The sequence below is a fragment of the Vibrio panuliri genome (assembly GCF_009938205.1).
In the GTDB taxonomy this organism is placed as follows: domain Bacteria; phylum Pseudomonadota; class Gammaproteobacteria; order Enterobacterales; family Vibrionaceae; genus Vibrio; species Vibrio panuliri.
The window spans coordinates 1,095,760-1,153,430 of sequence record NZ_AP019655.1 but is presented as its reverse complement, the minus strand read 5'-3'; the positions used below and the strand labels follow the sequence as shown (position 1 = coordinate 1,153,430).

55 protein-coding genes and 1 pseudogene (1 of these 56 running past the window's edge) are annotated in these 57,671 nt (G+C 44.8%); 32 read left to right on the top strand and 24 right to left on the bottom strand.

Translation table 11 applies throughout. From position 1 onward, the window contains the following. The 3 genes from GZK95_RS19905 to GZK95_RS19895 all read left to right on the top strand — a co-directional run. Positions 1-749, top strand: partial view of an ATP-binding protein gene (locus tag GZK95_RS19905; RefSeq protein WP_075715819.1) — the 3' end only. It extends 2,815 nt beyond the left edge of the window; 749 of the gene's 3,564 nt are visible here — the last part of the coding sequence; the start codon falls outside the window, past its left edge; its stop codon occupies positions 747-749. Between the two features lie 243 nt (positions 750-992). Next, a complete protein-coding gene (locus GZK95_RS19900; RefSeq protein WP_161987239.1) occupies positions 993-1,685 on the top strand; it encodes a hypothetical protein in 693 nt (230 codons plus the stop codon). 290 nt (positions 1,686-1,975) lie between these two features. Next, the gene (locus GZK95_RS19895; protein ID WP_075712878.1) at positions 1,976-2,374 is read left to right on the top strand and encodes an NUDIX hydrolase; all 399 of its coding nucleotides are present in this window, start codon (positions 1,976-1,978) and stop codon (positions 2,372-2,374) included. Positions 2,375-2,670: 296 nt separating this feature from the next. On the opposite strand, the gene GZK95_RS19890 is transcribed toward GZK95_RS19895, so the two are convergent. Together GZK95_RS19890 and GZK95_RS19885 are read right to left on the bottom strand one after the other, a co-directional pair. Next, on the bottom strand, positions 2,671-3,894 hold the full coding sequence (locus GZK95_RS19890) for an HlyD family secretion protein (protein WP_075708754.1): 1,224 nt from the start codon (positions 3,892-3,894) through the stop codon (positions 2,671-2,673). Further along, positions 3,888-4,217 (bottom strand): MFS transporter, encoded by a 330-nt coding sequence (locus GZK95_RS19885; RefSeq protein ID WP_075708756.1) that lies wholly within the window; start codon positions 4,215-4,217, stop codon positions 3,888-3,890. Before GZK95_RS19885 ends, GZK95_RS19890 begins: the two co-directional genes overlap by 7 nt. Positions 4,218-4,325: 108 nt before the next feature. Here GZK95_RS19885 and GZK95_RS19880 point away from each other — a divergent pair, with 108 nt between their 5' ends. Continuing rightward, positions 4,326-5,333, top strand: a complete 1,008-nt coding sequence (locus tag GZK95_RS19880; RefSeq protein ID WP_075712880.1) for an AraC family transcriptional regulator — start codon at positions 4,326-4,328, stop codon at positions 5,331-5,333. On the opposite strand, the gene yjeH is transcribed toward GZK95_RS19880, so the two are convergent. Next, the gene (gene yjeH, locus GZK95_RS19875; protein ID WP_075708760.1) at positions 5,326-6,591 is read right to left on the bottom strand and encodes an L-methionine/branched-chain amino acid transporter; all 1,266 of its coding nucleotides are present in this window, start codon (positions 6,589-6,591) and stop codon (positions 5,326-5,328) included. The two genes, GZK95_RS19880 and yjeH, sit on opposite strands and share 8 nt — an antisense overlap. 276 nt (positions 6,592-6,867) lie before the next feature. Here yjeH and GZK95_RS19870 point away from each other — a divergent pair, with 276 nt between their 5' ends. The 5 genes from GZK95_RS19870 (at position 6,868) to GZK95_RS19850 (ending at position 10,372) form a co-directional block, all read left to right on the top strand. Further along, positions 6,868-7,317: an Lrp/AsnC family transcriptional regulator gene (locus GZK95_RS19870; protein ID WP_075708762.1), complete on the top strand. Its 450-nt coding sequence runs from the start codon at positions 6,868-6,870 to the stop codon at positions 7,315-7,317. Then, on the top strand, positions 7,310-8,230 hold the full coding sequence (locus GZK95_RS19865) for a LysR family transcriptional regulator (RefSeq protein ID WP_075712882.1): 921 nt from the start codon (positions 7,310-7,312) through the stop codon (positions 8,228-8,230). The genes GZK95_RS19870 and GZK95_RS19865 overlap by 8 nt, the downstream gene beginning before the upstream one ends. Before the next feature lie 114 nt (positions 8,231-8,344). Then, positions 8,345-8,959: a LysE family translocator gene (locus GZK95_RS19860; RefSeq protein ID WP_075708766.1), complete on the top strand. Its 615-nt coding sequence runs from the start codon at positions 8,345-8,347 to the stop codon at positions 8,957-8,959. A gap of 5 nt (positions 8,960-8,964) precedes the next feature. Then, positions 8,965-9,957, top strand: coding sequence for a Gfo/Idh/MocA family protein (locus tag GZK95_RS19855; RefSeq protein ID WP_075708774.1), 993 nt, complete (start codon positions 8,965-8,967; stop codon positions 9,955-9,957). Positions 9,958-9,970: 13 nt separating this feature from the next. Beyond that, a complete protein-coding gene (locus GZK95_RS19850; RefSeq protein ID WP_075708767.1) occupies positions 9,971-10,372 on the top strand; it encodes an OsmC family protein in 402 nt (133 codons plus the stop codon). Between the two features lie 58 nt (positions 10,373-10,430). Here GZK95_RS19850 and GZK95_RS19845 read toward each other — a convergent pair whose 3' ends face one another. Beyond that, entirely contained in the window at positions 10,431-10,940 is a 510-nt protein-coding gene (locus GZK95_RS19845) for a L,D-transpeptidase family protein (RefSeq protein ID WP_404817659.1), read from the bottom strand. Positions 10,941-11,432: 492 nt separating this feature from the next. Here GZK95_RS19845 and GZK95_RS19840 point away from each other — a divergent pair, with 492 nt between their 5' ends. After that, a complete protein-coding gene (locus GZK95_RS19840) occupies positions 11,433-13,550 on the top strand; it encodes a sensor domain-containing diguanylate cyclase (RefSeq protein WP_075712884.1) in 2,118 nt (705 codons plus the stop codon). 26 nt (positions 13,551-13,576) lie between these two features. Here GZK95_RS19840 and GZK95_RS22155 read toward each other — a convergent pair whose 3' ends face one another. The 7 genes from GZK95_RS22155 to GZK95_RS19810 form a co-directional block, all read right to left on the bottom strand. Further along, a complete protein-coding gene (locus tag GZK95_RS22155) occupies positions 13,577-13,744 on the bottom strand; it encodes a hypothetical protein (RefSeq protein WP_167369921.1) in 168 nt (55 codons plus the stop codon). 122 nt (positions 13,745-13,866) lie between these two features. Further along, entirely contained in the window at positions 13,867-15,492 is a 1,626-nt protein-coding gene (locus tag GZK95_RS19835) for a BatD family protein (protein WP_075712886.1), read from the bottom strand. Then, the gene (locus tag GZK95_RS19830; RefSeq protein ID WP_161987238.1) at positions 15,486-17,555 is read right to left on the bottom strand and encodes a vWA domain-containing protein; all 2,070 of its coding nucleotides are present in this window, start codon (positions 17,553-17,555) and stop codon (positions 15,486-15,488) included. The genes GZK95_RS19835 and GZK95_RS19830 overlap by 7 nt, the downstream gene beginning before the upstream one ends. Continuing rightward, positions 17,548-18,516, bottom strand: coding sequence for a vWA domain-containing protein (locus GZK95_RS19825; protein WP_075715891.1), 969 nt, complete (start codon positions 18,514-18,516; stop codon positions 17,548-17,550). The genes GZK95_RS19830 and GZK95_RS19825 overlap by 8 nt, the downstream gene beginning before the upstream one ends. Next, entirely contained in the window at positions 18,517-18,978 is a 462-nt protein-coding gene (locus GZK95_RS19820; protein WP_075710443.1) for a DUF4381 domain-containing protein, read from the bottom strand. It lies immediately after the preceding gene. A gap of 4 nt (positions 18,979-18,982) precedes the next feature. Continuing rightward, on the bottom strand, positions 18,983-19,900 hold the full coding sequence (locus tag GZK95_RS19815; protein WP_075715890.1) for a DUF58 domain-containing protein: 918 nt from the start codon (positions 19,898-19,900) through the stop codon (positions 18,983-18,985). Positions 19,901-19,909: 9 nt separating this feature from the next. Next, entirely contained in the window at positions 19,910-20,866 is a 957-nt protein-coding gene (locus tag GZK95_RS19810; protein ID WP_075715889.1) for an AAA family ATPase, read from the bottom strand. A 466-nt stretch (positions 20,867-21,332) separates the two neighbouring features. Here GZK95_RS19810 and GZK95_RS19805 point away from each other — a divergent pair, with 466 nt between their 5' ends. Next, positions 21,333-21,533 (top strand): chromosome partitioning protein ParA, encoded by a 201-nt coding sequence (locus tag GZK95_RS19805; protein WP_075710437.1) that lies wholly within the window; start codon positions 21,333-21,335, stop codon positions 21,531-21,533. Positions 21,534-21,631: 98 nt separating this feature from the next. Here the strand turns inward: GZK95_RS19805 and GZK95_RS19800 are convergent, their stop codons facing one another. Both GZK95_RS19800 and GZK95_RS19795 read right to left on the bottom strand, forming a co-directional pair. After that, positions 21,632-22,009 carry a hypothetical protein gene (locus GZK95_RS19800; RefSeq protein ID WP_075710435.1) on the bottom strand — a complete coding sequence of 126 codons (378 nt, stop codon included), beginning with the start codon at positions 22,007-22,009 and terminating at the stop codon, positions 21,632-21,634. Positions 22,010-22,207: 198 nt separating this feature from the next. Next, positions 22,208-22,570, bottom strand: a complete 363-nt coding sequence (locus GZK95_RS19795) for a cystatin domain-containing protein (RefSeq protein WP_075710433.1) — start codon at positions 22,568-22,570, stop codon at positions 22,208-22,210. 259 nt (positions 22,571-22,829) lie between these two features. Between GZK95_RS19795 and GZK95_RS19790 the strand changes: the two genes are divergently transcribed. The 4 genes from GZK95_RS19790 to opgC all read left to right on the top strand — a co-directional run bounded on the left by GZK95_RS19790 (position 22,830) and on the right by opgC (position 26,740). Continuing rightward, positions 22,830-23,672 (top strand): DUF6279 family lipoprotein, encoded by an 843-nt coding sequence (locus tag GZK95_RS19790; RefSeq protein ID WP_075715888.1) that lies wholly within the window; start codon positions 22,830-22,832, stop codon positions 23,670-23,672. A gap of 97 nt (positions 23,673-23,769) precedes the next feature. Further along, positions 23,770-24,522: a sulfite exporter TauE/SafE family protein gene (locus tag GZK95_RS19785; RefSeq protein WP_075715887.1), complete on the top strand. Its 753-nt coding sequence runs from the start codon at positions 23,770-23,772 to the stop codon at positions 24,520-24,522. Positions 24,523-24,718: 196 nt separating this feature from the next. Then, positions 24,719-24,952, top strand: coding sequence for a hypothetical protein (locus GZK95_RS19780; RefSeq protein WP_083626325.1), 234 nt, complete (start codon positions 24,719-24,721; stop codon positions 24,950-24,952). A 240-nt stretch (positions 24,953-25,192) separates the two neighbouring features. Continuing rightward, entirely contained in the window at positions 25,193-26,740 is a 1,548-nt protein-coding gene (opgC, locus tag GZK95_RS19775; protein ID WP_075715886.1) for an OpgC domain-containing protein, read from the top strand. 112 nt (positions 26,741-26,852) lie between these two features. On the opposite strand, the gene GZK95_RS19770 is transcribed toward opgC, so the two are convergent. From GZK95_RS19770 to GZK95_RS19760, 3 genes are all read right to left on the bottom strand, one after another. Beyond that, a complete protein-coding gene (locus GZK95_RS19770) occupies positions 26,853-28,217 on the bottom strand; it encodes a helix-turn-helix transcriptional regulator (protein WP_075715885.1) in 1,365 nt (454 codons plus the stop codon). A gap of 203 nt (positions 28,218-28,420) precedes the next feature. After that, positions 28,421-29,827 carry a fructose-specific PTS transporter subunit EIIC gene (locus tag GZK95_RS19765; protein ID WP_075715884.1) on the bottom strand — a complete coding sequence of 469 codons (1,407 nt, stop codon included), beginning with the start codon at positions 29,825-29,827 and terminating at the stop codon, positions 28,421-28,423. Positions 29,828-29,838: 11 nt separating this feature from the next. Continuing rightward, entirely contained in the window at positions 29,839-30,279 is a 441-nt protein-coding gene (locus GZK95_RS19760) for a PTS sugar transporter subunit IIA (RefSeq protein WP_075715883.1), read from the bottom strand. Between the two features lie 305 nt (positions 30,280-30,584). Here GZK95_RS19760 and GZK95_RS19755 point away from each other — a divergent pair, with 305 nt between their 5' ends. Continuing rightward, a complete protein-coding gene (locus tag GZK95_RS19755) occupies positions 30,585-31,547 on the top strand; it encodes a transposase (RefSeq protein WP_171972119.1) in 963 nt (320 codons plus the stop codon). 417 nt (positions 31,548-31,964) lie between these two features. Here GZK95_RS19755 and manA read toward each other — a convergent pair whose 3' ends face one another. Together manA and GZK95_RS19745 are read right to left on the bottom strand one after the other, a co-directional pair. Further along, positions 31,965-33,182 (bottom strand): mannose-6-phosphate isomerase, class I, encoded by a 1,218-nt coding sequence (gene manA / locus GZK95_RS19750; protein WP_075715882.1) that lies wholly within the window; start codon positions 33,180-33,182, stop codon positions 31,965-31,967. A gap of 80 nt (positions 33,183-33,262) precedes the next feature. Continuing rightward, complete coding sequence (locus GZK95_RS19745; protein WP_075710416.1) at positions 33,263-35,170, bottom strand: PTS fructose transporter subunit IIABC; 1,908 nt, start codon at positions 35,168-35,170, stop codon at positions 33,263-33,265. Between the two features lie 373 nt (positions 35,171-35,543). Between GZK95_RS19745 and GZK95_RS19740 the strand changes: the two genes are divergently transcribed. Then, on the top strand, positions 35,544-36,383 hold the full coding sequence (locus tag GZK95_RS19740; protein ID WP_075710414.1) for an AraC family transcriptional regulator: 840 nt from the start codon (positions 35,544-35,546) through the stop codon (positions 36,381-36,383). Between the two features lie 9 nt (positions 36,384-36,392). Here the strand turns inward: GZK95_RS19740 and GZK95_RS19735 are convergent, their stop codons facing one another. Beyond that, a complete protein-coding gene (locus GZK95_RS19735) occupies positions 36,393-37,169 on the bottom strand; it encodes a PTS sugar transporter subunit IIA (protein ID WP_075710412.1) in 777 nt (258 codons plus the stop codon). Positions 37,170-37,181: 12 nt separating this feature from the next. After that, positions 37,182-37,481: a PTS fructose transporter subunit IIB gene (locus tag GZK95_RS19730; RefSeq protein ID WP_075710410.1), complete on the bottom strand. Its 300-nt coding sequence runs from the start codon at positions 37,479-37,481 to the stop codon at positions 37,182-37,184. Between the two features lie 225 nt (positions 37,482-37,706). Here GZK95_RS19730 and GZK95_RS19725 point away from each other — a divergent pair, with 225 nt between their 5' ends. From GZK95_RS19725 to GZK95_RS19690, 8 genes are all read left to right on the top strand, one after another. Continuing rightward, entirely contained in the window at positions 37,707-39,575 is a 1,869-nt protein-coding gene (locus GZK95_RS19725) for a fructose-specific PTS transporter subunit EIIC (protein ID WP_075715881.1), read from the top strand. 320 nt (positions 39,576-39,895) lie between these two features. After that, positions 39,896-40,717: a phosphate ABC transporter substrate-binding protein gene (locus GZK95_RS19720; protein ID WP_075710406.1), complete on the top strand. Its 822-nt coding sequence runs from the start codon at positions 39,896-39,898 to the stop codon at positions 40,715-40,717. A 153-nt stretch (positions 40,718-40,870) separates the two neighbouring features. Next, entirely contained in the window at positions 40,871-41,803 is a 933-nt protein-coding gene (gene pstC, locus GZK95_RS19715; protein WP_075710404.1) for a phosphate ABC transporter permease subunit PstC, read from the top strand. 15 nt (positions 41,804-41,818) lie between these two features. Further along, positions 41,819-42,682, top strand: a complete 864-nt coding sequence (gene pstA, locus GZK95_RS19710; RefSeq protein WP_075710402.1) for a phosphate ABC transporter permease PstA — start codon at positions 41,819-41,821, stop codon at positions 42,680-42,682. 40 nt (positions 42,683-42,722) lie between these two features. Further along, entirely contained in the window at positions 42,723-43,472 is a 750-nt protein-coding gene (pstB, locus tag GZK95_RS19705; protein WP_075710400.1) for a phosphate ABC transporter ATP-binding protein PstB, read from the top strand. A 422-nt stretch (positions 43,473-43,894) separates the two neighbouring features. After that, on the top strand, positions 43,895-45,295 hold the full coding sequence (locus GZK95_RS19700; protein WP_075713698.1) for an undecaprenyl-phosphate glucose phosphotransferase: 1,401 nt from the start codon (positions 43,895-43,897) through the stop codon (positions 45,293-45,295). A gap of 171 nt (positions 45,296-45,466) precedes the next feature. Continuing rightward, on the top strand, positions 45,467-47,404 hold the full coding sequence (asnB, locus tag GZK95_RS19695; RefSeq protein WP_075713696.1) for an asparagine synthase (glutamine-hydrolyzing): 1,938 nt from the start codon (positions 45,467-45,469) through the stop codon (positions 47,402-47,404). A gap of 77 nt (positions 47,405-47,481) precedes the next feature. Further along, positions 47,482-48,648: a nucleotide sugar dehydrogenase gene (locus GZK95_RS19690; RefSeq protein ID WP_075710394.1), complete on the top strand. Its 1,167-nt coding sequence runs from the start codon at positions 47,482-47,484 to the stop codon at positions 48,646-48,648. 23 nt (positions 48,649-48,671) lie between these two features. Here GZK95_RS19690 and GZK95_RS19685 read toward each other — a convergent pair whose 3' ends face one another. Beyond that, positions 48,672-49,784 carry a GGDEF domain-containing protein gene (locus tag GZK95_RS19685; protein WP_075713694.1) on the bottom strand — a complete coding sequence of 371 codons (1,113 nt, stop codon included), beginning with the start codon at positions 49,782-49,784 and terminating at the stop codon, positions 48,672-48,674. After that, a complete protein-coding gene (locus GZK95_RS19680; protein ID WP_075710390.1) occupies positions 49,774-50,250 on the bottom strand; it encodes a hypothetical protein in 477 nt (158 codons plus the stop codon). Before GZK95_RS19680 ends, GZK95_RS19685 begins: the two co-directional genes overlap by 11 nt. A 302-nt stretch (positions 50,251-50,552) precedes the next feature. Here GZK95_RS19680 and GZK95_RS19675 point away from each other — a divergent pair, with 302 nt between their 5' ends. The 4 genes from GZK95_RS19675 (at position 50,553) to GZK95_RS19660 (ending at position 53,291) form a co-directional block, all read left to right on the top strand. Further along, positions 50,553-50,918 carry a hypothetical protein gene (locus tag GZK95_RS19675; protein ID WP_075713596.1) on the top strand — a complete coding sequence of 122 codons (366 nt, stop codon included), beginning with the start codon at positions 50,553-50,555 and terminating at the stop codon, positions 50,916-50,918. 143 nt (positions 50,919-51,061) lie between these two features. After that, entirely contained in the window at positions 51,062-51,817 is a 756-nt protein-coding gene (locus GZK95_RS19670) for a metallophosphoesterase family protein (protein ID WP_075713598.1), read from the top strand. 17 nt (positions 51,818-51,834) lie between these two features. Beyond that, positions 51,835-52,599, top strand: a complete 765-nt coding sequence (locus GZK95_RS19665; RefSeq protein WP_075713600.1) for a carbon-nitrogen hydrolase family protein — start codon at positions 51,835-51,837, stop codon at positions 52,597-52,599. After that, on the top strand, positions 52,596-53,291 hold the full coding sequence (locus GZK95_RS19660; RefSeq protein WP_075713602.1) for an aspartate/glutamate racemase family protein: 696 nt from the start codon (positions 52,596-52,598) through the stop codon (positions 53,289-53,291). Before GZK95_RS19665 ends, GZK95_RS19660 begins: the two co-directional genes overlap by 4 nt. A gap of 22 nt (positions 53,292-53,313) precedes the next feature. Here GZK95_RS19660 and GZK95_RS19655 read toward each other — a convergent pair whose 3' ends face one another. Continuing rightward, positions 53,314-54,234, bottom strand: a complete 921-nt coding sequence (locus GZK95_RS19655) for a LysR family transcriptional regulator (protein ID WP_151148826.1) — start codon at positions 54,232-54,234, stop codon at positions 53,314-53,316. A 422-nt stretch (positions 54,235-54,656) separates the two neighbouring features. On the opposite strand from GZK95_RS19655, the gene GZK95_RS19650 reads away from it, so the two are divergent. Further along, the gene (locus GZK95_RS19650; RefSeq protein WP_075713606.1) at positions 54,657-55,850 is read left to right on the top strand and encodes a glycine C-acetyltransferase; all 1,194 of its coding nucleotides are present in this window, start codon (positions 54,657-54,659) and stop codon (positions 55,848-55,850) included. Between the two features lie 201 nt (positions 55,851-56,051). Beyond that, positions 56,052-57,083, top strand: coding sequence for an L-threonine 3-dehydrogenase (gene tdh / locus GZK95_RS19645; protein WP_075713608.1), 1,032 nt, complete (start codon positions 56,052-56,054; stop codon positions 57,081-57,083). Positions 57,084-57,094: 11 nt separating this feature from the next. On the opposite strand, the gene GZK95_RS22505 is transcribed toward tdh, so the two are convergent. Further along, positions 57,095-57,247 carry a hypothetical protein gene (locus GZK95_RS22505; RefSeq protein ID WP_404817662.1) on the bottom strand — a complete coding sequence of 51 codons (153 nt, stop codon included), beginning with the start codon at positions 57,245-57,247 and terminating at the stop codon, positions 57,095-57,097. Here GZK95_RS22505 and GZK95_RS19640 point away from each other — a divergent pair. Beyond that, positions 57,189-57,539 (top strand): annotated as a pseudogene (locus tag GZK95_RS19640) (DDE-type integrase/transposase/recombinase); the annotation flags it as partial. The gene GZK95_RS22505 and the pseudogene GZK95_RS19640 overlap by 59 nt on opposite strands. Between the last annotated feature and the right edge of the window lie 132 nt (positions 57,540-57,671).

Sequence of the window (57,671 nt, the reverse complement as noted above, 5' to 3'; positions counted from 1 at the left end):
TCAATGAGCATCAAAGTTCGCCACAAAACCCTGAGTGTGAGTTTGTTGGAAATGTCGTCGTAGTTGATGATGATCCGATCAACCGATTATTGTTCAACAAGCAATTCTTAAAGTTGGGTATCAAACCTGTTCTGCTCAACGATGGGCTAGAAGCTTTTGAATATCTCTGCCAGCACGCAGAGGAGGTTGACTTGGTGGTGACCGATTGTCATATGCCTAACTTAGATGGCTACGAGCTGACAAAAAAAATCAAACATCACTTAGAGCTATCACATTTACCGGTAGTTGGATGTACGGCGGAAGATTCAAAAATCGCCGTAGAGAAAGCGAATCAAGCGGGTATGTGCCACATGATCTACAAACCTTACACCATGGAAGTACTAAGCCGAGTGCTAAAACGGTATCTGGTGGTGAAAGCGCCTAAGGTAGCCCAAGAGCAAATCTCTGTGAGCGAGGATTTTATTTGGCTTGAGGAACATCAGGACGGTGAGCGTGTAGAGATAATGAGCGTGGTGGTTGAATCCTTTATTCAAGAGCGTGAACTGATTGAGCAACGAGAGGGACTGGCGCAAGTGATTCACCGCTTAAAAGGCTCTTCAGCGTTACTGCAGTTAGACAGCCTAACCAACGCTGCCAAAGCGTGGGAAGAAACGGCAGAGTTACACGGAGATGCAGAGACCGACGATGTGCTAACAGAACTCTCGCGTTTAATTGTTCTCTATCAGGAATGGCTAGTGAACAACCACTAATACTTTTGTATGACTTCGCCCCGTTTGTTATTAACAGCGGGGCGAATTTTTATCAATGCATACATCCTGCCAAAAGCAAAACAAAGTCTGCAATTACATTGCTTGTATTATGTACAATTTGATCGCGAGCAAATTGCTACATTTCTATGACGACTGACATATACCGTATTCTTATATCTACACTACGCTTATTTATACGTCCAATGTTTCTGATCAGAACAACAGCGATTCTAGGTAGATTATATGAAGTCTCAAGTTGCGAAGAAAAGCCTAACCGAACAGGGCAATATAATTGACAGTGATACAAAGCAAGTGTTTGTTAATACTCTTTATTATCTTTTTTCTATCGTAGTAATAAGTGTCTTAGTTAATTTGTCTTTACGTATTGATATCTTATATTTTAGCCAGGGTTTAGGTGAATATTCATTTACTGAGTTTGTTCAGATAATTTTATTGTTATCGCTAGGTGCCTTATTTTGCTACCTGTCAATTAAAATAAACGAAGTTCAACATGCGGCGATTTTAGTCGCAGGTTTCTTTTCTGCTTTAGCTATCCGAGAAATGGATTTTTGGTTGGACACGATTAGCCATGGCTTTTGGTTGTATCCGGCCCTACTAGTGAGTCTTGCTGCTATTTATCAAAGTTTGCGTGGTGGTCGCAACACCTTTAAAGAGATGGCCGTATTGATGTCGAACTCGTATTTTAAGCAGATGATGGCGTGCGTTATTTTGCTGCTTGTTTTTTCACGTCTTTATGGAATGGGAGATTTTTGGCGTGAGGCGATGGGCGAAAACTATACGCGAGAAGTCAAAAACATCTCTGAAGAGGGGATTGAATTACTTTGCTATAGCTTAATCACATGTAGTGCCTACCAAGCAGTTCGGAGCTTTTTACGCAAAAAAGTATATTTAAAAGCACCTTACTTACTATGTTAAAAGAATTAACTAAACAACGGATGTTCCGGGTGTTATTTATTTTAATCCGGAAAATAAATTAAGCGTTGAAAGCTAGGTTTGTAAAGTGCCAATTTAAATTATTATTGTTGTTTTACATTATTTAATTTCATCATTTTGCTATCTGGGTACGGGTATTTTTTTTATCTCTTGTTACCATATACCTTGTCAAACATTCTAACTGATCGTGTCATCTTGGCGATTGTTAAAAGAACACGCAGAAGTTCTATCGAATCCAAGCGACATGATTGATTTAAACAAAGGAGATATAAGTGAAACATTTGGCTATGGCGGTAGTTGTAAAACAAGGCAAGGTGTTAGTTCAAAAACGCTACCGTGCAGAAAAGGGAATGGTACTGGAATTTCCTGGAGGGAAAGTTGGCCTAGATGAGACAGGTACGGATGCCGCTATCCGAGAGTTGGCGGAAGAGACGGGTATTCGAGGTCTTAAACATACGGCAACTTACACCAAAGTGAATCAGTTAGGTGGCCGCATCTACTTTGTAATTTTACGTGCAAATGAAGGGGTAGAGCCAAAGGCTGCAGATGCCTCGATTAAGCAAGAGTTCAGTTGGATGAGCCCAGAGATAATCCCTCAGGACGATTTCCATCCAGCGGATCGTGAGTTTATCAACCAGTACCTACAGCAATACTCCCTCATTCCTGCGTAACATCATTTTCCTACCTAGCTAAAAAAGAAAAGCCAATCACAACAGTGTGATTGGCTACATTATGTGTGAACAAAACGCGTTCACTAACAACGTCAGTTGGCTAGGTGACCCTCGGCTTAATAAGGGTCACTTTATAAATAGCATTTTATGTGCCATCTTTTTCATGTGCATAAATGTGCGCAACCCCTTGTTTTCTGTCTCACTCATGCGTCTAAGTTGCAATATGCAATTGCAAAATGCAACTGTCGCAAAAATGCTACTGATAAAATTAACGTTTATAAATTCGCCTCGGGTTACTAAACAGAATAGAAGAAGTACAGCTGTGATTTCATGCGGATAATAATGCCTCGAATCACATCCAAGAAATTGAGAAAACTAATTGGCTTTTCTGCACTGACCCACGCTAAGCCGACAGAACCTACAGGTATGTCATAACCTTCTGGCTCATCAATTTTCAAACGAACAAAGTGGTGTTTGTTCTGCAAGTTTTTGCCTGTTGTTGTTCGCACCGATTGATCAACACCCAGTAGGTTAGATTGTGATTCGCCAGTCGCTTCAACGATCCCCTCGACTTGGGCAGAGAAGATTTTGCCCGGATAGACAGAAGAGGAAAATTCAGCGGCTTGACCGGCCTTAATATTACGCATCGCTTGATGGTTTACCCGCATAAGTACGTACTTTTCATCGGTATACATTTGTAGGCGTGGCATCATAGAAACACGTTGCCCTTCGCGAAGTATAAAGTTAGTCACAAAGCCATCCGCGGGGGCATAGACTTTGGTGCTGTCGAGATCCCACTGCGCTTTGGCAACGTTCTGCTCAGCGGTACTTAAATCGCTCTTGCGGCTCTGAATGGTAAGTCGAGCTTTGTTGATGTCTAACATCGCTTTTTCTACTTCAACATGCTTTGTCGCAATTTGAGATTCGATCGTCTCGATTGTATGTTCAGCTTTGACAACCGTTGTGTGCTGCTTTTCCATATCACTTTCAGTAATGGTGTCACTGACAATCTGGTTCTGCTTTTGGTAACGCGTAAGCGTGTTGAGTTGCAGTTTATAATCGGCTTCTGCCGTTGCTAACTGAGCTTTGCTAGTTTGTAACTCTTGCAGTTCTGATTGGTAGTTCGCTTTAGCAACGTCTACATCTTGAATCGCAACGTCAAGCGCGACTTGTGCTGCTTGAGCACTGACCTCTGCTTGACGAAGTGCGATTTGATATTTCGTATCGTCAATTTCATAGATCAACTGACCTTTCTCTAACTGCTGATTTGGCGAGATATGAATCTTAGTTACTTTGCCTTTAACTGCTGTAGAGTCTGGGCGCAACTGAATGTGCGGTGACTGAACAACAGAGCCTCCGGATAGATCCATAGGAGTAAAGTTGATTAAACCCACCCAAACGAACATTAGCCATCCGGTGCCTCCTAGGTAAGCAAAGGATTTAGTGTACTTGTTCCAAGGCATACCCACAAAACGTAAGATATAAATAAACAGCGCCCAAATGGCCAAGCCTTCTAACATGCTGAGTCCTCATTGTTGTGGTTGTTGTTCGTGCCGTGGCGCCATGTATCACGTAGGTTGATAATGGCTTTTTCCATATCCACAAACGCTAAAATAACAGCCAACACCCAAACCCAATGCCAGATGAAACCAATCCAAGTTAACGCGGTAATTAAACCAATTTGCTGGTGGTCTTTACTGTGCGCTTTGTTGATTGGAAGTTCATGAAAGCGCCAAAAACCGTAGGCGACGGCGCCGATGGTGCCAACAAGGACAACGGCAGCGAAAATATGCAGTGCAGTGTCTGCTCCGGTACCGACAAATGGCACGCTAACTAGACTCATGTATCACTCCTCTAAAAAGTTACGCAGGAGATTGTGATCAAGATTTGAAATTTGGCTGCTTATGTGACAGATTAAATCAATTATTAATTTCAGTTGATTAAATCTGTCATGAGAAAAGTGCGTTTTATCCGAGCTTTGGGGCTGAGAAACATCCATTTTAGGGTCATGCAGCGGTATGGGTTACCTGCCAACTCGTTGGCGATTGCGGATTCTGTGCTGATGCAGCCTATGACATTGATTCCGGTCTCTGAAGCCAACCGATGGTATCAACAACTAGAGTTACAGAGCGGAAACCCAGACATCATCCTTGATGTGGCTGCTGATATTCGTCCAGAAGATTTAGGAGCGGTTGCTCGTTGGTTGTTCTCTGGGATTGACCTTGCATCTGCGATTCGGCGGTTAAACTACGGCATTGCCAGTTTGCAATCTGGCGCTTATCTGACGGCTTCACAAAGTGGGCCCATTATTAAATGGGCATACCAAAACCCATTTATTGATGTTAACAATAAAGCGCATGATGGGGTTCGTGCCGCCATTTTTATGTGTAAAGTGATTCGCCATTATGCTGGCGAGCACTTCACGCCAATGCGAATTATGTTGCCTGGTAGTCGCAGTAACCAAAAGAAATACAGTGATTATTTTGGTTGCGATGTGGGGTGGAATCACTCTAAAACAGAAGTGTGGTTTCCGGCTGATTTAAGATTGGCGACTCAATCACAATTGATTGGCGGTAAAAAACAACTCGCGATGAGTTTTGCTGAGCTGGACGAATTTCTCAACATGCCTGAAGCAGGGGATGAGATTAAGGTTATTTATGAAGTGCTCAATTACAGTTGCCACTATGGCTTTCCAACTGTCGAGCGCGTCTCGAGCTTAGTGGGGTTATCCCCGCAGCAGTTTCAACGCCGTCTGCATGCGATTGGTATGAACTTTACCAACGTGACTGGATATGTGTTGAGCAACATTGCGGTTGGTTTGTTGGACAAAGGCGTCTCGATTGAAGAGGTCTCGCAACGCTTGGGCTACCAAAACGTTGCGAGCTTTAATCGTATGTTTAAAAAGCAGAGAGCGTTAACTCCCAAGCAATTTATTAAGCGTATTGAAGAGCTTAGATAGCTGGTACATCAGAAGATTGTGTATTTTGGTCCGGTTTGATTCGATAAACCAAAACAGCAAACAACACCAATGCGTACAGCATCGACCAGCCGACACAAGCCATCATAATCACACAGATGACCAAAGAGAGGTAAGCAAGCACCTTAGGAGTGCCAGTCAGTAGCTTACATGCTGACAGCATCGCCATTAGATAAATGAGGACAAATACGCCGTTTGCAAGTTTGAGGAAAAATTCCAGATCAAGTTGCGAGATCTCGCCAATAAAGCAAGATAGAAGCAGCATTGCGCCCACTGCTAATGTCGCGTAAGAGGGTACGCCATTCCCAGACAACTCGGCTAGACGGCTTGTTGGCATGTAATCGCGGGCTTGGGCCCAAAGCATACGCGATAGACTTTGCGTATATAAGTTGATGCTAGCAAAACAGGTCGCAAAGCCAATTAAAGTGATCAATAACTGTACTTTCGGACCATACAGTAAGTTGGCAAGGTAAGGAATTGAGCCTGAGTCAAACTCCGCTGTACCATACGCATGGAACTTAAGTACCACAACCGAACACGCCCAGTACACTACGCCCGCCACAAGACAGCCAACAATGATCGCGATCGGGAAGTCTCGCTCTGGAGATTTAAATTCTTCTCCCATGTGGGCAAAAGCTTCGATACCAACAAAACACCAGAACATCACTGACAGTGCAGTACCGATAGCAAACCAGTCACTGCTTACTACCGCAGGCATTGTGATTTCTGACACCGATACATCGCCAAACCACCAGAATGACGCAACTAAAGTTACAATGCTCAAGGCGATGACAGTTTGTACCTGACCAGACACTTTGGCACCGGAGAGGTTAACAACCATCAATAGAATCACAGTGATGACTTGAGCAACAAGCGGATGATTCATTGATTCAGGCAGAATGGGCTGGAGGAATCCGGCACCCATGGTCACTGCGGCAGGTACACCAACCGGAATGACGCTCAAAAACAACCAAGCAATACTCTTCTCTAATCGTTGACTAAATGCCTTGCGCACAAAGAATGCGGTGCCACCGGCACTTGGATACTGCTTGCCCAGCATCGCAAAGGTCAATGCTACCGGACAAATGGCTATCAGCAACACTAGCCATGACCATAGGGAGTGCTCTCCAGCAATACCGGCTGCAATTGCCGGTACCATAAACAAGCCAGTGCCAAGTAAAGTCGTCGACATTTGGCCTATCCCAGAGAGTAAGGTGATTTCTTTTTTAAGCTCTGCCATCGCTTCTATTCCATTCTATGCTCATATTATCGACGCAAATTTCAGACTTTATGAGCTGGTTTTATATTAGCTTTAGATTACGCTCAATTAATACATGGGTCATTAGACAAAACGAGCAAAATGATCAGCAAAATGACTGAATTATATGTAAAAATAGGCATATTGACGGGGGAGACCCTATTGCTATCGAGTATGATTGAACTCTAGTTAAATTTGTTTCGATTTAATCTCAATTGTGTGGTTTTTAGTGGTGGTTTCGAGGATTTTTGAGGCAATATGGACCAATTTGATGAAAAAATACTGACTTTGTTGAAATACGATGCTCGCCTTTCGGTAAGTGAGCTCGCGAAGCAGGTCAATTTGTCACGCTCGGCAGTTACAGCGAGAGTAAAAAAGCTCGAGAAGCAAGGTATCATTCTTGGCTACCATGCCAATATTGTTAGACCTGAGGAAAGCGTGGTTATCAAAGCTTACTTAGCACTGAAATTTGATACGTCGACGTCAACAAAGCATAGTGAAGCTTATGCCGCGAAGATCTATCAAATTGACGGCGTGAAGTGGAGCCATGCCATCAGTGGTGAGACGGATATGATGTTGTATGTTGAAACATCGACCATGGAGCAACTCAATAATATTCGCAATGAGCTGCACCAGATTCCAGATCTCTATCAATTGACAACGCATACAGTATTAACGGAGCTTTTCAATAACTTGCGTAATGATTAATCATATCAACTTAAATTTACTGCGCTCATTGCAAGTCTTGATCGAAGAGTGTCATGTAAGTCGCGCGGCTGCGCGGCTTAATCTGACTCAGTCCGCGGTGAGTCGCCAGCTCGGACAACTGAGAGAATTGTGTGATGATCCACTGCTTGTTCGCGATGGAAATCGGTTACTGCCTACGCAGCGAGCGCAGGCTCTACTGACTAAAGTCAATCAAGTGCTGCTGCAAGCAGATGAACTGTTCAATGATGCGCCTTTTGAGCCTGAGAGCTGGCAGCAAGAGTTTGTCTTTGCTTCAAGTGACTATGTCGCCCAGTTTATTGTTCCTCAAATCATTCCTATCTTAGGCAAGCGAGCACCTTTGCTCGATTTTAGCTACCGCTTGTGGCAGCAAGAGTACCTGCTCAACATGCAGCAACTGGGTATTGACCTTGCTTCTACCATGTTGCCAGAAGCCCCCAACCACCTATCTAGCATTAAGATTGGTGAAGACCAGCCTGTTTGCTTAATGCGAGCCGAGCATCCGCTTAGCGCTTTATCTGACTGGTGCGCCGACGCGATCGTCAGTTACCCACACTTAAAAGTGACAGGGGGAGGGGACAAAGACACTCATGCTGACTTAGCGTTAAAGGAACTTGGGTTACAACGCCGAGTCGCGGTCAAAGTCCCTTTCTTTTCGACAGCAGTCAAAGTGCTTCAAGAGACGGATTTATTGATGATCGTGCCTGATCATATTGCGATGAATATTTCTCAAGATGCGTCTCTCGTTTATCGACCATTGCCTTTCCAATGTTTGATGCACCAGTATTGGTTAATGTGGCATCCCAAGTTTGATCAAGACCGAGGTCATGAGTGGATGCGAAATCAGGTGCTCGACGTTATGCGTATCTCGCCCAAGTCGATTCAGATTATTTAACTGTTGAGATGAATGCTATGATTTGAAATCATAGCAACTATGAGTAACTTTGATTTCAAATCATTTCTAATCGAGAGTAAGTTGTTCTTCATCCTTTTTTATTGATTACATAGTATGACTCTTACAGTTTGGTTCTCTTTATTTACCATATGCTTACTTGGCGCAATGTCGCCAGGGCCTAGCCTTGCCGTGGTGGCAAAGCACAGTTTAGCTGGTGGGCGTTCAAATGGTTTTGTCACGGCTTGGGCGCATGCGTTAGGTATCGGCATTTACGCTTTTATCACCTTAATTGGTCTCGCGGTGGTTCTGCAGCAGTCTCCTTTGCTTTTTAAAACCATCGCTTATGCTGGGGCGGCTTATTTGGCTTACTTGGGCGTGAACGCACTTCGCTCTAAAGGTGGTGTTGCGGCTAAGTTGGAGTCAGGCGAACAAACCACTCTAATGCAGTCGGCTCGAGAAGGTTTCTTTATCTCAATACTTAGCCCAAAGATTGCGTTGTTTTTTATTGCTCTATTTAGCCAATTTATTGCTATCGGCAGTGATGTTGCGAGTAAGTCTATTATTGTGCTCACACCATTAATCGTTGACGGTTTGTGGTACACATTGATTACGTTTCTACTATCGAGTCCCAAGCTTATTGATAAAATACGTAATCAAGCACAGTTGATTGATAGACTTTCTGGCATCATTCTTATTCTGTTAGCCCTTCGTGTTGTATTTACTGTGTAGAAATGATGATAAGACTTGCTGTTATAGGTACTAACTGGATTACCGACCAGTTTATTGATGCTGCTTTGGTGAGTGGCAAATATCAACTTGCTGCGATTTACTCGCGTTCATTATCGAGCGCTGCTCAGTTCGCTGAGAAGTATTCAAATCTTGAATCGCAACCACGCTTGTTTGACGACTTGCAAGCCTTAGCAAGTAGTGACGATATAGATGTGGTGTATATTGCTAGCCCCAACTCACTGCATGCCCCCCAAGCGATGCAAATGATGCGTGCGGGTAAACATGTGATTTGCGAAAAGCCATTAGCGGCCAATGAAAAACTGGCGCAACAAATGTTTGCCGTTGCCGAAGAGCATCAAGTGCTGCTTTATGAGGCTTTTATGTCGATGCATGCGCCAAACTTTAAGCTACTGCAAGCTCAACTTGAGCATATTGGACCGATTAGCAAAGCATTCATCAGTTATTGTCAGTACTCCTCACGTTACCCTAAATACTTGGCAGGAGAGAATCCCAATACATTCAATCCAGAGTTTGCCAATGGCTCAATTATGGATATTGGTTTTTACTGTCTATCGTCAGCTGTCGCATTATTTGGTGAGCCTCAAAGTGTGCAAGCACAGGCTCAACTGCTTAAATCTGGCGTGGATGGAAGCGGTAGCGTACTGCTCAACTATGATGGCTTTGAGGTGGTTCTACAACACTCAAAGACTAGTGACTCAAAACTGCCGAGTGAAATTCAAGGTGAGCAAGGTGTACTGCAAGTCGAGATGATTTCAACGGGTAAAAAGGTCACGAAAATCATGCGTGGTCAAGAACCAGAAGATTTGACGCTTGAGCAACATGCCAATCCTATGTTTTATGAAACGCTCGATTTTGCCGAGCAGTTCTACAATAATAAAATGAATCCAGCACGTAAAACGCGTTCGCTGATCGTCGCTAAACTGTTGACAGAAATTCGTCGTCAAACTGGGGTCGTTTTCCCCCAAGATGCTATATAAAAGAGAAGTGCAGATGCAAGCAGAAGTAAAATGGATCGAAGATTTTAAGTTCTTGGGTCAATCTCAATCAGGCCATTCAATTGTCATGGATGGTAATGGTGGTGCAACGGCGCCAAGCCCGATGGAAATGGTGTTAATGGCGGCGGGTGGCTGCAGTTCTGTTGACGTTGTTGACGGGTTGAAACAAGCGGGTAAAAACGTCGCTTCCTGTACAGCGAAACTCACAACAGAGCGTCGCGAGACACCACCGCGTATCTTCACGCAGGTTAATATTCATTTTGAAGTATCTGGTGAAGATCTTGATGCTGACACGGTTGAGCAAGTGACGTCAGCATCTTTGGAAAAGTATTGTTCGGTCTGCTTGATGTTAGGTGAAGGCGTTAAGATGACTCATAGCTGGGAAATCATCGCCTAGTTACCCAATTCTTTATGGAAAGAGCCGAACATTTCGTTCGGCTTTTTTGATGCGCTTCTTATGGCAAGATTTCAATCGGCGTGCCGACTTTCACTAGAGACAGCAACTCATCCATCTCTTCGTTGGTGAGTGCAATACAGCCATCCGTCCAGTCAAAGCTTTGCACAAACTTACTAGGGCGTAACTCACCATTTTTCTGACCGTGAATCTTAATATCACCCCCAGGGTTTAGGTTTAACCGCTGAGCAAAGGCAACATCTTGTTCATTGGGGTAACTGATGTGAATCGAACGGTAGAACTGCGAGTCCTCCATAACAAATTCGAGCTTGTATATCCCTTCAGGCGTACGCTGATCACCTTCGTAAACCTTATGTCCTACGGGCCGTTTGCCAAGAGCAATGCGAAACTCTCGAACAACTTGATCGTTGTTCATCAGATATAAGCGTCGTTTGGATTTATCAACGGTAACTTTATTGACTGACACAGCGCTGGGGACAGAAATATCTGTCTCTGAGTAGACTGACGCTGATAGGACGACGAACAAAAGTGATAGTAAAAACTTCATTATTATCTTTGTTATGCCCATTATTTGGGCGTGTTCCAAGTAGCCTCACCGATGAGCTCGAAAATAAGCGGCAATAAAGCCTCTACATGCTCATTCTCGAATCAGTTGAGACGCTCTGAATCCGTCTTTTGAAGCGACTTGGGTATCGTTGTTATTTATTGTTATTCCTAACTCACGCAATAAGCTTGCGTTAGGTGCCATGATGAAACTTTTCCACAAATCATACCTTGTGTCTAATAAACAGAGTAGAACTTGATAACCGGAGTGACAAGATTGTCCATTTTCGTTGTCGTTCAGGTCTTTGCCACCATGATCGCGAAAATGCAAAAAATGGAAATAAGGTCAAAAAATGCAAGAGGCCTCATGTATAAAAAAACTCATCACTGTTAACTGCGAGTGAGTTAACAGCATGCTTCAAAATAAATATGATTGCATATGGCTGGGTGATAGTTTGGTGCTGCGGGAAAATAAATTTCAATACGAGTTAAGATCACCATGTTTGCGCGCGCACTACTTAAAGACATCATGTCAGCAAGAAATCATAAGTTTTTAGCGAATGCTTTATTTGAGCATCTTGACGCTTTAGTTGAGCCTAAATCGTTGAGTATCGTCTCTGAGCAAGAGCTGTGTCGCTCGCGCAAAATCGTCCACTTTATTGGTGAGCCTAGTGATCCAAATAAGTACTCAGAATCTTTTTGGTCGTGGGGGGCGCAGTTTGATACCTGCGATGGAATGATTCCTCTGACGATGTCTAGTAGCCACTTTAAAAGCCGCACCAGCAGCGACGTTGAAACTTATCTTTTTGTGTTAGATAACCATAGCCAAGCCCGCACTTACTTAATTATCGACAATGCAAACTCGCAAAAAGTGACCCAAGCTAGCGAAGATAGCTCGTTAGATTTAATGCAGATTGTTGCAGCGCGCTGGCAATGCTTACGCGCTGAACTTGAAGCAACGCGAGAGTATCGGCAGCGTGATATTAAGGAAGCAAAGTATCTTGATGTGATCCAGCAACGCGAACAGTTTATTGAAGATATGAAGCTGGTGCAAAAAATCGCTGTCGAGATATCCAACCCGGAAACCTTGGATGATTTGCACCGTTTTGCCGTCGAGTCTATTCGTGGTCATCTGGGGATTGATCGGGTGGCGTTGATGCTACTCGATATTAAGAAACGCTGCTTTAGTGGCACCTATGGGACAGATGAGAAAGGCAATACCACCGACATTCATCATACTCAGTATGATCTCCATCATTTGGAAGAAGCCTACATCAACGCTCTGTTTGAAGGAAGTGAAAGCCTAATCGTGATTGAAGATGCCCCCCTTTACAATGATGGTAACGTCATCGGGCAGGGGTGGAATGGCATGCTTATTTTGCGTGACGGTGGAGATACCATTGGTTGGGTTGCATTGGATAACTTTATTCATCGCTTCCCGATCACCTCCTATCAAAAGCAAATGCTTGAGTCTTTTGGCTCATTGCTTTCACAAATTTATATTCGTAAACGCCAAGAGCAAAATGTGCGTATGCTGCACGCAAGTATGGTTGAACTTTCCCGTTGTATGACGGTGCGTGATGTGTGTAAGTCCGCAGTGACCTTTGGTATCACGCGACTTGGTATTGACCGCCTTGCGGTGTTTCTCACCGATGAAAATTGCTCTTATATGCAAGGAACGTGGGGTACAGACATTCACGGTAATGTTGTTGATGAGTCCTATTACCGCTCAGAAATAGTCGATAGAACTATTGTTGATAATGCCCGTTCAAATCCCAATGAGGTGGTATTTGAAGAGTCGGTGCCGATTTATCATGATTTTCATATTGTTGGTTTTGGTTGGACCGCGATGACGATGCTCACCAGTAGTTCTGGCGAGCCGATTGCGTTTATTGCGGCAGATAACCTTATCCGCCGTTCACCATTAACCCATCAATTGCGCGAAGTGATCCGGATGTTTGCATCAAACTTAAGTGAAGTGTTGTTGCGCACTAGGGCTCAAGAGGCGGTTCATGTGCTCAATGAAACATTGGAACAAGAAGTTAAAGCGCGCACGAAAGAGTTGCAGCAAGCTAATGAGCAGCTTGAGATTTTAGCAAAAATGGATCCATTAACCCGTCTTGGCAACCGTCGTATGCTTGAAGCTGTCATGGAAGAAATATGCGATAGCAACAAGCAGGTTGAGGAGACGTTCGCATTGATTCTGGTCGATATCGACCATTTTGGCTTGTACAACAATTACTATGGTCATATGCAGGGCGATATCGCGTTGATGCGTGTTGGTGGGTTGTTACAAAAAAGGGCAGAGCAGTCGAACGAAGTGTTTTGCCGAATTGGCGGCGAAGAGTTTGCTTTGCTGGTGGCAAATAAAGATGAATCGCAAGTCGCAAGATTGGCTGAAAAAATACGTTCAAGTATTGAAGAAGAAGCGATTCCGCATGCTGACAATGATGGACGTGGCGTTTTAACTGTCTCTGTGGGTTACACTGTCACCAAAATGAAGCGTGACGACTTTAATTTTGACACGCTGTACAATCATGCCGACAAAGCTTTATATGCAGCCAAAGCGAAAGGGCGCAATCTTATTAACGGTGGTTTGGAAACCGTGCTGGAATAAAAAACGGCAGCTGTTGGCTGCCGTTATTAAGGGTAAATAGAAAAAATATCACTGGCGCTATAACCGTACTGCTTGAGTACCTCAATCGCTTGAGATCGAGTCTCGGCAGGCACCGTCATTTCAACAATTTTCTCACCATCAAAATAGAGTATTCGATAATATTTGCCGACTTGCTCTTTTTTAATTGCAGACATGGCACTCCCCGTTGTATTACCGCTCACCTACTTATTATAGAAGTAGACTTTAAATAGCGGCAAAGGTTCGTTGATTACCATAAATCATGCAAGAAATATTCCTTTTATGGAATATTGTATGATTAAAGTTTGGGCAATTTATACTTGGTCGTCTTATCTTGAGTTTGTTTATCCAGTTTATGAATTAACTTAATCAGCGTTTTGTTTGACCAAGCCGGAGATTGATTGCCATATTGGCTTGCCGCCATTGCCTGCAGTTCTTGATGAATCTCATTTATTGTTGCCGCGCTTTTGTGCGTTTGGTTTTTGAGCCAGCGCGTTGCCAGAAATTGAGTCTTGGCGTGATCACCACTTTTGACCGCCTCGATGAGTTGTATTTTTAGGCCATCTTCCTCAGTGCCAATATGCTTTACTGGCATTACGTTTATACGAGACTTTATGTGCCATACCAACGTTAAAACCCATAGCGTTGCAAACAGTGCGGTTAGATAAGGCCAAATTCCCGAATTTGAATCGCTAGATCTGGCTTGGTCTTTTGCTATCACGACAGGTTGGGGTGTCCCCATTGCAGCCGCTTCAATTTTTAGTTTAAGCCCAGAGGTTTGACTCAGTTGTTTTTGTTCTGCTTGTGTATTAAACCACTCTACTACGACAGGCGGTAAGGAGACGTTACCTTGGTGCTGCGCAATCAGTACTTGCTGCACCGTCATTTGCGTCGCGCCATTTTCCAGCTGTGTGAACTGCGGCTTTTCAGCGTATTGGCGTACTGCTTGAGGGTAAGAGACTAAGATATTTGGGAAGTTTTCTGCTTCGATACCTTGAATGGTTAATGTCAGTTGGCGAGTAATCGAATCGCCGACTTTTACTGCGAGTTGCTGGGTATTGCTGTCTAATGCGTTGCCTTGGGCATCAATCCAAGTTTGTGACAGGTCTAGCTCAGTGGTTGGCAGCCAAGCGTTGTTTGAATCTGTCGGCTTTGGTTTTACGTTGATAGAAAGTGATTCCGCCGCAATTTTTACTGGCAGCAGTTTCGTTGTGCCGCTTCGGTTACTGCCAAATACAAAGGTTGCACTAAACCCTAAGCTATTGAGTTGCTGCTCCCCTGATTGCGTTGCTGCGATGTCAAAAGTTTGATCGACCACTGTCGCTTCCAAGCCGTTAATCACCGTTTGATATTGATTAGGTTGACCGACCTGCTTCACTGTAAAACCATCCCCTTCTGGAGGTGAGATTTGCACATTTTGCAAGCGGCGAGGATCGGCTTTGATGATCAGACGAGTCTTAAGCTGGGTACTCTCATTTGGGTAGAGTGTCTTTTTCTCCAACTGGCTTTGAATTTGTGCCAGTTCGCTCGGTTTTGGCAGATCGTTATCTTGCGAAACCTGAATGTTGATTGGCTGTGATTGATTCCCTTCAATGAAGAAAGAGGGAATCGTCAATGTGCCCAACTGTTTCGCTTTAAGCGCGATGGTCCATTCGCTACGACTACTACGTTTACCGTTGACATAATTGAGTGAACTTCCAAAGCTCGGTTGCCCTAAGAAAAAGTTTTGCTCTAACACAGCAAAGTTGAGGCTGTCCGAATCGACTTTCGCATCATAAGTGAGCCTAAGTTGAAACACTTCGGCTTTGGTTACTTGGTTACTGGAAACCGTTGCTGTTAGGTTGCCTGCGTTAGCGGTAAAGCTAATCAACCAACTGGCGATGGTAAGCAAAATAAGCTGAGAGCGACGAGATAGTTTTACCATTGTTTGTTCGACTCTTTCGGTGGATTTTTCTGTTGTGCTTGCAGCATTAGCTGGGCACGAATAAGCGCGCTAGGGTCGCGGGCCAGTTCGACTTGTTCGAGTTTCTTAAACTCAGGATCTTGACTGCTGGACGCCGAGTTTATGGTTGCTGATACGGCCCGCTCACTGTCTTTTGAATTCTGCTGATCGATTTCTGCCGAGGTGACTGCGGATTTATCTTGACCCTGATGAGGAGGCTGGGTTTTATCATCCTGCTGAGACTGCTGAGACTGCTGAGACTGCTGAGACTGCTGAGACTGCTGAGACTGAGACTGAGACTGCTGAGACTGCTGAGACTGCTGAGACTGCTGAGACTGCTGAGACTGCTGAGACTGCTGAGACTGCTGAGACTGCTGAGACTGCTGAGACTGCTGAGACTGCTGAGACTGCTGAGACTGCTGAGACTGCTGAGACTGCTGAGACTGCTGAGACTGCTGAGACTGCTGAGACTGCTGAGACTGCTGAGACTGCTGAGACTGCTGAGACTGCTGAGACTGCTGAGACTGCTGAGACTGCTGAGACTGCTGAGACTGCTGAGACTGCTGAGACTGCTGAGACTGCTGAGACTGCTGAGACTGCTGAGACTGCTGAGATTTGCCTTGACTTGAGTTTTGCTCAGACTGAGGCTTTTGTTGCTGTTGCTGTTGCTGTTGCTGTTGCTGTTGCTGTTGCTGTTGCTGTTGCTGTTGCTGTTTTTCAGCTTGCTCTACAACGGCCAAATTCGTTTTCGCGCTCTGGTAATTTGGGTCTTCATTGAGCACCTCTTTGTAGAGTGATTTTGCTTTTGCATAATCACCAAGTTGTGCATAGGCGTTGGCCAAGTTGTATTTACTGTCGATGTCATTTTGTGACTGTAATGCGTCAATTGCAGCTTGATAATTACCGGCTTGGTAATGTGCAGCACCTTGCCAACGCGGATCGGAAAACGTTTCTGCCGCCGCTTGGTACTGATGGTTGTTGTACAGTTCATACCCTTGCTGATCCGCGCTGAGAAATGGATTGGCATAAGCGTGGTCAAATGGCATGGCAGTTGAAACAAACACGATAGTTGAGAGCAAAATACCGCGGCGAAACATCAGTAACCCTGGGATAAGTAGCACAGTGAGTAGCCAGTAGCCTTGGTTAACACGGTCAGATATTTTTTCGGAATGCGCATTAGCCTTGGTATCAGATACGCGTTGGGTGAACGTTGCCAATGCATCAACATCGCTATTGTCGGGTTGTATCGCAATAAAGATACCGTTACTTGACTGAGCCAGATCTTGCAGGCGTTCCAATGGTGTACGGGCAACGACAGATGCTCCCGTGCTCGACTTTAACAATGAGCCATCTGGCATTTGAATCGGTGCGCCGGACTGGGTGCCCACTGCCAGTATGCTAAGTCGCCAATTTCCTTGGTTGATTATTTCAGTAATCTGCTCAGCTTCTGCTGGTTCAATATCATCGGTGAAAAGTACGATTTCCCCTTGGTCGAGCCCAGCGTCCGTCAGTGTCTTTATAGCGAGTTCTACAGCCGCTTCCGCATTAGCACCCTGATAAGGCATCACCTGTGGTGAGAGATTTGGCACAAGATTGATTAGAGTGTGACTGTCACTGGTGAGCGGGCTGACCAAATACGCATCGGCTGAGTAGACCACCAGTCCCGTTTGACCATCTGACCAGAGTTTAAGTAGGTCTTGCGCTTTGTATCGCGCTTGAGTGAGGCGGTTCGGTTTTATGTCGTTGGCATACATAGAGAGCGACATGTCCATGACCAATACGCGAGCACTCGAGTTGGTGTAACTTGGTCGTTCTGCCTTGGCGAAGCTTGGGCCTGCCAGCGCGATGATCGCAATGGCACTGACGATGGCAAATGTAGAGATAATCCAAGGCGAATAGCGCTGATGAGTTTGACCGAGTACTTTCGCCAAATGTGGTGCAATTAGGCTTTTTGTGCGCTGACGGCGTTTAAGCCATGCGGTGACCGCCATTAGTGGCAACAAAGCCCAAAGCCATGACGGGTATAGAAACACAAAATCAGACATGGTCTCTTCTCACAATAATCAAAGTCACGCTTAACAGGAGCGCAATCGCAAGCGGGTAGCGAAACCACTCTTGCTGTGGTCGCCAAGTTTGTGTCGCTTGGCTAATGGGTTCCATTTGGTTGATGGTTTGGTAAATCTTACTTAATTCGTCGCTGTTTCTCGCTCGGAAGTATTGACCCCCAGTGAGTTGTGCGATCTTGCTTAATGTATCTTCGTCCAGATCTCGAGCCGTGTTGACCTTTCTCGAAAAGAAAAACTGCTTCACTTCCATTTCACCCGCACCCACACCGACGGTGTAGATGGTGGCATGGTATTTCTTGGCGATTTTCGCGGCTTCTATTGGGTCAAGCACGCCAGCAGTGTTGCTACCATCACTTAGTAGCACGATGACTCTTTGTGGTGCTTTACTGTCGACAAAGGTCTTGGTTGCAAGACCGATACCTTCACCAATCGCAGTTTTAGCACCAATTAGGTTTAACACTGACTGATTAAGTTGCTCACTAACCGCATGACGGTCGAAAGTGAGTGGTGTTTGCAGATAGGCGTGATCGGCAAAAAAGACCAAACCCAGTCGATCCCCTTCACGTTGTGCAATAAAGTCTGATAACACCCGTTTTACCGCGCTTAAGCGATCAACGTAGTCGCCATCATAAAGCATATCCTCTTGTTCCATTGAACCAGACAAATCGACCACAAGCATTAAGTCTCGATGTTCCGGCTGATGGATTACAGGTTCGCCATACCAAACTGGGCGAGCACAAGCGACAAGCAAACAACCCCAAATTAACCCCGCAAGGAGTTTGGAAAAATGGTTTTTAACGCTGGTGCCTGCCAAGTTGGTTGGGAGATAGGGCAGGTAAATTGGCGTTTCCGATTTTGCCGGAGGCAGCAGAAAATAGACCGCCAGTGGTAACGGCAGTAATAACAGAAAAGGCCACCAAACAAATTCGAAATGTGCCAACTATGCGCCCCTTTTTTTCGGTGGTAGAGCTTGCTCTACCCATTGATAACAGTGCTGAACCAACTCTTCGTGGTTGTCTACCGGCTGCTTGCTGTAAAGCAGGTTTTGCCACAAGTCAGAGTTAGTCGAGAAAAGAGGTTGGTCGACTTGTGAGTCCAAAAATTCATACCATTCTTTGCCAGTTAAGTGGGCAATTTGCTCTCGAGGAAAATAACAAAGTGCAGCTTGGCGAACTAATTCTAAAGCGGCCGCAGGTTTTTCTCGTTGTATCAAGAGAAGCGCAGTTTTTTTCGGTGCTAAGCGTTTTCGCTTCCAGCGGAGATAGAACACAATGGCGGCAAATACCGCGATGACGCTAGCAAAGGCAGCCCACCATCCCCAAGCAAGAGGAAACCAACTTGGTAGTTCAGGCAATGCTAGTGCGTCGAGTGGCAGCAAAGAATCGGTGTTAGAACTGGTCATACATTCATCCAGAAATTTGGTTAAGTAGCAATCTATCGCTACTCAAGGCGCAAAAACTGATCCCTGTTTTTTGAGCAAGTGTTTTTAAGCCTTGTAGTTTGTTATTAAACGCCACTTCGATTTGCTGGCGCGTTTTTTTTGATGAGAAGTCGAGCCATTGAGTGCGGCTTCCATCTGAGATTTTCTCGTACCCTCGATAGGCGGTTGCACCGAATTCTAAAGGGTCAGATACATGGACAAATCGTACGCTGTTATGCTGTTTGAGTTGTGATAACGCATGTTGCTCATGATCTGTTAAGCGAATGAAATCGCTGATAAAGACTATTTCTCCTCCTTTGGGGGTTAAGCGCCGTAGCGCTGACAGTGCGGGTTGAAAACTGTGTGTCTCTGTTTCACGCGGACGGTTAAGGATTCGAGCGTGAACCTCAACCAAGCGCTGTAAGATCACTAATGGGCCTTTATTTCGTCCCATAGGTTTGAGTTCAATCAGTTCTGTACCTGTGTCGATTACTGCGCCTACTCTGTCTTGCTGCGCAACAGTTAACCATGCAATCAGGCTTGCCATGTGAGCCATCAATACTGACTTCAGCATCAAGTTAGAACCAAATACCATCGATGGACTGAGATCTAAAAAGAGCACCAGCGGTTTTTCTCGCTCTTCACTGAACAGTTTGGTGTGTGCTTTACCAGTGCGAGCTGTCACGCGCCAATCAATGGCACGAATATCATCACCCGCTTGATACTGGCGCGACTCACTAAAGTCCATGCCTCGTCCGAGTTGGCGGCTTTGGTGATGTCCCAGCATTTGCGACCAGAGACTTTTTGCTGGCGGAAGCCACTGAACACTTTGGTTGCGGTAATACAGCAGCTCATCCAGATTTAAGTCCACACCATTGGAGTGGGGAGAAAACAGATTGCTCATTGTCAGCCTCTACGCACTGCCCACTAAAGAGAGTAGCTTGTCGATCACTTGATTGGCTGATACACCTTCGGCTTGAGCATGATAAGTGAGCAGCAAACGGTGACGAAGCACCGGATAGATCATTGCTTGAACATCTTCTGGTGAGACAAAGTCGCGGCCCATTAACCAAGCGTGGGCGCGAGCGCAACGATCTAATGCAATGGTTGCTCGTGGGCTAACACCAATTTCAATCCAGTCCGCTAGCGTTTGGCTATAGTCTTGTGGTTGGCGTGTCGCCATAATTAGGCGAATAATGTACTGCTCAATGCCTACAGCCATGTGAATATCTAACGCTTCTTGACGCGCTTGGAAAATCAGAGCTTGCGTGAGCGTTGGTGGCGTCACGGCAGAGTCGCCTTTCGCTTCACCACGATTGAGACGCAAGATCGCCAGTTCATTTTCTGCGTCTGGATAGTCAACATTCAAATGGAGTAAGAAGCGGTCGAGTTGTGCTTCTGGGAGGGGATAGGTGCCCTCTTGCTCGATGGGGTTTTGTGTCGCCATCACCAAAAACAGCTCAGGAAGCGGGTAGGTTTTGCGTCCTGCGGTGATCTGTTTCTCTGCCATTGCTTCCAACATAGCCGCTTGAACTTTTGCTGGCGCTCGGTTGATCTCATCAGCCAAAATGAGCGAGTTAAAAATAGGCCCTGCCTGAAATTTAAATTCCCCTGTCTCTGGGCGGAAAATATCGGTACCAGTTAGGTCTGCTGGCAGTAAGTCAGGGGTAAACTGAATGCGATGGAATTCTCCTTCGATACAGTCTGCAAGAGATTTAACCGCACGAGTTTTGGCGAGTCCCGGAGGTCCCTCAACTAAGATATGACCGTCGGCAAGCAGTGCGACAAGCAGTTGTTTGACGAGGTCTTGTTGTCCAACTACCTGACTTTCAAGGTATTCTCTTAACTGGCAAAAGGCTGTTGATGTCATGGGCGATGCTCGTCTCCTAAATCGGTTTGCTTAACAAGTCCATTTGAGGTCCTGTTATTGGCTACAGTTTGTTCGCCTAACTGGGTTTGGGTCGGGATATGATAATGATATTTTGCAAGGTCGAAATCAAGAGCAATTTGATATCATAATCATAGAGTTAAGCAAGTAAGAAACCGCATAAAATGCGTGTTATTTCGAGAAACTTGCGCTAATCAAAGTTAAAGAACTGGAGTTTGATCGGCAAAATTCCCGGTGGCTTGCTTTAACGACAACTTTTCTCAGTTATTTCTTCACTTTATTGTCTATTGAACAGAATTAATATATCCGTGTCATCATATATAGATTTCAAATTTGATGTGCTACAGACTATTTGTCGATTTGAGGCTTGCTTGATGTAACTCTAGAATCTCGGTGATGAAATGAGTAAACTGACGCAAGTGATCATTTTTAAAGGTAAGTAGAAATCATGAGTGATTTTGAGAAAGAACTCGAGCAGATGTCTCAGCAAGTGGCGGACGAGCCGGAAGTGGCGTTGCCTTCAATCGAAGAGCAAAAGGAGATTGCTGCTGAGCTTAAACGCTTAGAAGAAGCGGGTGAGCTAACGCCAGAAGTACTCGAACAATACTTCGGTAAGTTCTATGCGAAGAACGAAACCCCAGTTCATTAATTGGTGAACGAGCATGATTAATAAGCGTTGCCTAGTGCAACGCTTTTTTGTATCTGGAGGCTTGCAGAGTGCCTACAAGCCTACGGCTTAATAATACATTAAGGGCAAAGTTTTCCTTCATGAGGAATAGTATCTACTAAGTAGTCGCCTCGAGGATTGTGGTGGATATTGCCATGCCAGACTTGTCCGTTTTTTAGTTCAACTTCGAAAGCGAAGTAGCGTCCGTCCATATTCAGGGCACGAATTTGCAGAACTTGTTTGATGGGTGAATCGGAGTCAATGTTTTGCTTGAAGCGATTGAATGCTTGATGAACATCGGCAGTGAGTTTGGTCTCTTGCCAGTTGGCGTATTTGTCGTGGTTACTGCAATCACTCATCATGCTCATTTTACTTTTGGCATCCATAGATTGCTGCTCAGAAGCGTAGCTTTGGGTTGCCAATACAGTCAAACCTATTGCCAGTAGCATTTTGTTCATAGTTGCTCTCCTAATCGATGCAAATCAATGCACAGTTTCCTTTTGTGATAGATTTACTGTGATCGCAACTGTGACAGTTGTCAAAAAATTAGTGCAATTTGTTTGGTAATGCCGAGTCGGAAATATAGTGGTGAGAATGCTTGGCTATCGGGATGATGGCGGTGTCACCCAAACAACCAAGCACTGATATGATTAGGGTTATGGGCAAAGTTTGCCTTGTTGAGCCACACTGTCAATCAAGTAGTCGCCACGAATGTTGCGATAAACAACGCCATGCCAATACTGTCCATTGTCTAACTTGACTTCAATGGCATAGTTAACGCCATTGACGATTTGAGTGCGCACTCGCGTAACCTCGTCAAGCGGTGAGGCATTGTTCATTCGATCCATTAAGGTTTTAACCGCTTGCTCTACTTCTGGTGTCATGCTCGCATCTTGCCAACCTCCTGGCATGCTTTCGGCGTGACACATTGCTGGAACTGGTTTTGCAGGCTCAGAGTTGTAGCTACATCCACCTAATGCAACGATTGCAAGCGTTGCAGCAACCCATTTATGACTCATATTTTCTCCTTACTCGTTGATGATTTGCCGAGCGATTTTTATTTTGTTCCAATGTGATTGGAGTTGACTCTATTGTCAAAGTTAATTTGTTTCGCTGCGTCATATCACGGTCAGTTTTTATCGGGTTTTACAAGATGAAAAGACCCACTTGTCGCATAGAAGCTTGAGTTGTTGGACGACAAATTCGTAAAACACATCAAGTGAGTATATGGTTCTAATCATGCGTATAAGTTTCGAAGTGGTGTGATTTGGAGATGGTATGAAGCGCTGGTTGTCAGTGGTAACTCTGTTGTTGATGTTGAGTGGTTGTGGAACCAAGTTGGTCTACGACAATCTTGATTGGTTCGCGATTCGCTTTATTGAGCAGTTTGTTGAACTAGAAACTCAACAGCAAGATTTGGTTTCCGATGCCATTGACCATGCTACGCCGTGGCATCGTCGCTCAGAAATTCCCATCTATATCTCGCATCTCGATGAGTTGTTAGTACTGGACCCAAAGCAAGTGACACCACAATCTTTTCGTTATCAGCAAGAAAAGTTGCGTGAGCACTCACTTCGTTTGGCTCGTCATTTTATGCCTTCTATCGTTGCACTGGTGTCGCAAATGAATGATGAACAGGTCGAGAGTTTAATGGATGAAATACGAATACGTCATACCCAGTTTAAGAACAAGTATCAAGACAGCAGTGAGGTTGAACTGCGTCAGCGTTATCGCCAAAAGATAGAAGAGAGTTTGACCGAATGGTTGGGGGAGCTCACACCTGAGCAAGCCTTGGAATTAGAGCTTTGGTCGCAGCAGTGGTTAGTCACTACGCCGCTTTGGATTGAATACCAAACTCAAGTTAGGGTCGAACTAATGAAGCTGTTTGCCAAACGTGCGGATCCACTAGCGCTGCAGCATTCCATTGAAGCACTGCTTTATCAGCCAGAACAATTTTACGGGCCAGAGCTGGCATTACGTATTGATTACAATACGGAATTGGGGCGCAAATACTTGGTGAACATCATTAATAATATGACACCAGAGCAGACGCAACGGTTTCGCTCAGAACTGCAAGACTGGCGAGATATCGCTAGTGGGTTGGTCAATGAGTTTGGCTAAAGTTGAATGCCTTTTATTTGTCGCTCTGTTTACAATGAGTAAAAGGCGTTAATGCTGAGGCTTGGATGCCTCATCAACACTGGTCAGGGAGGAGCAGATGGATTGGTTGTGGTTGGTTGTCGCCGGCATGGTGGGTGGTGTACTGAACAGTGTAGCGGGGGGAGGTAGTTTCATCACTTTCCCTGCTTTGCTTTTTGCTGGAATACCGCCCATCGGTGCAAACGCCACTAATACATTTGCGGTAAGTGCAGGTTATGTGAGCGGCGCTTATGGCTTTCGGCAGGATATTGCGAAGCAGCCAGAGGTGGTGCTGCCGATCGTGTTTTTGAGTTTGATTGGGGGTGGGGCCGGCGCTTGGCTACTGCTCAATATCTCCGAGCAGTTTTTTGTTGAAACGATTCCGTGGTTGCTTTTGTTTGCGACATTGCTGTTTATTTTCGGCAACCGAGTCAGCGACAGGTTGACCGGCTCACACCATGCCAAAGTGTCTTTATCTGTGCTTCTTCTCGCGGTCAGTGCTTATGGTGGATTTTTTAATGCCGGGCTTGGCATTGTGGTATTGAGCTATTTGGTCGTTGCAAGGTATACCGATATTAATCAAATGAACGGACTGAAGCTGTTGGTTTCGAGTTGCGTGTCTCTTAGTGCTATCGTGATTTTTGTTTGGCAAGGTGCGATAGCTTGGCTACCGGGTTGTGCTGTGCTGTTGGGGAGTGTGATTGGCGGCTACTTAGCTGCGCGAGTTTCTCGCCAGATCAGCGCACATTATGTGCGGGGTTTTGTCATATTATCCAGCGCGATTATGACTGTGTATTTTTTCATTGACGTGTATGGTTCAAACGTTGGCTGACTAGCGATATTGATGATGGTGTAACATCTCATATTGATTGAATTCGGTGCAATTTTACTCTAATTGCGATCTCGGCAGAGGTTTTTGCTCAATATCTCATCGATAATGGTTGTGCAAACCAAACGTTGTTCACTCGTTTGCCACCAACCAAACTATTCGAAGTTTTGTTCGTGCTTTTTCGTATTAAGGAGGAGTTATGAATAAAAAGTTAGGTCAAGTGATGACTAGCAGCCGTATGGTCGCTTTTCTTGCGTTTCTTACTGCGTTGTTCGCGTGGTTCCTAAATATGCATGCTTTGTTCACGTTTACTGTTCTAGCGTTAATTTGCGCTGCCTATATCTATATCAAAGATAAAGTGGTGGACTATGTTCATGCACATTCGCTCAGCCACGCCCATGCTGGAAAAATCACAATCTATGTTGATGAATAGTCGTTTATTAGCGTTCATCCGGTATTGAAAAGCACTTTGAGGAGAAATCTTTGTGGTGCTTTTTTATTAAATAGAGTTTGCTAACCCACTCGCATTTCCATTCGCCCTGAGGCAATAGGTTGAACTAGATCAACATCTAAGCACATTTGGTCAGAGTCGCCGCTTCGAAATCTTTCACAATACCAAGCATACAGATTGAACTGTTTACTGCTTTACCGTGTTTATATAAGGATTTCGACAATGAAGCGTATACCCGCACTAGACTCAATTCGTGGTCTACTGCTCGTCATAATGACCATCAACCACTTATTCTGGATAAGTGGGGGTAATTCAATTATTCAGATGTTTAGCTTGCAACCCCTTGGGCAGTTTGGTGCGGCTGAAGGATTTATATTGGTTTCTGGGTTTCTGGCTGGAGCGATATACAGTCGACCACACTTGAGCAATTCCGAGCTGCGCTCAAAAGCTTGGAGCCGTGCTTGGAGTATTTACAAATACCATATTGTCTGTCTGCTGATTGTGTTTGTTTGGTTTGCTCTGTGCGTAACCTATATGCCAACGTCGGCTGAAATGCTTGAAGTAAACTTAACCAGCTTAGTTGACGCGCCTTGGTCATCGGTATTGTTGAGTGCCGCGTTGGTCAATAAGCCAAGTTATCTCGAGATTTTACCGCTCTACATCATGTATATGTTGTTGCTGCCGATCTTGATTGCGGCGTATCGACGCGGCTGGATGGCAATGGTTTTGCTGAGTAGCGTGGTTGTGTGGGCAATGAGTGGGCATATTACCGATGCTGTTATTATCCATTTACTGCCCGGTGCTGCACTTCAAACAGGATATTTTGACCCCTTTGCTTGGCAGCTTTTGTTTATTGGTGCATCCGCTGTGGGTTATGCGGCCAATCAAGGTAACTTCAATTGGTACTCGAAGTGGTTAACTCTGGCGGCAGGTGTCACTGCTGCGGTAATTTTGCTCATGCACCATGGTTTTTTCCTTCAATGGGGGATTCATCAAGGAGTTCTATATGGCTTGGCTGACAAACCCGAGTTGGGTTGGCTACGTTTGCTCAATATCGCCGTTTGGGCGTATCTCATCGCCGCGGTAATTAAGCATCGTCCCAACTTGTTGGTGTTCAAGCCCCTGTCTTACATCGGCCGTCATTCATTGCAAGTGTTTGCGTGGCATACTGTAATGATTTATTTAATGGCGCCGATGTTGTGGGCACAGCGATTTAATGCGCATTACGAATGGTTGGTGTTCGTTTGCTTAGCTTCAATCTGGATTCCTGCATGGATACGCGAGCATTCCGGTGGTTTATCGCAACTTAAACGTTGGAGCTTAGGGGCGGGGAGTGCGATGACGGTGGGTTTGATGTTGTCGGTGGTGTTTCGATTTGAACCTGCGCCACAAGTTGTTGCGAACACCGATGGCCTTGCTCCCTTGACAATTAAAGTCGCGAATATCAAAGGAGATGGCCCAATAATTTTGTTGGTCTATGGCGAAGGGGACAATCTTAATGGGATGCCGAGTATTCATGCGCAAGGTTACTCCGTTTCTCAAGCGACGGCAGGAATCAGAATCGACGCAATTCCAGTAGGGAAATACGCAATATTTGCCTATCAGGATAATGATGGTAATCAACGTCTAACGTCTGGCTCAAATGGCATGCCGACTGAAGGGTTTGGATATTCGAATAATCCAGCGTTGCAAGGCCCCCCGAGTATGGAGCAAGTTCAGTTTAGTCATCCTGATAAGGCGCATCAAACGATTCAGTTTTGGAACTTTTGATTACAACCCTTCGATATAACCCTCTCGATCGTACTTGGCCAAGTTTCTGATCGCTCACTTAACCTTGTTGGCAACATTTGGCTCTGTCGTGATAGTGCGGCAGAGTCAAATGCTATCCGAACCATACGGCTTTCTGCCTAGAGGTCGCCCGTTTTTCAATCGGAGTCAACAAATCAAACTCAATATATCGCTTGTTACCAGTGTGTATTCTTATCAATTCAGGTGCCGCGCGATATTGAAACTGATGGTGTTGAGAAAGGCGTAAATAGAGCTGTTCAATCTGGTTTTCAAGTTGGTGAATGTCTTCACCTTGCCACTGGGTTGATAGGTACAGCCCTTGTAGATTTGTCGCGGTCTGGTCGTTGAGTTTTAGTGCGCCCGTTTCCCCTAACGAGTAGTGGTATTGATTACTGTTGTTTTGGCAAGGCGAGTCAAAGAGAACCTCAAGTGATGACTGGGAGGGGGAAGCCAGTGTTAACTGTTCAACTAGCGTTGTTAAGCGCCTTGTTCCAGCGCGTTTAGAGGCTGGAATTGATGCATGAGAAACCGCGAAGAATGACGTGTTAAGTTCCACTACATGGCGTGACTCAAACAGTGACCAGATTGGGTCACTCTTGACTTGAGCGATGGGTTCAACCTGACAACGATGATGCAGCTCGCCAGTTAACGTGTTGTAGCGCCAAAATGCAGGTAAACCACCAAAGTAGCATTTGTTTTCGTTGAAAATTCGGTAATAGAGCGGATGAAAAATGGTCGGAATATAACTTGGATTGGGCAATGTCACTTCAGCAAATAGACCCGTTGGTACCATTATCTCGAGCAATTCAGGTGGCATTGCATGCTCATCATCAAATGGAAACGCGATAGACATTGGGTAGGTGCTGCTGGCTTCTTGGTTATGTTCGCGAAACTCGACGATCTGCGCTTGGTCAAAATCAAGCGAAGCGCTACATGGGAGTTGCATCAGCTTCTGATACGCCGTTGAAATGGCGCGGGTCACCTCTTCAATGTCTCTTTCGCAGCTATCGACGGTGAACACAAAACACCCCCAACGATGACTCTGGTGGGTATTGAATGCAATGGGAAGAGATTGACAGTGGTGAAGCTTCTCAAGTTTCTCTCTATCTATGCGTTCAAAGTTGATGCGTCTTGCCCAGGTTTGTTGACCAAGAAGGCGTGATGGTGTGGTGGAGGTATGCTGGCGAAATGCACGTGCAAATGCTTCTTGAGACTCAAAACCAAACTCGATTGCGACATCTAAGATACGCTGATCTCCCTGTGCTAGACGCGCCGCAGCGAGACTTAAGTTGCGCGTGCGTTGGTAATAGGAGATCGAGAAACCTGTCTCTGCTTTGAACTGATGTTGAATATAAGAGCGGCTAAAACCACACTGTTTTGCTAGATCATCAATGCTGATTTTCCGTGGCAAGTTCTCTTCGATTAAATCAATTATTGTCAAGATAAGTGATTGATTCATAAAAGGGTGAGTTAGTGGCTGTTGGCTAGAAATCTATGTGTTTCTCTGTTCTATGTAAAAACTTACCGCTCTTTAGTGGTGAAGTTTTTCGAGTGAGCACGCAATTTGGTGTGAGAGCAGTGAAATAAAAAAACCGACACGCTAGGTGTCGGTTTTGTAGAGGGGGGAACTCTAACTTATTTCAGGTGATAGAGCAGAGCAATCTATGATTGAATCAGGGTTGCTGCTTGCTTCATCGCTTCTTTGGTTGAGCACTCAATCACTTTAGAGTTAGCGAATCGGTGTGCATCTTTAACTTGGATATCATGAGCAAGGATAACCAGTTTTGCATTGGCTACATCGAGGTCAGTAATGCGGTTTTGGATGCCGTTTTGACCTTGGGTTTCGACTTTGATCTTGATACCCGCTGCTGCGCCTGCTTTTTCTAGTGCTTTTGCTGCCATGAAAGTGTGTGCCACGCCTGAAGGACAACAAGTAACTGCAACTACATCGTACTCACCTTCACCTGCAACAGGCGCTGCTGCCGCTGCTTGAACTGGTGCTGCAACTTCAGTTTCTTCTTCAGCTTGCTCTTCTGCTACTGGTTTCCAAAAACCAACGATTAGCGCAGTAGTTAGAGAGCCAAGTGCGATACCTACGACATACATTGGAATGTTGCTTGAAACAGGCGCTGTAATTAGACCACCCCATGGTGCATGCAGTAGGATGTCAGTTAGGAAACCGAATACACAACCTACGATACCACCCGCTACGATTGAAGGAAGAACGCGCATTGGGTCATTTGCTGCGAATGGGATAGCACCTTCAGAGATACCAATTGAACCCATGATTGCCGCTGCTTTACCTGCTTCTTGCTCTTCTTTAGTGAATTTCTTCTTGAATAGGAAAGTCGCAAGAGCCATACCTAGAGGAGGCGTACAGATAGCGATACCAACGCCACCCATTAGCCATGGTTGTGTATCAACTTGAGTTTGAGCAAATAGCGTTGCTACTTTGTTGATTGGACCACCCATGTCGAATGCAGTCATACCACCTAGAATAGTACCTAGAACTACTTTCGATGCACCAGCCATTGAGGCTAAGAATTCGTTCATAGAAGCCATGAACAGTTTGATTGGCTCACCGATACCCCATAGAACGATACCCGCAGAAACTAGCGTACCGATTAGTGGGTAGATAAAGTATGCGCCTAGAGCCGTCATGTTTGGTGACAATGGAATTTTCTTTAACTGGAAAACCACACCACCCGCAATGAAACCCGCTACGATACAGCCTAGGAAGCCGCCGCCCATGTCTGCCATGATGCCAGATGAAATCATCGCTGGAGCAAGCGCTGGTTTATCAGCGATTGAGTAACCGATGAAACCACCTAGGATGATTGGGAATAGAACTAGACCTTTAATCCCGATGTTGGAAATATCAGCAAGTAGGCCATCTGCAGGAACGGCACCTTTACCGGATGCCATTACCGCAAGAGCAAGTAAAACACCACCAGCAACGATAAAAGGTAACATATGAGAGGTACCAAAAAGTAGGTGCCCCTTTAAAGTGCTAAGTGTCTTTTTGAGATCACTATTATTATTGGTAGCTTGAGCTGTTAGGGTACTCATAATTATTCCACCTATGAATTGATTAAAATATTTAAAATCTGTTCTTGGTTTTGTGCATTGTTAATTTCTTCGATAAACTCATCACTGAATTTTCCGAACAGTTCTTGTAGTACATAAATATGATGGTCAGCACCGTTATCTGGTGAAGCAATCATAAAAAATACTGTTGGCTTAATGCCATCTTCGTCACCGTATTCGATGCCTTCTTGTTTCACGCCAACTGCAATAGCAGGTTCAATAACCGCTTTGCTCTTGGCGTGCGGATAGGCGATACCCTCAGTCGAAGTCACGCTGACTTCCTCACGAGTTTCGATGTCGGCTAGAAAGGCTTCTTTGCTGCTAATACGGTTATTTTCAAATAAAGCTTGAGCGAGTTCTTCAAAGACTTCTTTTTTATTGTTGGCTTGAAGTTGGTGCTTAATTAAATTGACGTTGGTTAGTGTTGTAATCATTTTTTTAACTCAGGGTGTTTATGTTCTGAGTTAAAATTAATCCAATTACTTAAATGGCGAAATAGCAAAAAAAATCCAATCACTATACTTTTGTACCAAGGAAATCTGAGTGTGATAGCGGTCATTATTTTCTTACAGGGACACACACCTCAACGCTCTCTTTCTTACAAGGACATACACCATAAAGTAAGCAAAGTATGAGTTGGTGTTAACTCTCCTGTAGATTGGGTTGTGTAATCTTGTCGTGTCAGTGGGAAATTTCTAGCCTAAGCAGAATTATCACTTATTGATAACAGGGAATCAGTATGACTACGGCTAGAAAACAACAAGTTTCGGTAGAAGCAACGCCTTACTATCACTGCGTTTCTCGCTGCGTACGGCGTAGTTATTTATGTGGGGTTGATCCTGTTACTGAGCAGAGTTATGAACATCGTCGAGAGTGGATCCAGCAGAAAATTCGCGTGCTTTCTCAGGTTTACTGTATCGACATTTGTGCGTACGCGATAATGAGCAATCACTACCATTTGGTGTTGCACATTAATCGAGAGAAAGCGCTGCGTTTATCTGACCGAGAGGTCGTTGAGCGGTGGCGAAAAGAGCATCGATTACCGAATCTAGTGGAACGTTGGCTTGCGGGGCAGTTGAGTAGTGAGGCTGAAATGGATGCCTGCTTACAAGTTATCGGTTCGTGGCGCTCTCGTTTGTGGAACATTAGTTGGTTTATGAAAGAGTTGAACTTTTACGTTTCATGCAAAGCGAATCAGGAAGATGATTGTCGCGGGCACTTTTGGGAAAGCCGTTTTAGAAGCCAAGCTTTGCTCGATGAGAAGGGTTTGCTTGCTGCAATGGCCTACGTGGATTTAAACCCATTGCGGGCGGGGTGCGCAAAAACGCCGGAAGAGTCCGAGTTTACTTCTATCAAAGCGCGCCTAATGGCGTTGAAAAATTCGCGAAGTAAATGTCCGCCTTTGTATCCTTTTGTGGGTCATCTTGCACGTGCAAAACTCAATGGTATTCCTTTCACATTCGAGGATTACATTGAGCTTGTTGATTGGACTGCTCGTCAATATCGAAAGGATAAAGCCATGCTAAGTTCCCACGTACCGCCAATATTGCAGCGAATAAACATAAAACAGACAAATTGGCTCTCCGCTTGTATAGACCTAGAGCGAAGTCGAGCAGTGATGATCGGTTGTGCTGGGCGTCGAGAAGTCGTAAAGCAGACATTGAGCAAGAGGCGGGTTCATCTATTTCGTTTAGATGGGTAGATGGCACAAGCTAGTGATCACTACTACCACGTTTGTGATCTTCAGCTTGTTCAGGTCGATATCTCAATAATCTAATTTCCTTCTTCTAGCTTCCAATCTACATTTCAACCACTCAGAGTGTTAAGACGCAAATTTTAATCGCAAAGATTTCGTTCAAACGAACATCAACCTGCTTTTCGTTTTTAACTAATAGTGACAACTTATAGCGACTGTCCCTGTAAGACTAGTTCTGATTGTTGCGAGAATTAAAATATACGCAAGATTTAGGCTGTCTGTCCCTATAGCTATAACCTTTTCTGGCGTGATTTGAGGTGCCTGTCCCCAGAAGGATAGGTAATGGGTATTTGGTCTTAAGGTGTGTGTCCTTACAAAAAAGCCCCGCATTGCAGGGCTTAGTTATGGGTAGCTAAGCAGTGGTTAGCTGTATGCGCGCGCGACTCGGGCATCACTTTGCAACGTGTAGCTTTGTGCGTATGCAGGGATAAATACTGATTGGCCTTTCTCAATAACGCAGCGTTGGCCGTTACTGTGAGTGATGGTCATAGAGCCATCAAGTGGCATCAGGATTTCTGCGCTAACGATATCGACAACGCGTTGGTCAGAACTTGGAATAATCGCGAACTTAAAGTCTTCAACTGGGATAGGGTATTCCAGCATTTGGTCGTTCACGTTTGGTTCTAGCAATAGGCTATCAAAAGGCTTCTCTTCGAAAATAGTACAAGCAACAAGCTCGTCAATATCCATATATTTTGGCGTCAGACCTGCACGCAGAACGTTGTCTGAGTTTGCCATGATTTCAAGGCCTGTTCCTTTAATGTATGCGTGGGGAGTTTCTGCGTCTAAGAACATCGCCTGACCAGGTTGGAGCGTGATGATGTTCAGCGTCAATGGCACAAATAGACCGATGTCACCTGGGTATTGTGTTTCTAGTTCAACAATTAGAGCCATTAATGGATCTTGAGAATTGTTTGCGTGTGCAAGCAGCGCAGTTAATGCTTTATCTTTGCTTGCGCCTTCCAAAGAGAGCAAGCCCGAGAAGAACGCGCTTAAGCCTTGTGGGTTTTGGTTGTCGACCAGTTGTTGCACTAAAGGTGCAAGCTCAGCAATATCTAAACGAGTGAAGTTAGCAATAACCTCCTCGATAGAACGAAAACCGTTCATTGCTTGGTACGGTGTTAACGCATAGACCAACTCTGGTTTGTGGTTGGGATCTTTGTAGTTGCGGTTGGCAGCAGTATGAGGGATACCCTGTTGCTCTTCACGAGCAAACCCTGTTTCTGCTTGTTGTTTGTTTGGGTGTACTTGGATAGACAGTGCTTTTTCGGCTGCGAGCACTTTAAATAGGTATGGAAGTTCACCAAAACGTTTAGCGATACTTTCACCGAGAAAGGCATTGATATTACTGTTAATCAGATCAGAAAGCTTGGTTGTTTGACCTTGGTTTTCCACCATTGAACAACCATTTGGATGCGCACCCATCCAGATTTCAGCCTGTGGTTCGCCATTTGGATTGGCGATACCGAACAGTTGGTTTACAGAGGTAGTACTACCCCAGGCGTAGTTTTGGATGACATTGGTCATCGGAAAGAACATGGTTTGTAGGGGCGCGTTACTATCAGTACGGAAATCAGACATCATTGTCACCATAAATATGCAAGCTTGAAATGCAACAAGGCCCAAGCAAAATTGCTCAGGCCCAGAGAGTTTATAGCGAGTTATGCAGTCGCTGCAATTTGTTTCGCTTTACGGATTTTCTTAAGTGTTACACAGGTCAGCGCTGTCACGACTGCGCCTGATGCCATGCACACAAGAGCAAGAACAGGTAAGTTCATTGCGCCAAGCAGAGCGACAACAGGACCACCATGAGCAACGCTGTTAGTGATGCCGAATGAGAACGCCATTACTGCTGCAACCATAGAGCCAAGAACGTTCGCAGGGATAACAGACATTGGATCTTGTGCCGCAAATGGGATAGCACCTTCTGAGATACCGACTAGACCCATTGCTCCTGATGCTTTACCCGCTTCAATTTCTGATGCTTCGAACAACTCTAGTTTACGGCCAAGCACAGTTGCTAGTGCCATACCTAGTGGTGCGACAGGAATCGCACACGCCATTGCGCCCATAAACTGTGTCTGACCACTAGCAATCATGCCGACTGAGAATAGGAAAGCCACTTTGTTGAATGGGCCACCCATATCAAAACCAGCCATACCACCCAGAACAATGCCGAGTAGGACGACGTTGCCTGTGCTCATGCTAGTTAGCATCGCCGTTAGGCCGTCCATTAGGCTTGCGATTGGCGCACCAATAACGAAGATAAATAGTCCAGCGATAAATAGCGAACCTGTAATTGGCGCGATCATGATTGGAACAAGTGGTTGGATAAACTTGTGGTAATTGATAGAAGTAATGAACTTCACGAAGTAACCAACCAGCAGACCAGCAATGATTGCACCGATAAAGCCAGTACCCGCTTCTGCGCCGTAGAATGAGCCGTTGTTCGCAATCCAACCACCGATTAGACCCGGAGCCAGAGCAGGGCGATCAGCGATTGCGTAGGCAATGTAACCCGCAAGAATAGGGATCATCAGTGTGAAAGCCACCACACCTACGTTTAGGATTTGGTTCCACATGCTGCCATCGGGAATCGCCATGCCCGCTTCAGTAGGCTCACCACCAATTGCTAATGCTAGTGCAATCAATAGACCGCCTGTAACGACGAATGGAATCATATGCGATACGCCATTCATCAAGTAGCGGTAGAGATCAGAACGTGTTTGAGAGGCTTTTTCCGCGGTAGACGCAGTCGTTGCATTTGTTGACGCTTGATAAGCTGGCGCTTCTAGTGCTTGATTGATCAAGCCCTTAGCGTCTCGAATTGGCGCTTTAACGTTAGTTTCAACCAGACGTTTGCCTGCAAAACGTGCCATGTCTACTTGCTTGTCACACGCGACGACAATGGCATCTGCGCGAGCAATTTCTTCGTCAGTTGGGCTGTTTTTAACGCCGATAGAGCCGTTCGTTTCTACTTTGATCTCGTAACCCAGTTCTGCGGCACCTTTTTCGAGCGCTTCTGCGGCTAGATAAGTGTGCGCAACACCTGCTGGACAGCCGGTTACACCAATCACAAAACCTTTGCTTGCTGCAGGTTGCAGGGCAGCTGTTGGCTCTTCGGGTTTTTCTAGTAGTAGAGCGAGCGCTTCGTGGTTGTTCTGCGCAGCAAAGAAACGTTCGATAAACCCATCTTCAATTAGTTTTGAAGAAAGCTCGGCAAGCACTTCGATATGATGATTGTCGCCGCCATCAGGAGAGGCAATCATAAAAAATAGTTTTGATGGCAAACCATCCTCTGCGCCGTACTCAATACCAGTGCGGCTAACACCGATCACAACGGCAGGTTCGATAACGGCTGAACTTTTCGCGTGTGGCAGTGCTACACCTTCTTCAAATCCGGTGTTACCCAATTCTTCGCGTGCTTTAATGTCTGCGAGGAACTGTTCTTTATCTGAAATGCGGCCTTGAGCGTGCAACACGTCAATGAGCTCAAGGAATACTTCTTCTTTAGTCGTCGCTTTAAGATCAAGCGAAATCAAATCTTGATTAATAAGTTTTGTGATCATCTCACACCCCTATTTCTTATCGTTATCTGTTCAGCTCATTCTGGTTAGTTTTATAAAACTTAGGTAGTGAAGAAAAATTGCATTAACTGGATATTTGTAACCTTAATGGTGTAGTGTGAAGTTGATCTCTTTAAGGAGTGCGATCTGAAAATATGTAACTTGTTTAATTGCTGTTGAAATTTCCTCACTTAAGTAACTATCTAATAAATCGTTGTAATGATTGCGGGTATCGGACGAAATGGCTATAAAATAAATGCATTTACTGTATTATTGTACCTAATTCGTGAGTTTGTGATTGCGCACTATAGCCCTTTTCTTTTGTCAGGTTTATATCTGTTTTATAGCACCATAAGTGCATATCGAGATTGCTTAGATGATTTTCCATGACCTAATTTGTTCTGTATTAAGCGAGCGTGAACCATTTCATAACATCTGGTTTGCTGGTGATTTCCATACTCCACCAGAGTGTAGTTATCAGGTTAACTTTCCTCGCTTGGAGCTGGTTCTTGATGGCGAGTATGTTAATGAGATGGAAGATCATGAGCGCAAAGTACAGAAGATAGTCGCTAAACCGGGAGACGCGATTTTTATTCCGCCCAACTGTTGGAACAAACCTGATTGGGACACTGACTGCTCGGTCTTGAGTATGTTGTTTGGCCGCAGGCAATTGGGGTTGAGCTTCGTGAGTAAACGCAAAGGCGAGACTGGTTTTTACGATGTTCAAAAACACAGTATTCAAACTCGCTCGGGTTTCGCCATTGATAATATTCTTGAAGCGCTCAGCTCGCTCGCACGTGAGAGCCACAAAAAGCCAATGGATGAGTTATTGCTGCAGGCATTACTTCAATACAGCAAAACGATGCTGGACAAACCTGTTGAGCAATCACACAGCCGTGTTCAGGATCTCTATCAAGGGATTTGCATCTATATTCAAGAGAACTTTCATCGCCAAATTACGCGCGACAGTATCGCTGAACGCTTTAGTATCTCTTCCAACCATTTATCGCGTTTGTTTCGCCAACAAGGTCATATGACTCTCGCTGATTACATTACATGGGTTAGGGTTGACCGCGCCAAGTTTATGCTGAAGAAATACAACTTCAAACTTAATGAAGTCGCAATACGTTGTGGGTTTAAAGATGTCAATTACTTCTGTCGCGTGTTTAAGAATCGTACCGGTCGTACGCCAACAGAATATCGTGGCTCTATTTAGTGTTCTTGGCTAAGCCAGTAGTCGGGTCATGGCATACATGAGCAATGCTTGCAGGTCGACACTAGAGCGAGTCAGCAACAGCCTTTGTGCTAACTGACCGGAGAGTAGATTGCGAGTGAGGTTGGTGGCGGCAATGATTTGCTCACGAGAAGGGGCTTTTGGCATCACCAATGCTATCGCAATATGCACTTCGCCCATTGGCGATGCCCAGTCGATGGATTGATCATTACTGATCACTGCGACAGAAACGTCGGTTACGTCGGCAAACATGACATGAGGAAGTGAGATTCCGGGTGTCACACAGGTTGATGAGCGCTCTTCCCGTTTGACGAATGCCAAGATTAGCTCATCTGCATTTTGTGGGTAGATAAGTTGAGCAAGACCTTTTAAGCACTCGAACTTGGTTAGCGGGGTATGCGCTTTAGCGTAGTGCCATTGCACCTCGCACGGGGGGCTAATTTGTGGCAATCGCTTCGCTAACTGGCTAGAGAATTGATAGTTAATGTGCGCACCCACTAAGCTGAAGTGCTCACTGATAATGTCTTTTAATACAAAGCATGCCAGCTCTGCGTCAATACCAATTGCGGTGATCTGGCACAAGTCACCACGCTGCAAGCCGACGCGCAACATAGCAGAAGGTCGGTTTAATAGGGCGCTTCTATCTTGGGTGATATTGATAATTTGCAGCGAGCTTTTAAACTTTTTAGCCAATCGGTTAAGCGGTTGAGCTACATGAGCGCTACCACTGACATCGTCGACTAAGAAAGTAATTTGGTACTCGTTCATATTGAGATTGGGTTAGCGGCAATGAACAAGGAAAACCTTATCAACATTTAGCAACACTTCTTCGATCGCAATTTGGACTTTATTGGTGCCTTCGAAGCGTGCTGCTTGCTCAATTTCAATATCAGAGACAATCAATACTTTATCTGCCTGTGCAATATCGTGCGGAGTTAATGGGTTTTCAATTCCCATTGCACCCTGAGTTTCCACTTTGATCTGCACGTTAAACTTTGGTGCGGCTTTAACTAATGCATCTGCTGCCATATAGGTGTGGGCAATTCCGGTTGGACAAGCTGTAACCGCTACAATTTTCATGATTAATCTCGGCGTATTATTTTTGCAGGATACTAGCATACCAAGGGTGGAAAGCATTGATTTAAACCAGTTAAAGGTAAGAGCATCATCACAAAATAAAAGCTGTGTTACATTACTCCAGTTAATGTTCGTTTCCTGCTATATCGTCTGTATCGATGCACCCGTAATCTATGCTGAGATACCCACACTGGCTGGCGAACATCTAAGTGATTAGGTAAATATACAATGGATATCACCACCCTTATAGATACAGATAGCATCTGTTTAGAGCTAAAAGCGCAAACTAAACAGCAAGTCCTTGCTGAGCTAGTCGATATTCTTGATAGCAGCGGGAAGTTGGTCGATAAAGATCAGTTTTTACGCGACATTTGGAAGCGTGAAGAGATCGGCAATACGGGCTTTGAAGAGGGGATTGCGATTCCTCATGCCAAAAGTCATGCGGTTGCCAAGCCGGGTGTGGTGATCGGCATAAGCCAACCGGGCATTGACTATGGCGCAGAAGATGGCGAACTGTCAGATGTGTTCTTTATGCTTGCCTCTCCCGATGGTGACGACCACCATCATATCGAAGTATTGGCACAGATATCCTCGAAGTTGATCGAAGATGGTTTTATCGCCAAGTTAAAAGCCGCGGAGTCTGTGGAACAAGCGTTAGAGTTGCTGACCGATATCGACATGCAACAGAGTGACTCGGTTTGCCAAGGGATTGTAGATCAATCTCCAGAGCCACAAAGCGCCTTAAAGCAGCGTTTAGCAAGAGGTAAAGAGCATTTACTGTTTGGAACCTCACATATGATCCCGTTTATTGTCGCTGGTGGGGTGTTGCTGTCTCTATCTGTGATGATTTCAGGTCATGGTGCGGTGCCAGAACAAGGGCTATTAGCAGACGTTGCCCAGATGGGAATTGCGGGTCTGACCTTATTTACGGTGGTGTTAGGCGGGTATATAGCCTATTCGATCGCCGACAAACCCGGCCTCGCGCCAGGTATGATTGGATCGTGGATCGCGGTGAGTCATTATAATACTGGCTTTTTGGGCGCCATCATTGTGGGCTTTATTGCGGGCTTTACCGTTAATGCATTAAAAAAGATAACCTTGCCAGATAGTATGGTGTCGTTAAGCTCGATCTTTATTTATCCACTCGTCGGAACATTCGTGACCTGCGGTGCGGTAATGTGGTTAATCGGTGCACCGATAGCGACTACCATGGCGTTACTCAATGAATGGTTAGCTGGGCTAGCGGGATCTGGAAAAGTGCTACTTGGCACTGTGTTGGGGGCGATGACGGCATTTGATATGGGTGGACCAATCAATAAAGTTGCGACCTTGTTTGCCCAAACTCAAGTTAATACACAACCGTGGTTAATGGGTGGGGTTGGTATTGCGATATGTACTCCGCCACTCGGTATGGCTTTGGCGACGGTTCTTGCGCCAAGAAAATTCAAACGGGACGAACGTGAGGCGGGTAAGGCGGCAGGCATCATGGGGATGATTGGCATTAGTGAAGGTGCCATTCCGTTTGCAGCAGCAGACCCAGCTCGCGTGCTGCCAGCGATTGTCGCAGGCGGTATTGTTGGTAATATCATTGGTTTTATGTTCCATGTGTTGAACCATGCGCCTTGGGGAGGATGGATTGTTCTACCTGTGGTCGATGGAAAACTGGGTTACATTTTGGGTACGCTAGCTGGTGCATTGACGACGGCGGTGATCACAATTGCATTAAAGCGAAATGTCACAGAAGAAGAGGAAAGGCTCGCGGTCAGCCAAGCATACAGTTCAGTAGCGGGTGAAGGGGTTGCTGATATATTGGCTGTCACTTCGTGTCCGTCAGGTGTAGCGCATACTTTCTTAGCCGCCAAGTCGCTTGAGAAAGCGGCCCACTCCTTGGGAATAAAGATTAAAGTTGAGACTCAAGGCGCGAATGGGGTTAATAATCGCATTACCGAGGCAGACATCAAAAAAGCGCGCTGCGTAATATTCGCCCATGATGTTGCGATTAACCATCCTGAGAGGTTTACCAATATCAAAATTATCGATGTTTCCACCAAAGACGCGATGATTAACGCGGTGGCATTGTTGCAATCGACGCGATGATGCTGTCATCGCAAGGGAACTTTCCCGTCGGGAACAAGTCATTTGAGTATATATCTGTCTCCCCCCGGACATTTATGTTCCTGAAATCAACCTAGGTTGAGCTTAAGCCAGTCGAATTATCGGCTGGCTTTTTAGCTTTAAAAACAACCACTATTGATTCCTTTGGTCGAAGTTGTACGGATATTAAACGAATATTCCTCTGTGACAGCCAAATGTCATATAGGCTTCAATTAAGTGAAACACAACTGTCATATTTGAGTTCTAAAGTGAGCAGCGTTGAATGAAACACAACGGCAATAAAGCCACTAAAGGAAATTGTGATGAAAAAGACAGTTATCGGTGCAATCGCGCTACTAGGTACTCTGACAGTAACTCCAGCACTAGCGAAAGAAACTATCTCAGCAGTAGGTTCTAGTAGTGTAACTCCGCTGATGGAAGTTTTCTCAGAAACATACATGAAGACCAATCCAGATGTATTCATTGAAGTCCAAGGACCGGGCTCATCCGCAGGCGTTAAAGCCGCTAAAAATGGTAGTGCAGACTTAGGTATGTCTTCACGTAACCTTAAAGAGTCTGAAAAAGAACCTGCACTTAAAGAGCTAACGGTTGCTCTAGATGGCATCGCAGTTGTAGTGAACCCGAAGAATGACCTGCAAGGTCTTACTGCTGAGCAAGTAACAGCAATCTACAAAGGTGAAGTGACCAACTGGAAAGACGTTGGCGGTGCAGATAAGCCTATCGTGGCAATCACACGTGACACGGCATCAGGTACGCGTGGTGCATTTGAAGATATCATGAAACTTAAGAGAAAGATTGGTGATAAGAAAGTGTCAGCTATCTCTCAACGTGCGCAAGTAGCGAATGGTAACGGTGCTCTTAAAACAATGGTGGCATCAAACCCATACGCGATTGGCTACATCTCACTAGGCACTGTTGATGGCTCGGTAAATGCACTAGCAATCAATGGCACTGAAGCGACTGTAGAGAACGTTAAAAACAACTCATACCAAGTTGCTCGTCCTTTCCTTGTTCTTTACAAAGACGGCAAGCCATCAGCAGAAACGCAAAAATTCCTAGATTGGATGCTGTCTGATGACGCGCAAACGCTAGTAGACCAAAAAGGCTACATCTCAGTTAACTAATATTTGCTCAATCAAATATTAATTGAAATACCCTTGCTCAGCCTCGATTGGGCTGAGCACTTTCTTTCACAGCTGGCATTACAAGTTATATCCACAACGTTGGTTATAACACTTCAATTGAGAAGGGTAAGGTTAGCCTAGTGAGACTTATTTATGACCATCGCAACAAATAGTGAAAAGCTTATGAACACTGAAGCGACTCAAATTGCAAAGTCGGGTCTGCGCGCTAAGAAGCGTGTAGATTGGAAAGAGCGCATTTTCCATGGCTTGTTTCTGACCAGTGCTGTTATTGGTATTGTATCTCTAGCAGTTATTGCCTATTTCATTGTTAAAGAATCTATTCCTGCATTTCAAGAAGCCGGTGTAACCGGTATCGTATTTGGCCAAGAGTGGTTGCCACCTGCGCTTTACGGTGTCGCAACTATGATCGTCGCCTCTATGGTATCGACACTCGGTGCCGTGGTAGTTGGCGTACCAGTCGGTGTGTTAACCGCTATCTTTATTGCTGAAATTGCGCCTAAGCGCGTCGCCGATATCATCCGCCCTGCGGTTGAACTGCTCGCCGGTATTCCATCGGTAGTTTATGGTTTCTTCGGCTTAGTTATTATTGTTCCACTGATCCAGGATGTATTTAACGTCCCTGCGGGTAATACCATATTAGCGGGTATTATCGTACTCGGTGTGATGATCCTCCCAACGGTTATTACCGTTTCAGAAACCTCAATTCGCGCAGTGCCGAGAACGTATAAAGAAGGCTCTTTAGCGCTAGGGGCTTCAAAAATTTACACCATCTTTAAGTTGCTCGTTCCAGCCGCTCGCTCAGGCATTATGACTGGCGTCATTCTGGGTATTGGTCGTGCATTAGGTGAAACCATGGCGATTATCATGGTTATGGGTAATGCGCCGGCGATGCCACAAGGCATTCTCGATTCGGCTCGTACTCTAACTGCCAACATCGCGATTGAGATGTCTTACGCAAGTGGTGTGCACGCTAACGCGCTTTACGCGACAGGTGTGGTTCTACTCGCGTTTATCATGGCACTTAATGCAGCGCTTCTTTACCTAAACCGTCAAAAGACGAAGTAACAATTGGTGATGACTATGGATTACGCAAAATTAAAACAAGCTCGCCAAGTAAAAGACCAAATTTTAAATGGTTTTATTTGGGCGGCAGCCGCGCTAACAGTCGGTTTTCTGTTTTGGATTATTTGGTACATTCTCTCTAACGGCTTACAGCACGTAGACTGGAACTTTATTACCGACAATTACACTCGTACTGGTGAAGAACACGGTATCTTCCCGATGATTGTCTCAACAATTTACATGGTAGTCGCGTCTATCGCTGTTGCGGCACCGCTGGGTATTATGACGGCTATCTATCTAACCGAATATGCCAAAGTGGGCAGTCGTTTAGTAAAAGTTATTCGTTTTTGTACTGAGTCACTGGCGGGTATTCCATCGATCATTTTTGGTCTGTTTGGTATGACTTTTTTCGTCGCAATACTCGGTTTAGGTTTCTCGATTCTTTCAGGTGCATTGACCCTAAGTATCCTGATTTTACCTGTGATTATTCGTACAACTGAAGAAGCGCTTATGGCGGTGCCCCAAACCTACCGTGAAGGTTCTTATGCACTAGGCTCTTCTAAAATTTACACCATCTGGCGCTTAATTTTGCCAAGTGCAATGCCAGGTATCTTAACTTCGGTCATTTTAAGTATTGGTCGTGTTATTGGTGAATCGGCACCTGTGTTTCTTACCGCAGGTATGGTGGCGCGTATTCCTGACTCGTTGATGGATTCAGGGCGCACTCTAACGGTACACCTATACAAACTGACTACCGAGCTATTTACCATTGAAGAATGGAATCAAGCATACGGTACAGCGACAGTACTTATTGTGGTGGTTTTGCTTATCAACACGGTGACTAAACTGATTGCCAGACGTTTTAATACAGCAACTTACTAAACTAGCACACGACGAATTTAAGATTTAAGAGATAAACAGCATGAACAAATTTAATATCGAAAACCTAGATCTGTTTTATGGCGAAAACCAAGCGCTAAAATCAATTAACTTACCAATTCCAGTGCGCCAAGTGACCGCCTTGATTGGACCTTCAGGTTGCGGAAAATCAACGCTATTGCGTTGCTTGAACCGTATGAATGATTTAATTGAAGGGGTCAAAATCACAGGTAAATTGACCATGGATGATGAAGATATCTATGGCAACATTGATGTGGCAGATCTGCGTATCAAGGTTGGGATGGTGTTTCAAAAGCCTAATCCTTTCCCAATGAGTATCTATGAGAACGTTGCATACGGTTTGCGTGCCCAAGGTATTAAGGACAAGAAGTATATTGATGAAGTGGTGGAGCGTTCATTGCGTGGCGCAGCACTTTGGGATGAAGTAAAAGACCGTTTGAAGTCGCACGCCTTTGGTCTTTCTGGTGGTCAGCAACAGCGTTTATGTATTGCTCGCACAATTGCTATGGAGCCCGATGTAATTTTGATGGATGAACCAACATCAGCGCTTGACCCAATTGCGACACATAAAATTGAAGAGCTGATGGAAGAGCTGAAGAAAAAGTTCACTATCGTTATCGTGACTCACTCAATGCAACAAGCTCGCCGAATTTCAGACCGTACCGCTTTCTTTTTGATGGGTGAACTGGTTGAACATGATGCGACCGACGTGATCTTCAGTGCTCCACGAGACGACCGAACTCAAGGTTATGTAAATGGTGATTTTGGTTAACAGCATCAGCCATTAGTACATAGATATCGAACAATAGTTTTACTGAAATCAGATCATAACTATAAGCGATGGTAACTTTGCCCCTCTCAAGTAGAGGGGCTTTTTTATATATGTATACTCAAGGCCTTGAAGTCACTTGAGTGTAAATAATTAGAATTAGAACAGCCAGGAAATATTAACTTTAGTGCCAAAAGTGATCGCTATCTCAAATGTCTGTTATTTGGATAGGTATAAAAGTATTAATTTCCATCGTCTCAAAAATAGGAAGTTTTGCACTCTCAATATCTAGAACAGGATAATAATGGCAACAAATTTAGTTTTATTTTACTTAAAAAAATACAAACTATGCCTCTTAGTTGAATAGGAATAAATCCAAGTATATTAGATAAATATAATATAGTGGCTAGGTGAAGGACTACTCCATGAGAGAAAGCGGAATTATCAAGAGACATGGCGATGAGCTCATCATCGCGTATCGAATAATGGACATTGCGTTTATTATTACCACTATTTTGATTGCCTCGTATCTTTATACTGGCGTGTGGAATATACATTATGTGCTGGCGACCAGTATCGCCGTCGTATCGTACAGTGTTTTAGCGGAGCTGTTAGGGGTATATAACCCTTCATTGGCGTCGTCATTACGACAAACTATCGCACCGATCCTTCTGGCTTGGCTATGTGCCATAGGTTTTGTTCTAGTACTGGGTTTTGGTTTTAAAATTACCGATCAGTTCTCCCGCGTAGCCTTATCTTGTTGGTTTATTACCACCCCAATCTTTTTAACGAGTTATCGTTTTATTTCAAATAAAGTTAGAGCCTCCGCTCGTGGTGACTCTTATACTCAAAAAAGCATTGTTATCGGTGCGACACCTGCGGGGTTGGCATTGGCAAATGAAATGGCAACAAGACCTGAACATGGCCTGAAGCTAATAGGTGTGTTTGATGATCGAAGCCAAGAACGTCTTTCCAGCGAAAGCCCTCAAGCGACAATCAGTGGCTCAATTAATGACGCTCTTGAAATGGCAAAAGAGCGTAACTTCCGCCACGTCTATGTCGCGCTGCCAATGGAAGCGAGTGGAAGAATAAAACAAATCATCAACCACTTCTCTGATAGTACCGCCCGAGTTTATATTGTGCCTGACTTCTTCACATACGATCTCATTCAATCTCGCTGGCGTAATGTAGGTAACATCCCAACTTTGAGTATTCATGACACACCTTTTTACGGTATGTCAACGTTCGTTAAACGTCTTGAAGATATTGTCGTATCAGCTCTGATCCTACTTCTTATTAGTCCAGTATTATTTGCGGTTTCACTCGGCGTTAAACTATCTTCGCCGGGGCCAATTATCTTCAAACAGGATCGTTATGGGATTGATGGCAAAAAAATAAAGGTATGGAAGTTCCGCTCGATGCGCGTGATGGACAATGGCGCCGAAGTAAAACAGGCAACCAAAGGCGACCCTCGAGTTACCAAGTTTGGTGCCTTTATTCGCCGAACATCGTTAGATGAACTCCCGCAGTTTGTAAATGTCCTGCAAGGACGCATGTCCATTGTTGGTCCGCGACCACATGCGGTCTCTCACAATGAGGAGTATCGCAAGATAGTTGATAAGTACATGCTACGCCATAAAGTGAAGCCAGGTATCACCGGATGGGCGCAAATCAATGGTTATCGTGGTGAAACTGACACGGTTGATAAGATGGAGAAGCGTGTCGAGTATGATCTTAACTATATTCGCCAGTGGTCGTTATGGCTTGATATTAAGATTATTTTCTTAACCATTTTCAAAGGATTTGTCGGTAAAACCGCATATTGAACGGTCGAACTCAGTCGTTCCTTAAGTCAGCATTGTTAGCAATATAAAAACTAAAACACAATAAACATTTACGAAGACTCTTGGCGGCGAAAAGTAATATACGCCACCAAGAGAAAATTCGATTTCATTATTTCAATCCAGATTTAGTAATAACGTGAGAAGAGGCGGGATATGTGTGGTATCACTGGTTTTGTGTCTTTTGCTCCTAGACACGATGTCTATCTTAAAAAAACGGTGCTGGCGATGAACGATACCTTGCACCATCGCGGCCCTGATAGCGACGGACATTGGCTCGATCCGCCCAATGGCTTGGCATTAGGTCACCGTCGACTCTCCATACAAGATCTATCGTCTGCAGGTCGCCAACCAATGGTATCTGATTCTGGGCGTTACCAAATGGTCTTCAATGGTGAAATATATAACCACTTAACGCTAAGAAAGGAGCTAGCTAAAGGGAATTGGAGGGGCCACTCTGATACCGAAACAATATTGGCGTGTATCGAGCAATGGGGATTACAGCCAGCGTTAGCTCGTTTTACCGGAATGTTTGCGCTTGCTCTGTGGGATAGCCAATTACAAAGGTTATTTCTAGCGCGCGACCGTTTAGGAGAAAAGCCAATATATTATGGGCTGCATAATGGTAGTTTTATGTTCGCTTCAGAGTTAAAAGCGCTTAAGCCTCATCCTGATTTTTCAGCGCAAATTGACCGAGACTCGCTCGGTTTATACATGCGTCATTGTAATGTTCCCGCTCCGTATTGCATCTATCAAAACACTTGGAAGTTAATGCCTGGTATGCTGCTAAGTGTTGATTCTAGTTTGAATATTGAGAAGGTTAGCTATTGGTCGGCAACCGATGTGATTATCCAAAGTCGGAGTGATTTGTTTCGAGGAACAGCGCAGCAGGCAGTCGACGAACTGGATCAGTTACTCACACAATCAGTTAATCGGCAGATTATTTCAGATGTGCCTCTTGGTGCTTTTCTATCTGGAGGTGTGGATTCGACGACTATCGTGGCTTTGATGCAAGCGCACTCAAGCAACCCCGTTAAAACCTTTACGATTGGATTTGAAGATAAAGCTTTTAACGAAGCCGAACACGCTAAGTTGGTAGCCAAGCATCTGGGTACGGAACATACCGAGCTTTACGTCTCTTCACAAGACGCACTAAACGTGATCCCGAGTTTGCACCAAATCTATGATGAGCCATTCGCCGACTCTTCGCAGATCCCTACCTTTTTAGTTTCGCAAATGGCAAGGCAGTACGTGACTGTTGCGCTATCTGGTGATGGTGGTGATGAGCTCTTCTCAGGGTACGACAGGCACTCATTTTCTGAGCAACAATGGCCCACAATCCGCAAGTTGCCTCTATTGGCTCGTACGCCGATAGCCAAGGGCATTAAGTTATTGAGTCCTGCTCAACTTGACAGGTTGACGTCTATATTGCCTCGCTCAGTAGGAGCTAAGTTATCTGGAGATAAACTGCACAAGGTAGCCAATGTTATCTCAGCCCATGATGATAAGGCGCTGTACAACAATATACTGTCACAATGGCACGACCCTACTAGCCTCGTATTGGAGAGTTCAGAGCGGAGCACTGTCTGGACAGAGAATCAGTTGAGCGATGAACTGAGCGCGCCTGAGTTAATGATGGCGCTCGATATGCTGTCTTACTTACCCGATGATATTTTGACCAAAGTAGATCGAGCTGCCATGTCGGTCTCTTTGGAGACTCGAGTCCCCATGCTTGATCATCAGCTAGTTGAATTTGCCTGGCGATTACCGATATCCATCAAGCTCAAAGATGGCGTTACCAAGTGGCCATTAAGAGAGTTGCTCTATCGATATGTGCCTAAAGAGTTGATTGACCGACCTAAAATGGGCTTTTCGCTGCCACTGGATGACTGGTTAAGAGGGCCGTTAAAAGAGTGGGCTGATAGCTTGTTGCACCCTGCACGTTTAAAAGATGAAGGGTATTTGAATGAGAAACTTGTGTCTGACATTTGGTTGCAGCATTTATCGGGTAAACAGAACCATACCAAGAAACTTTGGTGCGTCTTAATGTTTCAGCAGTGGTTAGAGAACGAGCAATTCGATGGGCGTCATTAGTACTGGAAAATGGTGAACCGAGAAAGCGGGCGTTAGTAACTGTTGGATTATGAAAATCATCATGCATGGAGTTCTTTATGAAAGTGGCGGTTGTAGGAACAGGTTATGTGGGTATATCGAATGCTCTTTTAATTGCTCAGCACCATAGGGTGGTTGCTTTGGATATCGATAGTGAGAAAGTCGATATGCTAAATCAAGGTATGTCCCCAATCTGTGACAGTGATGTCGAGTATTTTTTATCTCAAAGAAGGCTTAATCTAACCGCGACAACGGATAAAGGAGCTGCTTATCATAACAGTGATTTTGTCATCATAGCGACGCCGACTAATTACGATCCGCACACCAATTATTTTGACACTAGTAGTGTTGAGTCTGTGATTAATGATGTACTGATGTATGCACCGACCAGCACAATAGTGATCAAATCAACCGTTCCCGTCGGTTTTACCGAACGTATTAAACGACAGCTTTCCGTCGATAACATACTCTTCTCACCAGAGTTTTTACGAGAGGGCAAAGCGCTTTATGACAATTTGTATCCATCTCGTATCATTGTCGGCGAAGATTCAAGCCGGGCAAGAATGTTTGCCGATTTGTTGGTCACGGGTGCAACCAAACAAGATGTGCCAGTTCTTTTTACTAACTCAACCGAAGCTGAGGCGGTGAAGCTATTTTCCAACACTTACTTAGCAATGCGAGTCGCATACTTTAACGAACTCGACTCATACGCAGAAAGCCTTGGTTTAGACACAAAATCAATAATTGAGGGGGTAGGGCTGGACCCCAGGATAGGCAATCACTACAACAATCCGTCGTTTGGCTATGGTGGGTATTGCCTGCCCAAAGACACTAAGCAGTTGTTGGCCAACTATCAAGATGTTCCTAACAATTTGATTCGAGCGATTGTCGATTCCAACGTTACTCGTAAAGACTTTATCGCAGACTCGATATTGCGTAAGCGGCCCAAAGTGGTTGGTATATATCGCCTCATTATGAAAGCTGGATCAGATAACTTTCGTGATTCAAGTATTCAAGGCATCATGAAGCGATTGAAAGCGAAAGGAATCAAAGTAGTCGTATTCGAACCGTTGTTGCCCGAACCAACATTTTTTCACTCTCAAGTGGTGGATGATATTAATCAGTTTAAGCTTATGAGTGACGTGATCGTAAGTAACCGCATGGTGACCGAACTGCTTGATGTGCAAGATAAAGTATACACCAGAGACCTGTTTGGTGAAGATTAATCGACACGGTTATGGGGCAAACTTTACGTTTGCCTTGTATGCGTTCGGGTAGCAAACTTCATTTGATACATATTTCTATCGGCAATTTTAATTAGTTCACTGTAGGTGTCAGCTTGGCTTGGATAGCTCGCTAACCCAACACTGGCTGATAAAGCATGTAAAATTCCGCGTTCTACTTCGATTTTGTCGGTGAAGCAATCCAAAGCACAGTTGAGTGCGTGTTCAAGCTGTTCACTTGAGTGTTGGCGTAAGATTAACGCAAACTCATCCCCACCAATCCGATACGCGGTGAATAAGAGCCGGTTACTATCATTGGTAAATCGGCTTGCCAGCTGTTGTAGGGCGTGATCGCCAGCTTGGTGGCCGTATCGATCATTGATTTGCTTAAAGCCATTCAAGTCAAGTAAGCACAAAGTAAAATCGGTTCGCTCTACGATAAGCTGTTGAGTGTGTTGTGCCATCGCTAGCCGGTTTGGAATGTGTGTTAATGCATCCGTCATTGCCAATTGTTTATTGGCTTTAGACTCAAGATGTAATACGTACCCCACAAGCGCCGCGCAGGCAAATAGTAGTAACATCAGCGCAATTTGCGTTTGATCGAGTAGCTTAGCCTGTTCTGTTCGTTTTAAGTAAAAAGGATTGTTGATACGAAAGTTGATGTTCACGTAACCGAGCAGATCTTTATATATCGCGTTTACCTCTCGATTTAGTCGATTCACTTGGTCTTGATCGTTCAACTGAAATACCAACGGCTCTAATTGCGTAAAACGGACAAACAGCTTTGAAAAAAATAGCCGTGTACCTTCAATTTTCATAAAGTGATTGGCTTCTTCGGCATGGAGCAGCAAGTCAAAGCGACTCCATGTGAGTTCATAGGCAAGCTCGGTCTTTTTAAGAAACTGTTGATCCGTGAGTGACAGTGGAGTGAGTACCACTAATGATGAGAACTCTTTAGTCAATTGGAACAGTGACCACGTCGCTTGGTTTTGCTGTTCAGAGAAAGCTCGGGTTAATTTACGTGTTTCAGATAGCACATAAAAGTTGGCCAAAATCAGAATAACAGATAAGACGATCAGCAGTGCCTTAGAGCGCTTCAAAAGACTGGTAAATGAGGTGATGTTGTTTTTATTCGTCATCGTCTTTGCTATGTAAAATTATCTCATCTATTTGCCACACCATTTGAGAATGGTAGGCGATATTATCTATCTCAGGGTGTTTATTTAAGTTAAATACCAGCCAGTATGGGCCTTTGTGGCGCACTTTCATCGGCTTTCCGTTCATCTTGACGGCCACTATTGGCGCGAAAGCGCGAATATCGTCGACAGTACTGGTGGCGGCATAGTCGTTTAACGCAAGAAACGTAACCGCAAAGGTTTTGTTGTCACCATAACGTTCGATCAACTTGCTGACAGGGATACCAGTAAATGAGCGCTGATCGGGATACCAGGGAAGACGAGTTTCAAAACGGGTGGTAGGAAACTCTTTCAACAGCGCGGCCATATCAGTTTCGATCACCGAGCCATTTCCCAAATGTATCTTTAGTGGGGAGGCAATAACCAATGAGCTGAAGCAACAAAAGAGCAAGGTAATCACGTTACGCATCTCGATTCCTTGGTGATTCATTTTAAAATAAGTGTGTTTGTTATAATTATATGTACATAAATCGCTAATTAAAATTAATTTTATCAATAGATGTCAGCGGGTTTGTTGCAAATAAAGGCACAAGTGGTGACAGATGAGGCACTTGCGCTGGTGGTCGTTTGGGGGGCAATACGTGTTAGTCGATATCGATTTTGCTCAGAGAAAACACCGAAATTTTATGATCCATGAATAGATTTTAAACACTTTTTCTGAAACTGTTTCGTTAAGGTTATATATTTGTGTCTCTAGTGAAGAGGGCAAAGATGGATACTCCGACGCCGCGCCACCGAAATGGTTTTCAACAGCAGATGCTACTAGCCAGTGCACTCAGTTGGGCACTCGTTACGCTGATGCCGGTGATTAATGCGCATGGTGCCAATGCGGGAGTGTGGGCAAGGCTATGTACTATCAATGGCTTTGAGTATGTGCAAGTAGAGCAGGCGACCCCGCCTGTGCAGCATAGTAAACCATGTCCATTTGCCTATTTTGCGATTTCCTCAGATTTTTCAACTACACCAACACTTTACTTCAAACGCAGCCGTTTTGTAGGAGACACCGACTACGCTTTTTTGGCTCTAAGCGAGCGGTTTGAACCTGCAATTCCTAGAGCGCCACCGACTTATAGTTGAGAATATGAATAGCAAATAATTTCAATTCACTGAATATAACTTGTTGTTTACCATCTAAATATACTGCTATATTGAACATCTATACCTAAGCAACTGGCAGGTACAGCTAGAATGGGTATATCGAAGCTCAAGGAACGAGTGCGATGTTAAAATATGCAATATTGTCGGATATACATAGTAATAGTTACGCTTTAAAAGCCGTGTTAGAGCACGCTCAATCCCAAGGCGTAGAACGTTATATCAATTTAGGTGACATTCTTTACGGGCCGATCGCGCCCAGAGCCACCTACGATCTTTTGCAAACCATTGATGCGACAACCATCTGTGGCAACCAAGATCGCCAAATATTCCAAGCGACTCCAGAAGAAATTGATGCCAACCCAACGATGCAGTTTATTCTGCAAGATTTGGGGCCCGAACCAATCCAATGGATGAAAACCCTGCCGTTTGATTCTCAAATCACCCAAGATATCTACGCTTGCCATGGTTCCCCTCAAGATGACATGGTTTACCTATTGGAAGATGTTTCGTCAGGTAGTCCCTCATTACGCGAAGATTCCGAGATCAAAAAGTTACTTGGCGGGAACACATCACCGATCATTTTGTGTGGTCACACCCATATTGCACGTTGTGTTGAGTTATCAAGCGGACAACTGGTGATAAACCCGGGTAGCGTAGGTATGCCTGCGTATACCGATGAGGAGCCCCACCTCCACTCGATGGAGACATACAGTGCTAAAGCGAGCTATGCAATATTGTCACAGCAAAGCAACGGGGCATGGAATGTCGCGTTACATAAAATTTCGTATCCAGTAAAAACTTCGGCGAGATTAGCCGAGCAAAGGCAAAGATTAGACTGGGTACATTTTCTGACCACAGGCCGTGGTTTGCAGTATTAAGATGGGTAGAGGTCGTTATGAATTCAAATAGTTTACTTATTGCGTTAGCCCAAGTGCCAATCGAAGATGGTGAGATTGAAGTTAATTTGCGTCAGCATTTACATGCGATCAACCAAGCAGCGACGTTGGGTGCAGATATTGTAGTGTTTCCAGAATTGTCTTTATCGGGGTATCAAATTAGTCGAGCGGATGAACTCAGTTTAGAGGCGAAACACAGTGTGTTGCGTGACTTATCTGACGCCGCAGTTACGCACCAAATCACGGTTATAGCGGGTTGTTTTCTAAAACGAGGCAAAAACAAACCTGCAATTAGCGCTGCCATATGTAAGCCAACTGGAGAGCTGGATTTCTACGCGAAACAGTATTTGCATGGCGATGAGAAAAAGTATTGCCGCGCTGGTCAGCACAATTACTATTTGAGAATTAAAGGCTATAAATTAGCGTTAGCAATTTGTGCAGACTTTACCCACCCACTGCACAGCAGCGAAGCGGATGAAGATGAAGCGGATGTGTACTTGGTTAGTGCGCTGATTTCCACTAAAGGATATGCGGATGACAGTGAAATTCTGTCACAGATAGCCAGAAAGCACCGTTTCCCAGTGTTACTTTCCAACTACATTAAACCAACAGCGGGTTGGCAGGTGGCGGGTAACAGCGCGGTGTGGGATCAAGAAGGGGTTAACATTTTTACCGCCAGCAGTGAGCAAGCCGATTTGAGTTTGATAGATATTACAGGCCATGTGATTTCCGGGAAATCCTATCCAATAGAGAGAAAAGAATGAAAACAATTGGTTTAATCGGTGGAATGAGTTGGGAGTCAACAGCCAGTTACTACAAAGCGCTGAATCAAGGAATTAAGCAGCAGCTAGGCGGGTTGCATTCAGCCAAAATATGCCTTTATAGCGTTAACTTTCATGAAATTGAGCAACTGCAACATCAAGGGAAATGGCAGGAAACCGCAGAGATCCTGACAGATTCAGCACGCGCGGTGGAAGCTGGTGGGGCTGACTTTATTTTGATTTGCACTAACACTATGCATAAGGTTGTGCCGCAAATTGAGCCGTATATTTCCAAACCCATTTTACACATTGCCGATGCAACGGCAGAAAAGTTGCTTGCTGATGGTATTTCAAAGGTGGGTTTATTGGGCACTCGGTTCACGATGGAGCAAGATTTTTACAAGCAGCGGCTTATCGATAAGTTTGGTATTGAAGTGCTGATCCCTGATGACCAGCAACGAACCCTAGTGCACGATGTGATCTATCAGGAGCTATGCAAAGGTGAAATCAACTCGAGTTCGCGCAAAGAGTATCTAGCGATTGTCGATGACTTAGCTCAACGCGGCGCTCAAGCGGTTATCTTAGGCTGCACAGAAATTGCCTTGCTTGTCGAACCGCAGCACACTGACGTAAAGCTATACGATACAACACAAATTCACGCTAATGCCGCGGTTACATGGGCTTTATCAGAGTAGCTATCGCTTCTATGGACCGATGCTAATTGAGTGTGGCACTCAAATGTTCAACCGCGAAGTCAATAAATGCTCGTATACGTGCGGGCATATATTGGGTTTGTGGATATTGCATGGCAATAGAACCGTGATAATTACTCTTGATGGTCCAATCATTTAGCACTTCGACGACGCTACCGTCACGCAAGGCGTCAGTGATGACAAAGTCATGAAAAATACCGATGCCTAAGCCGTTTTTTACTCCATTGAGGCGCATTTGCGAGTGGTTAACCGCATAACGACCTCGAACGGGTAGCGAGTGATACTCATCGTCTTTGAAAAAGTCCCAGATGTTGTCACGTTCCCGTTCAGCCAGACATAGGCATTGATGGGTGTCCAGCTCATTTGGGTGGAAAGGCATCCCATATTTTTCTATGTAACTTGGGCTCGCGCACAAACGCAGGTGAGTCTTGCCAATCTCTTTAAGAACCAGATTTTCATCCGGCTTGTCGGTTAGCTTAAAAGCAATATCTATTCTGTCGCGTAGCAAATCTATCTCGCCATCAGCGACACGAAGTTTTAGCTCAATTTCTGGGTACTGCGTCAGAAAAGGGATGACTAAAGGTTGCAGCACAGAGTTGAGAAAGGCTTCTGGAGCCGCGACGGTTATCGAGCCACTGGCTTCAGTATGGTCACTTTCTGATAGATCGACGGCTTGTTGCGCTGCATTAACCATCAATAACGCTTGGTCGTAAACTCTCTGTCCTGCTGGGGTAATGACCAGTTTACGTGTCGTTCTTTCGAATAACTTGATTGATAGGGCTTTTTCTAACCGAGTGATTAACTTACTCAATGCTGAAGGCGTTACTTCCAATTGCTTGGCAGCGGCGGTAAAACTGCCTTGGTTAACAATCAGAATGAATGTCGCCAAGTCTGGCAGAAGAGTGATTAAACGAGTATTTATCATAAATTGTCACATGTTGATATATATGAAAATAAAGGTTTTTTGAGATTTAGCTCGCGGTTTCGCGGTTATTTGCACGGTAAGGTTACCCCCAAGAAAAGCCTGCGAGGAGACCAAGATGCCTTATGCCGATGCTGTGCTCGACCTCTGGTCGACACTCGAAACAATTATGCTACTCACCTCAATCGTGTTCATTGTCGCTGCGGTGCAATTAACCATGAATAGTAAACAGTAAAACTGATTTGTGCCTGTGATTCAATAATGTTTTTCCACCTAGTGGGATAATGTGAATTCCGAACCTAGATTACACTTTATGTAAAAGGCTATTGCGGGAAATACCTTTAATAGCCTAATGCCATCATACGCATCGACATTCGAGTTTGATGTGTGTGATTAAAAGCCATAAAGATAGGAAGGAACTAAACATGTCTTCTGCATTTTACCTACAGATCCAACAACAACTTGAAGATGTAAAGGCAGAAGGTCTTTACAAGCCTGAGCGTGTGATCACCTCTCAGCAACAGGCTCAAGTTCAAGTTTCTACCGGTCAAGAAGTGTTGAACTTCTGTGCGAACAACTATCTAGGCCTTGCTAACGATCCTGCACTTATTGATGCTGCAAAAGCAGGTATGGATCAACATGGTTTTGGTATGGCATCAGTTCGATTCATTTGTGGTACGCAAGATATTCATAAGCAACTTGAACAGAAACTGTCTCAGTTCCTCGGCAAAGAAGATACGATTCTTTACACCTCATGCTTTGATGCTAATACCGGCTTGTTTGAAACGATTCTGGATGCGGAAGATGCCATTATCTCAGACGCGCTTAACCACGCCTCTATTATTGATGGAGTTCGCTTGTGTAAAGCGAAGCGTTTTCGCTATTCAAACAACAACATGCAAGAGCTTGAAGAGCAGTTGATTGCCGCGAAAGACGCCGGTGCGCGTCATACTCTAATCGTGACCGACGGTGTGTTTTCGATGGATGGTGTCGTTGCGAATTTGCCTGCAATTTGTGATTTGGCTGATCAATACGGAGCGCTGGTGATGGTTGACGACTCACACGCGGTGGGTTTTATGGGGCCAAACGGCGCAGGTACACATGAATACCACGATGTAATTGACCGCATTGATATTGTCACTGGTACTTTAGGCAAAGCGATGGGGGGCGCATCAGGTGGTTATACCTCAGGTAAAAAAGAGGTCATTGATTGGTTACGTCAGCGCTCTCGTCCTTACTTATTCTCTAACTCGGTGGCGCCAGGGATTGTCAACGCATCATTGCGTGTTCTTGAGCTATTGCAAGAGAGCGGAGATCTTCGTGACCGCTTGTGGGAAAACGCGACGCATTTTCGCACGCGCATGACGGAAGCGGGCTTCACGCTAGGGGGAGCTGATCATGCCATTATCCCCATCATGTTAGGGGATGCAAAAGTAGCGGCAGAGTTTGCTGAGCGTTCGCTAGAAAAAGGTATCTATGTTATTGGCTTCTCTTTTCCTGTTGTACCAAAAGGAAAAGCTCGAATTCGTACTCAAATGTCGGCTGCACACTCTCGTGAGCAACTTGATCGCGCGATTGATGCGTTTATTGCAGTTGGTCGCGATATGAGCATTATTTAACTCTATTTCGAGTCACAAAGCGCACCAATCTAATAAAATCTCTACTCAATCTAGGCTGGGTAGAGGCAACTAATTGCGCTTAATAGCTCTTCCAGTTACCTTACTTTGAACTATCAATCTTGAAGTCGCTTGGGCATCAACTATTTTTAATATAAAGATTCTAACGTCTTGTCTGTGTCGAAATTAATGTCGGTGTGTAGTATGAAAATTAGAGCATTATCAAAGCTAAAGCCAGAAGAAGGCATTTGGATGACGGAAGTCGATATGCCTGTGATGGGACACAATGACCTGCTGATCAAAATTAAGAAAACAGCAATTTGTGGCACTGACGTCCATATCTACAACTGGGATGAATGGTCACAAAATACCATTCCTGTCCCCATGGTTGTCGGCCACGAATATGTAGGGGAAGTTGTCGGTGTTGGTCAAGAAGTTCGAGGCTTTAGTGTTGGTGACCGTGTTTCTGGCGAGGGTCATATCACCTGTGGTTATTGCCGCAATTGTCGTGCTGGTCGTACCCATCTCTGCCGCAATACAATTGGAGTTGGGGTAAATCGAACTGGCTGTTTCTCGGAATATCTTGTGATTCCTGCGTTTAACGCGTTTAAGATCCCTGACAGCATTTCTGATGACCTAGCTTCAATTTTTGACCCGTTTGGCAATGCGGTTCACACGGCGCTTTCTTTTGATCTTGTGGGTGAAGATGTGCTGATCACGGGGGCTGGCCCTATCGGTATTATGGCAGCCGCTGTCGCCAAGCACGCCGGCGCGCGTTACGTAGTGATTACTGACGTGAACGAATACCGATTGGATCTAGCACGCAAGATAGGCGTAACACGTGCAGTGAACCCGCTTAATGAGTCATTGGAGGAGTTGATGGATGATCTTGGCATGTTAGAAGGGTTTGATGTGGGCCTAGAAATGTCAGGTAATCCATCAGCATTCGATTCCATGCTTAAAACCATCAACCACGGCGGTCGTATTGCACTGTTGGGACTTCCACCTTTGGAGATGGGAATTGATTGGAACCAAGTGATTTTTAAAGGCTTGGTGATCAAAGGCATCTACGGACGCGAAATGTTCGAAACATGGTACAAGATGGCGACAGTGCTCCAGTCTGGTCTCGATTTAACGCCAGTCATCACTCACCAATTCAAGGTCGATGATTTCCAAAAAGGCTTCGATATTATGCGTAGCGGGCAATCTGGCAAAGTTATCCTGGATTGGGAATAACCAAAAGTAGGCTAAATCAGCTGTCGTTCGGTTTGCTCGAACACCTGTTGCGCTTCAGTGTTGTCCGTATCGTTAAGGTGTTCAGGTATTAGACTAATCATCGCCACAAGGCGCATCCAGAAAGAACTGGCTGAGAACGATGATAGCCATAACGTTAAAACCATTGCAGCTAGCATAAGCGTCAGTATTTAACGACGAAAGCGGCACGCAAGTTTAAGTGTGCAACGGACCCGAATCAGAAATGGGCGAGAGAGATAACCTATCTTGCCGTAAGCGAAGTCTAGCTGTATTTTGCGGTGTTCATTGACCTTTATTCACGACAAGTAATCGGTTGGTTGCTGGATACGAGAATGATGGCAACACTGTTCCATGATGTATTATCACTGGCTCTGTTTCCCAGAGGAAGTTATCGTTCATAGTGATCGTGGTAGCCAGTATTGCTCAAAAGGTTATCAACACACCACAGTTCACCCTTTGAAATATCGCCAACAGCAGACATTTGGCTCATTAAATCAAGTTACCTATACGATAACAATAAATAAAATTTACCATTAAAAAATAAAATAAACAGTGCAACTTAAGAATGAA

Excerpts from the sequence above, each read along its gene's own strand:
- GZK95_RS19900 (WP_161987239.1), top strand. The coding sequence starts at position 993 with ATGAAGTCTCAAGTTGCGAAGAAAAGCCTAACCGAACAGGGCAATATA.
- GZK95_RS19890 (WP_075708754.1), bottom strand. The coding sequence starts at position 3,894 with ATGTTAGAAGGCTTGGCCATTTGGGCGCTGTTTATTTATATCTTACGT.
- GZK95_RS19885 (WP_075708756.1), bottom strand. The coding sequence starts at position 4,217 with ATGAGTCTAGTTAGCGTGCCATTTGTCGGTACCGGAGCAGACACTGCA.
- GZK95_RS19880 (WP_075712880.1), top strand. The coding sequence starts at position 4,326 with ATGAGAAAAGTGCGTTTTATCCGAGCTTTGGGGCTGAGAAACATCCAT.
- yjeH (WP_075708760.1), bottom strand. The coding sequence starts at position 6,591 with ATGGCAGAGCTTAAAAAAGAAATCACCTTACTCTCTGGGATAGGCCAA.
- GZK95_RS19870 (WP_075708762.1), top strand. The coding sequence starts at position 6,868 with ATGGACCAATTTGATGAAAAAATACTGACTTTGTTGAAATACGATGCT.
- GZK95_RS19865 (WP_075712882.1), top strand. The coding sequence starts at position 7,310 with ATGATTAATCATATCAACTTAAATTTACTGCGCTCATTGCAAGTCTTG.
- GZK95_RS19860 (WP_075708766.1), top strand. The coding sequence starts at position 8,345 with ATGACTCTTACAGTTTGGTTCTCTTTATTTACCATATGCTTACTTGGC.
- GZK95_RS19855 (WP_075708774.1), top strand. The coding sequence starts at position 8,965 with ATGATAAGACTTGCTGTTATAGGTACTAACTGGATTACCGACCAGTTT.
- GZK95_RS19850 (WP_075708767.1), top strand. The coding sequence starts at position 9,971 with ATGCAAGCAGAAGTAAAATGGATCGAAGATTTTAAGTTCTTGGGTCAA.
- GZK95_RS19840 (WP_075712884.1), top strand. The coding sequence starts at position 11,433 with ATGTTTGCGCGCGCACTACTTAAAGACATCATGTCAGCAAGAAATCAT.
- GZK95_RS22155 (WP_167369921.1), bottom strand. The coding sequence starts at position 13,744 with ATGTCTGCAATTAAAAAAGAGCAAGTCGGCAAATATTATCGAATACTC.
- GZK95_RS19835 (WP_075712886.1), bottom strand. The coding sequence starts at position 15,492 with ATGGTAAAACTATCTCGTCGCTCTCAGCTTATTTTGCTTACCATCGCC.
- GZK95_RS19830 (WP_161987238.1), bottom strand. The coding sequence starts at position 17,555 with ATGTCTGATTTTGTGTTTCTATACCCGTCATGGCTTTGGGCTTTGTTG.
- GZK95_RS19820 (WP_075710443.1), bottom strand. The coding sequence starts at position 18,978 with ATGACCAGTTCTAACACCGATTCTTTGCTGCCACTCGACGCACTAGCA.
- GZK95_RS19815 (WP_075715890.1), bottom strand. The coding sequence starts at position 19,900 with ATGAGCAATCTGTTTTCTCCCCACTCCAATGGTGTGGACTTAAATCTG.
- GZK95_RS19810 (WP_075715889.1), bottom strand. The coding sequence starts at position 20,866 with ATGACATCAACAGCCTTTTGCCAGTTAAGAGAATACCTTGAAAGTCAG.
- GZK95_RS19805 (WP_075710437.1), top strand. The coding sequence starts at position 21,333 with ATGAGTGATTTTGAGAAAGAACTCGAGCAGATGTCTCAGCAAGTGGCG.
- GZK95_RS19800 (WP_075710435.1), bottom strand. The coding sequence starts at position 22,009 with ATGAACAAAATGCTACTGGCAATAGGTTTGACTGTATTGGCAACCCAA.
- GZK95_RS19795 (WP_075710433.1), bottom strand. The coding sequence starts at position 22,570 with ATGAGTCATAAATGGGTTGCTGCAACGCTTGCAATCGTTGCATTAGGT.
- GZK95_RS19790 (WP_075715888.1), top strand. The coding sequence starts at position 22,830 with ATGAAGCGCTGGTTGTCAGTGGTAACTCTGTTGTTGATGTTGAGTGGT.
- GZK95_RS19785 (WP_075715887.1), top strand. The coding sequence starts at position 23,770 with ATGGATTGGTTGTGGTTGGTTGTCGCCGGCATGGTGGGTGGTGTACTG.
- GZK95_RS19780 (WP_083626325.1), top strand. The coding sequence starts at position 24,719 with ATGAATAAAAAGTTAGGTCAAGTGATGACTAGCAGCCGTATGGTCGCT.
- opgC (WP_075715886.1), top strand. The coding sequence starts at position 25,193 with ATGAAGCGTATACCCGCACTAGACTCAATTCGTGGTCTACTGCTCGTC.
- GZK95_RS19770 (WP_075715885.1), bottom strand. The coding sequence starts at position 28,217 with ATGAATCAATCACTTATCTTGACAATAATTGATTTAATCGAAGAGAAC.
- GZK95_RS19765 (WP_075715884.1), bottom strand. The coding sequence starts at position 29,827 with ATGAGTACCCTAACAGCTCAAGCTACCAATAATAATAGTGATCTCAAA.
- GZK95_RS19760 (WP_075715883.1), bottom strand. The coding sequence starts at position 30,279 with ATGATTACAACACTAACCAACGTCAATTTAATTAAGCACCAACTTCAA.
- GZK95_RS19755 (WP_171972119.1), top strand. The coding sequence starts at position 30,585 with ATGACTACGGCTAGAAAACAACAAGTTTCGGTAGAAGCAACGCCTTAC.
- manA (WP_075715882.1), bottom strand. The coding sequence starts at position 33,182 with ATGTCTGATTTCCGTACTGATAGTAACGCGCCCCTACAAACCATGTTC.
- GZK95_RS19745 (WP_075710416.1), bottom strand. The coding sequence starts at position 35,170 with ATGATCACAAAACTTATTAATCAAGATTTGATTTCGCTTGATCTTAAA.
- GZK95_RS19740 (WP_075710414.1), top strand. The coding sequence starts at position 35,544 with ATGATTTTCCATGACCTAATTTGTTCTGTATTAAGCGAGCGTGAACCA.
- GZK95_RS19735 (WP_075710412.1), bottom strand. The coding sequence starts at position 37,169 with ATGAACGAGTACCAAATTACTTTCTTAGTCGACGATGTCAGTGGTAGC.
- GZK95_RS19730 (WP_075710410.1), bottom strand. The coding sequence starts at position 37,481 with ATGAAAATTGTAGCGGTTACAGCTTGTCCAACCGGAATTGCCCACACC.
- GZK95_RS19725 (WP_075715881.1), top strand. The coding sequence starts at position 37,707 with ATGGATATCACCACCCTTATAGATACAGATAGCATCTGTTTAGAGCTA.
- GZK95_RS19720 (WP_075710406.1), top strand. The coding sequence starts at position 39,896 with ATGAAAAAGACAGTTATCGGTGCAATCGCGCTACTAGGTACTCTGACA.
- pstC (WP_075710404.1), top strand. The coding sequence starts at position 40,871 with ATGACCATCGCAACAAATAGTGAAAAGCTTATGAACACTGAAGCGACT.
- pstA (WP_075710402.1), top strand. The coding sequence starts at position 41,819 with ATGGATTACGCAAAATTAAAACAAGCTCGCCAAGTAAAAGACCAAATT.
- pstB (WP_075710400.1), top strand. The coding sequence starts at position 42,723 with ATGAACAAATTTAATATCGAAAACCTAGATCTGTTTTATGGCGAAAAC.
- GZK95_RS19700 (WP_075713698.1), top strand. The coding sequence starts at position 43,895 with ATGAGAGAAAGCGGAATTATCAAGAGACATGGCGATGAGCTCATCATC.
- asnB (WP_075713696.1), top strand. The coding sequence starts at position 45,467 with ATGTGTGGTATCACTGGTTTTGTGTCTTTTGCTCCTAGACACGATGTC.
- GZK95_RS19690 (WP_075710394.1), top strand. The coding sequence starts at position 47,482 with ATGAAAGTGGCGGTTGTAGGAACAGGTTATGTGGGTATATCGAATGCT.
- GZK95_RS19685 (WP_075713694.1), bottom strand. The coding sequence starts at position 49,784 with ATGACGAATAAAAACAACATCACCTCATTTACCAGTCTTTTGAAGCGC.
- GZK95_RS19680 (WP_075710390.1), bottom strand. The coding sequence starts at position 50,250 with ATGCGTAACGTGATTACCTTGCTCTTTTGTTGCTTCAGCTCATTGGTT.
- GZK95_RS19675 (WP_075713596.1), top strand. The coding sequence starts at position 50,553 with ATGGATACTCCGACGCCGCGCCACCGAAATGGTTTTCAACAGCAGATG.
- GZK95_RS19670 (WP_075713598.1), top strand. The coding sequence starts at position 51,062 with ATGTTAAAATATGCAATATTGTCGGATATACATAGTAATAGTTACGCT.
- GZK95_RS19665 (WP_075713600.1), top strand. The coding sequence starts at position 51,835 with ATGAATTCAAATAGTTTACTTATTGCGTTAGCCCAAGTGCCAATCGAA.
- GZK95_RS19660 (WP_075713602.1), top strand. The coding sequence starts at position 52,596 with ATGAAAACAATTGGTTTAATCGGTGGAATGAGTTGGGAGTCAACAGCC.
- GZK95_RS19655 (WP_151148826.1), bottom strand. The coding sequence starts at position 54,234 with ATGATAAATACTCGTTTAATCACTCTTCTGCCAGACTTGGCGACATTC.
- GZK95_RS19650 (WP_075713606.1), top strand. The coding sequence starts at position 54,657 with ATGTCTTCTGCATTTTACCTACAGATCCAACAACAACTTGAAGATGTA.
- tdh (WP_075713608.1), top strand. The coding sequence starts at position 56,052 with ATGAAAATTAGAGCATTATCAAAGCTAAAGCCAGAAGAAGGCATTTGG.
- GZK95_RS22505 (WP_404817662.1), bottom strand. The coding sequence starts at position 57,247 with ATGGTTTTAACGTTATGGCTATCATCGTTCTCAGCCAGTTCTTTCTGG.